Raw genomic sequence first — 57,671 nt, 5'->3', positions numbered from 1 at the left:
TGTGCGCCTTCAGGAAGCGCATCATTTCAACACAGTAAATGGCCACCAGGATAGCGGTGAAAATCCCCGTACCGCCCAGGCTATCAACCGGCATCGTGCCTTTGGTTTTCGGTGCAGCAATCAGTAAAAAAGCCATGATCGATAGCATCGCGCACATGAATGGATCTAACTGATGTGACTTCACATAGTGCTTGCCCAGGTTATACGCAATAGCCGCACAGATGTAGACCGACATAATCCCCATCGTCATATCAAACGGTGTAAGGATTTGGCCTTCAAACTGTTTCGCCATATCCAGCCACGCGCGGGCAAACCCCCAGGTCGTATCAGGAGAAAAAGGCGGGTAGGCAAAAACCAGCAAAAACGAGCCTACGATCATAAAGGGCATCGCCGAAATAAACCCATCGCGGATGGCCATCACATGACGTTGTGAAGAAATGCGTCCGGCAACAGGACTGACATAGTTTTCAACAAAGCGGAAAATTACATTAAACACAGCATGATTAGTAGACATAGCCGTTCTCCCGTTGTGCAAAACCCTGCAACCGTGCTGGCATTAACACCACCACGTAAAGCCCATTACTACTTTTCGCAACCGTGCCGGGAGGAACACCAGCGCTACTGCATTTTGAGTTAAGTTTCATAGTTGGCTCTTATTATGTGATACAGAGGAAGTGACAACTTCAGTATTAATCGTCATTTCAGCATTCTGCAACCGGTTACTGTAACCGGTTTCTTTGATTGTGAAGAGGATCGAAAAACTGCCAATGTTGCCATGTTGTTACATTAAAATATTTACAGCGAGCTTGCCCCTATGACAAATTACGCCATGCGTTTTTCTGCTGTACGCAGCTGCCTGTAGGCGATTTGGAGAGAAGAATGAGTTTGCAATCAGTGCGCCAATTTTTAGCGCAACATGCACCAGATATTGAGATCATCGAATTAGATCAGAGTACCGCTACCGTCGATCTGGCAGCAAAAGCCCATAACGTCGAACCCGGTCAGATCGCGAAAACGCTTTCGTTGAAGGTCAAGAACGACATTATTCTGGTCGTCGCCAAAGGTGATGCCCGACTGGATAACAAAAAGCTAAAGAGTACGTTCGGCGCCAAGGCCCGTATGTTGAGTAGCGATGAGGTGGTGAACGCGACGGGTCATCCCGTTGGCGGCGTTTGCCCTTTCGGACTGGAAACGCCGATTGCGGTGTACTGCGACGTCTCGTTAAAGCATTACGCTGAAGTGCTTCCCGCCGCAGGCGCCATCCACAGCGCTGTTCGAATCACACCGGAAAGGATGGCTGAGCTGACTTCCGCCACCTGGGTGGATGTGTGTCAGTGAGGCTTCATGCCCCGTGCCAGTAGCAAAACCCGGCACGGGGCGATCTGACATGACCCCTTAAGAAGCAGCCTGCAGGAAAGGCGCCGGTTCACCTGCACGCAGATACAACAGAATATCTGCCGCATCCAGCAGTCCGGCATCTGAGCTCACGCCAAGTTTCGACATCACATTAAATTTATGTGCCCGAATAGTTTTAATATTCCTCTCAAGCTGCACAGCAATCTGCGGCATTGAATAGCCATTCGACATAAAGCGCAGTATTTCGCGTTCTGTCGGGCTGAGCATCCGGCTTTGATTGATATACCAATGGTTTTTCGAACCTTCGGTTCCTCGGCTGGAGCAATTAAGTGCCGTAAATAGCGCGTCCTGAAGTACCGTTAACGAGGAAGATTTACTCACAACACCATCTAGCGGCAAGGGTGACAGAGAGCCAATTAAGCGCGCCTCCGCATCATCATCGGCAATGACCACACGCTTGATGCGCGGAAAATTAATCGCCAGCTCCGTCAGATAGGCGAGTCCAGCTCTGCGATCGGTTCTGATTGCAGAGAGAGAGAAAATAACTGCCGAAAATGGCGTTTTTAACATCGCCTGACTAAAGGCAGGCTGATTAGAAAAAAGATGAAGTTTATATCGGTCATCCGGCATGGTATTAAATAAACTCTTAATACCCACACTACTCATCGCGCACTTTTCTACCAGTGCGACGTTTCTTTTGATGCTTCTGCTTTCCATTCCGTGGTCTCTCCATAAACTGAAGGTAAATTCAGTTCTCGCGATCCTTGAGAACTGTTTATCCATGCGTACATTTCTGCATTGCTGTGTATTGATAAGCGACGCATAGCGCTGTTCTTTTGGGCACTGATTGTTTTATTGCTTTTCTTCAGCAATGTCGCAATCTGATTAATTCCCCAACCTTTTCCCAGCAGTCTCAGCACTTTTCTCTCCGAGAGCGTAAGTACAATTGAGCGGGCGCTATGGTCTGCTAACTCTGGCATCACGGGCGGAGAGAGCAGCGACTTGCTAATTCTCTCAGCACGAGTATTTCCTGCGTGAATAACATTCACTAAACTTTCAATCGGCTCGGCATCAGATAACAGCGAACTGACAGGACACATCAGCAGCTCAATGGCCAGAGGATAAAAAATACGGGAAACGAGAAAAACCCAGTGAATATCACGGTATTGAGATAATAAAGAGTAATATTGTTCGCAGACTGAACGTGGGTGATTACAGTCTCCGGATAAATCAGCAACCACCAAATCAGCGCACCGCAGCTGCAACAATGTCAGTTCTTCAACGGAACGACAGTAGGTAAGTTCGTAATCAGCGAACTGCCCCTGCATTACACCTTTAAGTCCGGTTTGTACGATTGGTAATTTACTAATAATAATTGCGTTTTTGCGGCGTCCTGGCAACATATCTCCTCCACACTCACCAGTCCGTATTCGCACTTATTAAAAATTTCCTGATAAATTAAAAATATTAATTAACAGAAAACCTCTAAACAATAGACGAGGTGAATTGTTTATCCTTGGCTTTTATTCAAATATAAAGTAATGGCGCTACAATCCCAATAGCGTCAAACTATTGAACCATTATTACAAAATTACGCATAAATACATTCTATGTACAATTAAAAGAACTACAATAGAACATTAGCGTTGCTTACGTATTTGCCATCCTGATAAATAACACTACATTTTCATAAGCGTTGTCTTTATTGATAAGCAGGTAAGGCGTCCAGGCGCGTAAGACCTGCGTCTTTTTTCGACGCAAAGATTGATCTTAGCCAGAGCCAACAGGATCATGCTTCATGATAAAAAGAAGGCATCCTTCATGCAAAGAGATCCTTATCAGTCAGAGCGAGCCATGCAAACAGAGCAGTCGTCACAGCGAACGGTTACACGGTTATGTATTCAATGCGGTCTTTTTTTACTTCAGCATGGGGCAGAAAGCGCGCTGGTTGACGAGCTATCCACCCGCCTCGGGCTGGCGCTTGGCATGGACAGCGTAGAAAGCGCTATCTCTTCTAACGCTATCGTCCTGACCACCATTAAAGATGGGCAGTGCCTGACCTCAACGCGAAAAAATCAGGATCGCGGGATTAACATGCACGTCGTGACGGAGGTGCAGCACATCGTTATTCTCGCGGAACACAAACTGCTGGATATTAAAGGCGTTGAGAAACGCTTTAGCCAGATTAAACCGCTGCGCTATCCAAGATGGCTGGTCGCCTTGATGGTCGGCTTGTCCTGCGCCTGCTTTTGTAAACTCAATAACGGCGGATGGGATGGCGCGGTGATCACCTTTTTCGCCAGCATGGTGGCGATGTATATCCGCCAGATTCTGGCGTCCCGGCATTTGCACCCGCAAATCAACTTTTGCATCACCGCGTTTGTGGCGACCACGATTTCAGGCCTGCTCCTGACGTTGCCGACGTTTAACCACACTCCAACCATCGCCATGGCCGCCAGCGTACTGCTGCTGGTTCCGGGCTTTCCGCTGATCAACTCCGTCGCGGATATGTTTAAGGGACACATTAATACCGGACTCGCCCGCTGGGCGATTGCCAGCCTGCTGACGCTGGCGACCTGCATTGGCGTCGTCATGTCGATGACCTTATGGGGGCTGCGCGGATGGGCGTGATCGATTTCATTTTGGTGCTGATGCAGGACATGATCCTGTCTGCGATCCCGGCGCTCGGCTTTGCCATGGTATTTAACGTACCGCATCGGGCGCTCCCCTGGTGCGCGTTACTCGGCGCGCTTGGGCACGGTTCGCGAACGGTGATGATGAGCACAGGGTTTAATATCGAATGGTCGACCTTTATGGCGTCATTGCTGGTCGGCTGCATTGGGATCCAGTGGTCACGCTGGTATCTGGCGCATCCGAAAGTCTTCACGGTTGCGGCAGTGATCCCTATGTTCCCTGGGATCTCCGCCTACACAGCCATGATCTCGGCGGTAAAGATCGGCCATTTTGGCTACAGCGAAGCGCTGATGATCACCCTGTTGACCAATTTCCTCAAAGCCTCATCAATTGTCGGCGCGCTCTCCATCGGGCTGTCCGTTCCGGGATTATGGCTGTATCGCAAACGCCCGCGCGTGTAGCGGCACGCTTTTTTCGCACCTCGCAGAGAGGGGAATCGCCCCCTCATCTGCTGCTCTCCTTCTTCTCTGTGTTACTATAAAAGCAGTCCCCTTCTCGGTTGTTGTTCAGTATTGAGAAACATTATGCCCAGCAAAATTTTGACGCCGGACGTCACTAGCATTGACGCCTTACTACACGATCACCACGCGGTGCTGGCCAGGTCTGCAGGCGGTGCCGTAGCCGTTTTCGCCAATAACGCGCCAGCGTTTTACGCGGTGACGCCTGCGCGACTGGCCGAGTTGTTGGCGCTTGAAGAGAAGCTGTCACGCCCGGGAAGCGATGTGACGCTGGATGCACAATTTTATGAAGAGCCGCAAGCCGCCCCCGTTGCCGTACCAATGGGGAAATTTGCGATGTACGCTGACTGGCAGCCCGATGCTGACTTTCAGCGCCAGGCCGCCCTGTGGGGCGTGGCGTTAAGAGAACCGGTCACCGCTGAAGAACTGGCCTCATTTGTTGCCTACTGGCAGGCCGAAGGCAAAGTTTTTCACCATATTCAGTGGCAGCAAAAACTGGCGCGCAGTATCCAGATTGGCCGAGCCAGCAATGGCGGAATGCCGAAGCGCGATGTGAACAGCGTCAGCGAGCCTGACAACCATATACCACCGGGTTTTAGAGGATAACGATGAAAAACGTTGGCGACCTGATGAAACGTCTGCAAAAAATGATGCCGGCTAATGTCGAGCCAGCCTTTAAAACGGGCGAGGAGCTGCTGGCATGGCAAAAAGAGCAAGGTGAAATTCGTGCCGCAGCCCTGGCCCGCGAAAACCGGGCCATGAAAATGCAGCGCACTTTCAACCGTTCCGGGATCCGTCCGCTGCATCAGAACTGTTCGTTCGATAACTATCGGGTGGAGTGCGAGGGCCAGATGAACGCCCTGAGCAAAGCCCGTCAGTACGTTGAAGAGTTTGACGGCAATATCGCCAGCTTTATCTTCTCCGGCAAGCCCGGCACCGGTAAAAACCATCTGGCCGCCGCCATCTGCAACGAACTGCTGCTGCGCGGCAAGTCGGTGCTGATCATTACCGTGGCTGATATTATGTCGGCGATGAAAGAAACCTTCAGTAATCGTGAAACCAGCGAAGAACAGTTACTCAACGATCTGAGTAACGTGGATCTGCTGGTGATCGACGAGATCGGCATGCAAACCGAATCGCGCTACGAAAAAGTGATCATCAATCAGATCGTCGATCGCCGCTCGTCTTCAAAACGACCAACAGGCATGTTAACCAACAGTAATATGGATGAAATGAACAAACTGCTGGGCGAGCGGGTAATGGACCGCATGCGGCTTGGCAACAGCCTGTGGGTAATCTTTAACTGGGAAAGCTACCGTAGTCGGGTAACCGGTAAAGAGTATTAACGTATTAGGACCACTCCTAAGACTGCCAGCGCTATACTGCGCTGAAAAGGCATAACACGAGTTGCATATAATGATGAAAACACCCCAACGTCTGCTGTGCTGTGCGCTTGCCGCCAGCACGCTCATCTCCACCAGCGTTTTTGCTGCCTCCTGGCAGGATTCACTCTCCAGCGCGGCCAGCGAACTGAGCAAACAAAGCTCCGGCTCGCAGGGCAGCTCGTCGCTCTCTTCCCTGACCAGCCTGCTGAATGGCAGCAATCAGTCGCTGACTTCCAGCAGTATGAATAACGCCGCTGGGATCCTGGAATATTGCGCGAAACAGAAGCTGGCCTCGGTCACCGACACGCAAAACGTCAAAAACCAGGTGCTGGATAAACTGGGGCTCAGTGCTCCTGAGCAGAAGCAAGATACCAACTATATGGACGGTATTCAGGGCCTGCTCAACGCCAAAGATGGTCAACAACTGGACCTGAACACGATTGGCAATAGCTCGCTGGCGAAGCAGGTAAAAACCAAGGCCTGCGATCTGGTGTTAAAACAGGGTATGAACTTCATTTCCTGATGCACGACATGCCGCGTATTACCTGCGCGGCATCAGTTTTTTACTCCATTACATTCACACGTCAAATAACCAGTAAATCCCCTGCAAAAAACACGCATATCTAAACCAATTCTGAATAACAACGTAATTTAATGTCACTACAATTGCAGCAATATAACATCGCTATTACATTGTGCTTTCCCCTAATGATTAGCCTGCCAGGCATGTGCCCGGTTTATTGAGGATCGACCGTTGTCAGAATTAATCTCCATCACTCTGTTTCTCGCTTCAGTGCTGATTTACGCCTGGAAAGCGGGTCGCAACACCTGGTGGTTTGCCGCCACGTTAACGGTGCTGGGGATTTTTATTGTCTTGAATATCACGCTGTACGCCAGTGACTATTTCACCGGCGATGGGATCAATGACGCGGTACTCTACACGCTGACCAACAGCCTGACCGGCGCGGGGATTGGAAAATATATTTTGCCGGGGGTCGGCATCGCGCTGGCGCTGACGACGGTTTTTGTCGCTCTCGGCTGGATCCTACGCCGCCGTCGCCATCATCCGCATCATGTGGGTTACAGTCTGCTGGCCCTGCTGCTGGCGCTGGCCTCCGTTGACGCCAGCCCGGCGTTTCACCAGATAACCGAACTGGTGAAGTCGCAGTCGCGCGATGGCGATCCGGATTTCCCAACGTATTATAAAGAGCCATCGAAAACCATTCCCAACCCCAAGCTGAACCTGGTTTATATCTACGGCGAAAGCCTCGAACGCACCTATTTTAACAATGACGCGTTCCCGGATCTGACCCCAGAACTCGGCGCGTTGAAAAATGAAGGTCTGGATTTCAGCAACACCATGCAGCTTCCGGGCACCGATTACACCATCGCTGGCATGGTCGCCTCCCAGTGCGGTATTCCGCTGTTTGCGCCATTTGAAGGCAACGCCTCGGCGTCGGTCTCAAGCTTTTTCCCCAACAATATCTGTCTGGGCGATATCCTGAAAAACTCCGGCTATCAGAACTACTTTGTGCAGGGGGCCAATCTGCGCTTTGCCGGCAAAGACGTGTTCCTGAAATCTCACGGCTTTGACCATCTGTACGGCGCAGAAGAGTTAAAAAGCGTGGTGGCAGACCCGGCCTATCGCAACGACTGGGGCTTCTACGACGATACCGTACTGGACGAAGCGTGGAAAAAATTCGAAGAGCTTTCGCGCTCGGGCCAGCGTTTTTCACTGTTTACGCTGACTGTGGATACCCATCATCCGGATGGATTTATCTCACGTAGCTGCAACCGTAAACGTTATGACATCGACGGGAAGGCCAACCAGTCGTTCAGCGCGGTCAGCTGCAGTCAGGAAAATATTGCCGAATTTATCAATAAAATCAAAGCATCGCCATGGTTTAAAGATACCGTAATCGTGGTTTCTTCCGATCATCTGGCGATGAACAACACCGCATGGAAGTATCTGAACAAGCAGGATCGCAACAACCTGTTCTTCGTGCTGCGCGGCGACCAGCCGCAGCAGGACACGCTGGCGGTGAAGCGTAACACGATGGATAACGGCGCAACGGTACTGGATATTCTCGGCGGCGATAACTTTATCGGACTTGGTCGCAGCAGCTTGTCGAGCGAATCCGTGTCGGAAGTGTTCCTGAACATCAAAGAAAAAATGCTGGCGTGGAAGCCCGATATTATCCGTCTGTGGAATTTCCCGAAAGAGATGAAAGAGTTCACCGTCGACCAGGACAAAAACATGATCTCTTTCTCCGGTAGCCACTTCCGCCTGCCGCTGCTGCTGCGCGTGTCGGACAAACGCGTCGAGCCGCTGCCGGAAAGCGAATACTCGGCCCCGCTGCGCTTCCAGTTGGCGGATTTCGCCCCACGCGATAACTTCGTCTGGGTCGATCGCTGCTATAAAATGGCGCAACTATGGGCGCCGGAGCTGGCGCTCTCTACCGACTGGTGCGTATCGCAGGGTCAGTTAGGCGGGCAACAAATCGTGCAGCATGTTGACAAAGCCAAATGGAAAAGCAAAACCGTCTTTAAAGACACGGTGATCGACATGGAACGCTACAAAGGTAACGTCGATACGCTGAAAATTGTCGATAACGACATTCGCTACAAAGCCGATAGCTTCGTCTTCAACGTGGCGGGCGCACCTGAAGAGGTCAAACAGTTTAGCGGCATATCACGCCCCGAATCCTGGGGACGCTGGTCCAATGCGCAGCTCAGTGAAGAAGTGACCATCGAATACAAGGCCCCACTGCCGAAGAAATTCGATCTGGTCATCACCGCGAAAGCCTTCGGTGACAACGCCAATCGTCCGATCCCCGTGCGCGTTGGCAACGAGGAACAGACGCTGGTGTTAGGCCATGACGTCAGCACCACCACCTTGCATTTTGATAACCCGGCGGATGCCAATACGCTGGTAATTGTCCCACCCGATCCGGTCGCCACCAACGAGGGCAATATTCTCGGCCACTCGCCGCGTAAGCTGGGGATCGGGATGGTTGAAATCAAAGTAGTAGCTCAGGGCTCTTAACATGATAGGCCTGATAGCGCTTCGCTTATCAGGCCTATCGTTAACCCCATTTATTGCCTGAAAAAAAACAGCGCCCAACACCACACCGGGCGCTGCATGGCAACCTTATTCCAGACCGTTCACCGCCTGGCGCATACCCTGCACCAGAATCATCTCGAGGTTAGCCGTCACCTGTCCGGCAAGCCCTGGCAGCAACGTTAAATCTTCACCCCAGTGCGCCGTATCGCCGAGCACGGCATCCACCAGTTCACGCAGCGTTAAATCATTGCCTACTCGCGGCCACAGGCTGGCATACAGGCTTACCCACTGTTCATCATCCTGTATCGGATAGCGTTCCCCGTCGCGCTCTGCACGATAAAACGCCAGCAGCGCAGCGAGGGCAAACGTTAACCGCACGGGCCAGCGCCCATTTCGCTGACCCGCCAGCAGCTGCGGCAAAATTCGGGTACGGAATTTAGTCATGCCGTTTAGCGCAATGGAAAGCAACTGGTGACGAATGTAAGGGTTCTGAAAACGCCCGCTTACCGCGTCGGCAAATTCTCGCAGTTCATCCGCCGGAAGATCCAATACCGGTATAATTTCCTCGCCAATCGCCCGCTCGACAAAGCGGTGCACATCGGCATCCTGCATCGCCTCACCGACGGTCTCCAGTCCGCACAGCCACGCCACCGGCACCAGCGCCGTATGCGCGCCATTGAGAATGGCGACCTTGCGCTCTTTGTACGGTTTGATATCGCTCACCACCCGGATGTTCAGCGGACACTGCACCAGCTTCAGCTCCTCTGCCAGCCACTGCGGCCCCTGGATCACAAACAGGTAAAAATGCTCCGCGGTATCGAGAAACGCATCGTGATAGCCAAGCGTCGCTTCCAGCGCGGCAGCTTCTTCACGCGGGTAGCCAGTAACAATGCGGTCGACCAGCGTCGAACAGAAGGTGTTCGCCGTTTCCACCCAATCAGCAAACGACGGAGGAAGCTGCCACTCCTGCGCATATCGCAGCACCAGCGTTTTGAGCGCCTCACCGTTATAGTCGATCAGTTCGCAGGGGATAATCACCCAGCCCTTATCCACCGCCCCCGCAAAATGGTTAAAGCGCTCCAGCAGCAGTCGCGTCAGTTTGGCCGGAAAACTCACCGGCGGGGCATCATCCACGCAGTCTGCCGCGTGATAGCTAATTCCGGCTTCAGTGGTATTCGAAAACACAAATCGGATGTCCGCATTGTGCGCCAGCGCCAGATACGCCGCGAAATCCTGGTACGGATTGATTTCGTTATTCACCGAACGGATAAGCCGCGCTTCGCTCACCGCTTCGCCCTGCTCGTTAAGCCCGCGTATCAGCGTGGTATACAGCCCGTCCTGGGTATTCAGCGACGGCGGAAAATCAGTATTGATCGGGCGAACGATGGTCACGCCAGCATTCAGAGTGGTGTGCTCGTTGAGGATATCCAGTTGCCAGTCGATAAACGCCCGCAGGAAGTTTCCTTCACCAAACTGGATCACGCGCGTTGGGTAGCTGGCCCCCGGAAAATCACGTCGATTCAACGTGTTCATCGCAATTACCCTCTCAGAACGTGATCACGCCTTTAATCAGCTCACGGTTGTTAATAACATCCCGCTCGTAGATTTCTGCCAGTGTGGCAAACGCGTAACGGTGCGTGAGCATCATGTCGGCGGTCAGTTTGCCTTCCGACATCAGACGGCCCACTTTGGCGAAATCTTCCGGCGTGGCGTTGCGACTGCCCATCATGGTGGTCTCTTTCTTGTGGAACTCAGGGTCAGAGAACTGCAAATCACCTTTGAACAGCCCAACAAAAACGATGCTGCCGCCATGGCGAATCAAATTCACCGTGTTGTTCATCGCATGCTGGTTTCCCGTGGCATCAATGACCTTTTGCGCCAGCGAACCGCCAAACTGAGCGCGCAGCTGCGCATCAAAATCTTCAGCGGATGGGTCGATAACCGGGAGTCCCAACCGGGAAGACACGTGCTCCCGACGCGCGGGACTGGTATCGGCGACCACCACCTGTGCGCCATCGGCTTTGGCAATCGCCGCTGCGCCCAGACCAATCGGACCAGCACCGACCACCAGCACCTGCTCACCTGGCGCCACCGCCGCCCGACGTACCGCATGCGCGCTGATGGCGTAAGGCTCAATCAGCGCCGCCGCCTGCGGGTCAATCCCCTGCGCGTCCAGTAAGTTGGTCACCGGAACGGACAGATATTCACTGAAACCACCATCCTGATGTACGCCAATCACCGAAATCTTCTCGCAGCAGTTGGTACGTCCGCTCAGGCATGCCGGACACTGCTGGCAGGCCACGTAAGGAATAACCGCCACCTGCTGACCATTTTTCAGATTCTGTATATTTTTTCCCAGCCCGACAATTTCCCCACATATTTCATGACCTAATACACGTGGGTAGCTGAAAAAAGGCTGATTGCCGCCCCAGGCATGAATATCGGTACCACAAATCCCTACCGATTTAATTTTTATTAATGCTTCGCCCTCACCCGGAATAGGTATTTCGCGTTCTTTCCAGACTAATTTTTTAGGTTCCTGGCAAATCAACGTATTCATCGTAGACATGATTCTGCTCTCCTGTTTTTTTGTTGCCTCAGATATCAACGAAAATAAAAAAGCCGGAGAAAGCAGAAACACAATCTGTGAATTCCAACGCATAAAAATGTTTTAAATCGGGTTTTAATAGGCAAAAAGGAGAAACCATGAGCCGTTCGCAGAACTTACGTCACAATGTGATTAACCAGATTATCGATGATATGGCGCGTGGTCATATCCCTTCCCCTCTCCCATCGCAAAGCGCATTGGCGGAGATGTACAACATCAGCCGCACCACAGTGCGCCATATGCTGAGCCACTTAGGCGAGTGCGGCGTGCTGACCCAGGTCGGCAGCCACTATGTCATCGTGCGTAAACCCGACCATGACGACGGTTTTGCCTGCACCACCGCCTCCATGACCGAGCAAAACCGGATTTTTGAGCAGGCGTTTTTCACCATGATCAACCAGCGCCAGCTGCGTGCAGGCGAGAGCTTCTCCGAACTGCAGCTTGCCAGAGCCGCGGGCGTCAGTCCGGTAGTCGTACGGGAATATCTTTTAAAATTCGAACGTTACAACCTGATCAAAAACGAAAAACGCGGTCAGTGGAGCATGAAGCAGTTCGATCAGGCCTATGCGGAGCAGCTGTTTGAACTCAGAGAAATGTTGGAAACCCATTCCCTGCAGCATTTTCTCAATCTGCCGGATGATGACCCGCGCTGGCTGCAGGCTAAAACGCTGCTGGAACGCCACCGGATCCTGCGCGACAGCATCGGCAGCAGCTTTCGTATGTTCTCGCAGTTAGACCGTGAGTTTCATGCCTTGCTGCTCTCTGCTGCCGATAATATATTTTTCAATCAATCACTTGAAATCATCTCCGTGATTTTTCACTTCCACTATCAGTGGGATGAGAGCGACCTCAAACAACGCAACATCATTGCCATCGATGAACATATGACCATCCTCAGCGCGCTGATCTGTCGCAGCGACCTGGATGCCACCCTGGCGCTCTGTAACCATTTGAATTCAGCCAAACAATCGATGATTCGCTCCATCAACCAGAGTCATAGCGCCGCCCATTAAGTACCGATAAAAAACAGCAAACCATTACCGGGAGCACGATTTTATAAAAATAAAAACGCCTGAAAAATACCTCTTGCCTATGCTCACGCTAAGTCGACTGCATTAAAAACTTTTGTGAGCGGTGATGAGTAAATTGATTCATCACTGGTATTTTTTTCAATACTGCACAGCCCCGGCTGTGTGAAAATAAATTATTGAGGTTCAGGAGTCCGGCGTGGAAAAAAATAATATTACCCTCGACCCGAGTTCTTCGTTTGGCACGTCGTCATCTGCGGATATTAATGTTCCGCCTGAGAGCATGGTGCAACGCAGTAGCCGAATAAAACGTATTCAGACCACAGCAATGATTTTATTATTTTTTGCTGCGGTGATTAATTACCTAGACCGCAGTTCATTATCGGTCGCCAACTTAACAATTCGGGAAGAACTGGGGCTGAGCGCCACGCAAATCGGCGTCCTGCTGTCGGTCTTCTCTCTCGCTTACGGTATTGCGCAACTGCCCTGCGGCCCGCTGCTGGATCGCAAGGGGCCGCGCATTATGCTGGGACTGGGGATGTTCTTCTGGTCGCTGTTTCAGGCGATGTCCGGCATGGTGCACAGCTTCACACAGTTTGTGCTGGTGCGTATCGGGATGGGGATTGGCGAAGCGCCGATGAACCCGTGCGGCGTAAAGGTGATCAATGACTGGTTTAACATCAAAGAGCGCGGTCGCCCGATGGGGTTGTTTAACGCCGCCTCGACCATCGGGGTTGCCATTAGCCCGCCGATTCTGGCCGCCATGATGCTGGTAATGGGCTGGCGCTGGATGTTTATTACCATAGGCGTGCTGGGTATTTTTCTCGCCATCGGCTGGTACATGCTGTATCGCAACCGCGAGCAAATTGAGTTGAGCGCCACGGAACAAGCGTACCTGAACGCCGGCAGCGTCAATGCCCGCCGCGATCCGCTGAGCTTTGCCGAATGGCGCAGCCTGTTTCGCAACCGTACTATGTGGGGCATGATGCTGGGCTTTAGCGGCATCAACTATACCGCATGGCTATACCTGGCCTGGCTGCCGGGCTACCTGCAGACCTCCTATAACCTGGATTTAAAAAGCACCGGCTTAATGGCGGCGATCCCGTTCTTGTTTGGCGCAGCCGGCATGCTGATTAACGGTTTTGTCACCGACTGGCTGGTAAAAGGCGGTATGGCGCCGATTAAGAGCCGTAAGATTTGTATCATCGCCGGGATGTTCTGCTCAGCAGCCTTCACCTTCGTCGTGCCGCAGGCCACAACGTCGATGGCCGCCGTGTTACTGATCGGTATGGCGCTGTTCTGTATCCACTTCGCCGGCACCTCGTGCTGGGGCCTGATCCACGTCGCCGTCGCCTCACGCATGACCGCTTCCGTGGGCAGTATCCAGAACTTTGCCAGTTTTATCTGCGCGTCGTTTGCGCCGATCGTCACCGGATTTATTGTTGATACCACCAACTCTTTCCGTCTGGCGCTGATCATCTGCGGCTGCGTCACCATGGTGGGCGCCCTTGCCTACATCTTCCTGGTTCGCCAACCCATCAGCGATCCGCGTAAAGATTAATCCTTCAGATGCCCGATAACACCGCGCTTATCGGGCATGTTATGCTCCTCGTATGAACATCACCTTGCGCGCGACTACTCTGGCAGACACTGCCGCTCTTCCCGCCATCGAACGATCTGCGGGGCAACGTTTTTTACTTATCCCCGAACTGGCGTGGATTGCTGACGACCAGATTATATCGGCTGCTCAACATCGGGCATTTGCCGCTGCAGGCATGAGCTGGCTGGCGCTGGTCGATGCGCGTCCGGTCGGTTTTTTGGTTGCCGAAGCGCTGGGGTCATCGCTGTTTATTGCTGAACTTTCACTGCATCTGGAGTGGCAGGGAAAAGGAATTGGCCGCAGATTGCTTGACTATGTTGCCGAACAGGCGCGTGAGAAAGGATATACGTCGCTCATGCTGACCACCTTCCGCGGTGTGCCGTGGAATGCGCCATTGTACGCGCGACTGGGATTTGAAATGCTGGCTGACGAGACGCTTTCGCCGGAATTGCGCGAAAAAAGAGCTGAAGAAGCGGCGCACGGGCAGACGTACGAACTACGCTGCGCCATGCGCCTGATGTTGCGTTGATTGCCCGGTGGCGGCTACGCCTTATCCGGCATCACAGGTTTAGAACGTTTCCCAGTTATCCCCGGCATCCGTTACCGCAGCTTTACGCGGCTGGGCCGTTGAAACCGGTTTAGCGGCGGCAACGTCACGCGCGCGCTGTTGGTCATGCTGAATACGGAACACGGCAACGGCCTGGGTCAGACGGCTGGCCTGCTCTTCCAGCGCCGCAGCGGCGGCGGCGGATTCCTCCACCAACGAGGCGTTCTGCTGCGTCACGCGATCCATCTCAGCGACAGCCAGACCGACCTGGTCGATACCGCGGCTCTGTTCATCAGAAGCAGAGGCGATTTCACCCATGATATCGGTCACGCGGGTTACCGCATTGACGATCTCATCCATGGTTTCACCGGCGCTTTCAACCAGCGTTGAACCCACATCCACACGGCTGACCGAGTCTTCAATCAGGCTCTTAATCTCGCGCGCGGCCTGCGCACTACGCTGGGCCAGGTTACGAACTTCACCCGCAACCACCGCAAATCCACGGCCCTGCTCGCCCGCCCGTGCGGCTTCTACCGCGGCGTTGAGTGCCAGAATATTAGTCTGGAAGGCAATGCCGTCGATAACGCTGATAATGTCGGCGATTTTCTGCGAACTGGAAGCGATGTCGCGCATGGTTTGCACAACATTATCCACCACTTTGCCGCCTTTCTGCGCGGTTTCAGAAGCGCTCAGCGCCAGATGGCTGGCCTGACGCGCGTTTTCGGCGTTCTGCTTCACGGTCGCCGTCAGTTGTTCCATGCTGGCCGCAGTTTCTTCCAGAGATGCGGCCTGCTGTTCGGTACGCGAAGAGAGATCGTTATTCCCCATCGCAATCTCGCTGGCCCCGCTGTAAATCGCGTTGGCGCCGTTACGTACGTCACCCACGGTATTCATCAGCTCACCCTGCATGTGACGCAGGCTTTCCGCCAACTGTCCAATCTCGTTGGAACCTTCCACCTCAATACGTTTCACCAAATCGCCGCTGGCGATATGACGAATGCTGTCGATCAGACGGTTCATTGGGGAGATAAGGGTCAGTTTGATACCAAACCACACCGCAATAATCGCCGCCAGTACGGTAATCAGCACGCAGATCAGCACCCACATCGCCTGGCTGTAAGAACTGTTGTTATCTTCCACCGCGATGTCATACAGGCGATCGTTCTGCTGCATGTAACTCATATACTGCTTCTCAAAGCCATCCTGATAGCTCTGCGTCGGTTGATCAAAGAACGCGTTGATCTTCCCGTCACCCAATAACTGGATCAGCTCCGCCAGCGCGCCGTGGTAGATGTCATAGGTGCGATTGATCTCCTGGAACGCGGCTTCGCTTTGGCGCGGATCGCGCGGGAGCGACTCGTAAATCGCCCAGTTTTTTTCCGTCAGCTTCAGCGCCGTGCTGGCTACCTGCATCAGTTCGGCAACGGTCGCGCCGCTGCCGATATTGCTCTGATCCATCATGTAGCGAATGCCCGCCCGGTTCAGGGTATTACGCGTTTGCAGCAGCTCAACCCAGGTGGCGTTCAGCGCAGACTGTTGCTGGCGAATGGTTTGCAGAACGGTAAAGTTCTCTTTGTCATTCTTAAGTGAGTTAAAAAACAAGCCGCCCGAGGCGAGCTGTAAAAGGCCAAACAGCGCCAATACCAGCAGTAAGCTGGTAACAATCTTCATTCGTTTTAACATGTTTTCTCTTTCCGCTAGACAGATGTCAGAATTTTCGGCCTGGAAAGGGAAAACTTTATGAATATCGTTCGAAAAGCCGGTGTTCTGGCAATATCTCTCGCTGAAAAAAGCAGCAAACACACTCGGCACATACCACGCAAAAGGTGCCGTAGCGGCTTCCCCACCTTTTCAGAGGGCTTTTCATTTATACGCACTTCGATTACCAATGGAAGTCCTGTCACCCGCCTCTAAAACAAGGAAGTCCCTCTGTGAAAAAGAAATTTTTCGATTTATTTTCTAATGCTGCTCCCTTCTTACTGCTGGGAGGCATTTTAGGATTAATGACCCCCATAGTGCCAAAGCTCCTTATCCCGGAGATTTCAGGCATCTTAATGGAGAGCATCGCACCTAAAAGCATCATGTTTCTGCTCATTATAGATGCGTTATTTACTGTAATTTTACTCAGGCTATGTGGTGTATTCGATTCAAAAAAAGAAAAAGCTGCTTTTATCTATGAAAGATTTTTATTTAAATTCAATGAATTGGGAAAATCCATTACCGCAGCCACGTTTGGTACACTTTTCGGGCTTACGCTGGCAATGCTTCCCTATAGCGAATTTCGCATGGCGGGAGTCGGCCTATATTTTTCTGCGATGCTGATCGTGATATGGGCCCTATTTGACTTCCTGAGCCACATGAGTAAAAACGCGGTTGGCAAAACTGAACGATGTACCTTTTATGCCGTGGTTATCGCCATTTTCGCCTACTACCTCTACCTTATAGCCACTCAAATACAGGCGTCCACTCCCGTCGCGTGAACCTCATACCGGTAATTATGTGATTTTAATCACATAATTACCGATCAACACCCCATATTAAAACCGCTCACTGACATTTGGGACCGCTTAAGCTGACATACAACCGTTCACTTATTTACCTTACTTTACGCGCGTAATTCTCTGGCAAGATCCCCTCAACATAGCAGTCAAATAACCTCCTCAAACACAAGATCAAACCCACGCGGCTTCGGCCAATTATTAATTAGATACCAGGTTTTACTATGGATACGAAAAAGATATTCAAGCACATACCCTGGGTGATTCTCGGAATCATCGGTGCATTCTGCCTCTCGGTAGTGGCATTACGTCGGGGTGAACACATCAGCGCCCTGTGGATCGTGGTCGCCTCAGTTTCTGTTTATCTGGTGGCCTATCGTTACTACAGCCTTTATATCGCCCAAAAGGTGATGAAACTTGACCCGACGCGTGCCACGCCGGCGGTCATCAACAATGACGGTCTGAACTACGTTCCAACCAACCGTAACGTATTGTTTGGTCACCACTTTGCCGCTATCGCAGGTGCGGGTCCGCTGGTTGGGCCGGTACTGGCTGCGCAGATGGGCTACCTGCCCGGTACGCTGTGGCTGCTGGCAGGCGTCGTGCTGGCCGGTGCGGTGCAGGACTTCATGGTACTGTTTATCTCTTCCCGCCGTAACGGTGCATCTCTGGGTGAGATGATCAAAGAAGAGATGGGCCCGATCCCAGGAACCATTGCGCTGTTCGGCTGCTTCTTAATCATGATCATCATCCTCGCGGTACTGGCGCTGATCGTGGTAAAAGCGCTGGCGGAAAGCCCGTGGGGTGTGTTCACCGTCTGCTCAACCGTACCTATCGCACTGTTCATGGGGATCTACATGCGATTCCTGCGTCCGGGGCGTGTGGGTGAAGTGTCGGTGATTGGTATTGTGCTGTTGGTAGCCTCAATCTACTTCGGCGGCGTGATTGCGCACGACCCGTACTGGGGCCCGGCGCTGACCTTTAAAGACACCACCATCACCTTTACCCTGATCGGTTACGCGTTTATCTCTGCGCTGCTGCCGGTATGGCTGATCCTCGCGCCGCGCGACTATCTGGCTACTTTCCTGAAAATCGGCGTTATCGTCGGTCTGGCGGTGGGGATTGTTATCCTCAACCCGGAACTGAAAATGCCGGCAATGACGCAGTACGTTGATGGTACTGGTCCGCTGTGGAAAGGCGCTCTGTTCCCGTTCCTGTTTATTACCATCGCCTGTGGTGCGGTATCTGGCTTCCACGCGCTGATTGCTTCCGGTACCACGCCGAAGCTGCTGGCTTGTGAAACCGATGCGCGCTTTATCGGTTACGGCGCGATGCTGATGGAATCCTTCGTGGCGATTATGGCGCTGGTTGCTGCGTCTATCATCGAACCGGGTCTGTACTTCGCGATGAACACCCCGCCTGCGGGCCTTGGCATCACCATGCCGAACCTGCATGAAATGAGCGGCGAAAACGCACCGCTGATTATGGCGCAGCTGAAAGATGTTACCGCACATGCGGCAGCGACCGTCAGCTCCTGGGGCTTCGTGATTTCGCCTGAGCAGATCCTGCAGACCGCGAAAGACATCGGTGAACCGTCCGTTCTGAACCGCGCAGGTGGCGCACCGACGCTGGCCGTGGGTATCGCTCACGTGTTCCACAAAGTGCTGCCGATGGCTGATATGGGCTTCTGGTATCACTTCGGTATTCTGTTTGAAGCGCTGTTCATCCTGACCGCACTGGATGCCGGTACGCGTTCTGGCCGCTTTATGCTGCAGGATTTACTGGGTAACTTCGTGCCGTTCCTGAAGAAAACCGACTCTCTGGTTGCGGGCATCATCGGTACTGCGGGCTGCGTCGGCCTGTGGGGTTATCTGCTGTATCAAGGCGTTGTTGACCCGCTGGGCGGCGTTAAGAGCCTGTGGCCGCTGTTTGGTATCTCTAACCAGATGCTGGCTGCCGTGGCGCTGGTTCTCGGCACCGTGGTGCTGGTTAAAATGCAGCGCACCAAATACATCTGGGTTACCGTGGTTCCGGCAGTATGGCTGCTTATCTGCACCACCTGGGCGCTGGGTCTGAAACTGTTCAGCACCAACCCGCAGATGGAAGGCTTCTTCTTCATGGCGAGTCAGTACAAAGAGAAGATTGCTAACGGCGGCGAACTGACCGCGCAGCAGATTGCCAACATGAACCACATCGTCATCAACAACTACACCAACGCAGGTCTGAGTATTCTGTTCCTGGTGGTGGTGTACAGCATCATTTTCTACGGGTTCCGTACCTGGCAGAAAGCCCGCTCCATCAACGGTCGCTCTGATAAAGAGACACCGTATGTACCGGTGCCGGAAGGCGGCGTGAAGACCTCTTCACACCACTAACCTGAAGCCGGGTGGCGCACGCTTACCTGGCCAGGATCACTTAGTGCCGCAGTTAACGTAGGCCGGATCAGGCGCAAGCCGCCATCCGGCTTTATTCATTAACAGGACGATAGAATGTTTGGTACTTTAGGTCAGGCAAAAAAGTATCTCGGTCAGGCGGCGAAGATGCTGATTGGTATTCCGGACTACGACAACTACGTCGAGCACATGAAGACCAACCATCCCGATAAGCCGTACATGACCTACGAAGAATTCTTCCGCGAGCGCCAGGAAGCCCGCTACGGTAGCGGCGGAAGCAGTTGCTGTTAGAAGGAGAAGTGAATGACCCCGATTGCAGTTACCCTACTCACCGGTTTTCTTGGCGCGGGTAAAACCACCCTGCTGCGCCATATTCTCAACGAGCAGCACGGTTACAAGATTGCCGTTATCGAAAACGAATTCGGCGAAGTCTCGGTGGACGATCAACTGATTGGCGATCGCGCCACGCAGATCAAAACCCTGACCAACGGCTGCATTTGCTGTACCCGCTCCAGTGAGTTGGAAGACGCACTGTTAGACCTGCTCGACAACCTCGACAAAGGCACCATCAATTTCGACCGTCTGGTGATCGAGTGCACCGGCATGGCCGACCCCGGCCCGATTATCCAGACCTTTTTCTCCCATGAAGTGATTTGCGAACGCTACCTGCTGGACGGCGTGATTGCGCTGGTTGACGCGGTACATGCCGACGATCAGATGAACCAGTTCACCATCGCCCAGTCGCAGGTAGGCTATGCTGACCGCATCCTGTTGACCAAAACCGACGTCGCTGGTGTTAGCGAAAAGCTGCGTGAACGCCTGGCGCGCATCAACGCCCGTGCGCCGATTTACACCGTGACGCATGGTGACATCGACCTCTCCCTGCTGTTCGACACCAACGGTTTTATGCTGGAAGAGAACGTGGTCAGCGCCAAACCGCGCTTCCACTTTATTGCCGACAAACAAAACGATATCTCCTCGATCGTCGTCGAGCTGGATTACCCGGTCAACATCAGCGACGTATCGCGAGTAATGGAAAACCTGCTGCTGGAATCCGCCGAGAAGCTACTGCGCTACAAAGGCATGCTGTGGATTGAAGGCGAGCCCAACCGCCTGCTGTTCCAGGGCGTCCAGCGCCTGTACAGCGCCGACTGGGACCGCCCGTGGGGCGACGAACAACCACACAGCCTGCTGGTGTTTATCGGTATTAACCTGCCGGAAGATGAGATTAGAGCAGCGTTTGCGGGATTGAAGAAGTAATCTCCTGCTGAATTGCCCGGTGGCGCTACGCTTACCGGGCCTGGAAATTCCACCTTCCCATAGGCCGGATAAGGCGCAGCCGCCATCCGGCATATCTCCCCAACCGTTTATCGCATTCTTGCAGAGCAAGAATGCTGTTTTTCCTCTCTCCTAAAAACATTCATTAAAATGATCTTTGGTGACAAACGATCACCAGAAGTTATAAAAACTCGTTATAAATGATCAACTTACAAATTTCTGGTAAAAAGGAGACTATCTACCCGAAGAAAAAATAAGCCTCATCACAGAGGCCAGGACAGTATTTATGACATCAGGAAATTTCTCTCAGACGGCCGCTTTTCTTTGGTCGGTCGCCGACCTGCTGCGCGGCGATTTTAAACAATCACAGTATGGTCGCATTATTCTCCCCTTCACTCTCCTGCGCCGACTGGAGTGCGTACTCGAAGACAGCAAAGAGGCCGTACTTGCTCAGTCAGAAAAAATTAAAGCTCTCAATTTGCCGGAAGAGGCGCAAGAGAAGATGCTCCTGCGTGCCGCTGATGGTCTGACGTTCTTTAACACCTCGCCGATGGACCTCAGCAAGATGGGGCAAAACGGCATCAAGGCCAATCTGGAGAAATATGTTCAGTCCTTCTCCACCGATGCCCGTGAGATTTTCGATCACTTCAAGTTCAGCGAGTTTGTCAGTCAACTGGAAGAAGCCAATCTGCTGTATAAGGTGGTGCAGAAGTTTGCGACGGTGGATTTAAGCCCGAACGCCATTTCCAACCATGAAATGGGTCTGGTATTTGAAGAGTTAATCCGCCGCTTTGCCGAAGGGTCTAACGAAACCGCCGGCGAGCACTTCACTCCGCGCGATATCGTACGCCTGACCACTTCGCTGGTATTCATCGGCGACGACGACGCGCTCACCAAAGACGGTATCATCCGCACCATTTACGACCCAACGGCGGGCACTGGCGGCTTTCTCTCCTCCGGGATGGAATATCTGCACGAGCTGAACCCCAATGCGGTGATGCGCGCTTTTGGTCAGGAGCTAAATCCGGAATCCTACGCAATCTGTAAAGCAGACATGCTGATCAAAGGCCAGGACGTTAGCCGCATCAAGCTCGGCAACACCCTGTCAAACGATCAGCTTCCCGTCGAGAAATTTGACTACATGCTCTCCAACCCGCCGTTTGGCGTGGACTGGAAGAAAATTGAAGGCGAGATCGGCGACGAACACGCGCAGAAAGGTTTTGATGGACGCTTTGGCCCCGGCCTGCCGCGCGTCTCCGATGGCTCGTTACTGTTCCTGCTGCATTTGATCAGCAAAATGCGTGATAGCCACAGCGGCGGCGGACGCATCGGCATTATCCTTAACGGCTCCCCGTTGTTTACCGGCGGCGCGGGCAGCGGTGAAAGCGAGATCCGCCGATACATTCTGGAAGCCAACCTGCTGGAAGGCATCATCGCCCTGCCAACGGATATGTTCTACAACACCGGCATAGCCACCTACGTGTGGATCCTCTCCAACAAGAAAGCGCCGGAGCGCAAAGGCAAAGTCCAGCTTATTGATGGCAGCAACCTGTGCGGCAAAATGCGCAAGTCGCTGGGTTCAAAGCGTAATCTGATGGGCGAAGACGATATCCGGCTCATCACCCGAACCTTCGGCGATTTTGAGGCGATAGAGACCACCACGCTGGAAGCACTGGGCCTGGAGAAAGCCCCGGAGCAAAAATCCAGCCGTGGCCGTCAGCCTGCAACCGCGAAAAGCGAAGCGCCGAAAACCTTCGCCAGCAAACTCTTCAACAGCACCGATTTTGGCTACCGCCGCTTAACCATTGAGCGCCCGCTGCGCCTGTCGGCACAAATTACCGATGACGCCATTGCCACTTTACGTTTCGCGCCCAAGCCGTTTAACGCGCCGATGGAATGCCTGTTTGACGCGTTTGCCGTCCACTGGCATGCGGATAACTACGGCGATTTTTCTGCGCTGGAAACCGAAGCCCGAACGATTATCAAAGCCGAATTTGCCGAGCTGAAAGAAAAACAAATCAAAGATCTGCTCGACAGCAAATTGTGGCTGGCGCAGCGCGGATTAATGGAAAAAGCCCGGCATATTCAGGCCGCGTTTGGCGATAAGCCTGGCGGTATTTTCGGCGTCAGCGATGACTTTAATCAGTTCCAGACAGACTTAAAAAGCGCGCTAAAAACCGCCAACGTGAAGCTGGATGCCAAAGAGAATAAGCAGTTTATCGACGCCGTGACCCGCAAAAACCCGGACGCCGCGCCGGTGCTGAAGAAGGTTTTAAAAGAAGACGCCCAGCCGCTGTACGGCGCGTTTGCCTGGCGCGGGCAGGTGGTGGAGTTTGAGCAGGACGGCGAGCTGCGTGATAACGAGAACGTGCCGCTCAATCCCGCCGTTTCTACCAGCGATTTGATCGAGAGCTACGTCAAAGCGGAAGTGCTGCCTCACGTTCCCGACGCGTGGATCAATGCCGATAAGCGCGATGCGATTGACGGTGAGATCGGTATTGTCGGCTATGAGATCCCGTTTAACCGTCATTTCTATGTGTATACGCCGCCACGATCGCTGGAGGAGATTGATGCTGATTTAAATGCAGTAAGCATCGAGATTATGCAACTGCTGCGGGAGGTACACTCCTGATGGCTAAATATAAAGCGTATCCAGAGTATAAGGATTCTGGGGTGGAGTGGTTGGGGGATATACCTGCTCACTGGAACATCAAACGGTTAGGTCAGCTTTTTGAAGAAAGAAGAGAAAAAGTTAGTGATAAAGAATATCCTGCTTTATCGGTTACTATGCAAGGCATAGTCCCTCAACTCGGTACAGCTGCGAAGACTGAAGCAGGAGATAACCGTAAATTAGTTTTAAAAGATGATTTTGTAATAAATAGTCGTTCTGACAGAAAAGGGTCAGCAGGTGTATCACTATTAAATGGTTCAGTCTCGCTAATAAGCATCGTCATGCGCCCTAAAAATATTAATCCAAAATTTGCTCATCACTTGCTCAGGAGTTGTCCATTCCAGGAAGAGTTTTACCGCTACGGAAAAGGGATCGTGGCAGATTTATGGAGCACAAACTCCTCTGAAATGAAAAATATATTACTGCCAGAAATTCAATTTTCTGAAAGCGAAAAAATTTCAAATTTTCTAGATCACGAAACTGCAAAAATAGACAGCCTAATCGAGAAACAACAACAACTTATTGAACTGCTAAAAGAAAAACGTCAGGCAGTGATTAGCCATGCGGTGACCAAAGGGATAAATCCTGATGCGCCGATGAATGATTCTGGTGTTGAGTGGCTGGGCGCTATCCCGCGAAATTGGAATTGCGTAGCTATAAAAAACATATGCAAGATAGTTAACGGCTCAACCCCTAAATCTAGTATTGAGGAATATTGGGATGGTGATATAGATTGGTTTACACCAACGGATCTGAGTCACAAAGAGACTATACAAATTAATGATAGTCTGAGAAAGATAACTAATTCTGGTTTTTTATCATGTGGTACCACTATGGTCCCAGCAAATACTGTCATTTTATCATCAAGAGCCCCCATTGGTTCCCTTGCGATCACAAAAAAATCTGCATGTACAAATCAAGGGTGTAAGTCATTAGTTACTTTCAGTGCTCAATTAAGTAAATACATCTACTATTCTCTTTTAACCTTTAACTCCCCTCTAAATAATCTTGGTAGAGGAAGTACATTTTTAGAGTTATCCACCGATGACTTAGGTGGGTTTAAAATATCACTTCCAAATGATGATATGGGAGAAATAATAAAATATATCGATATAACAATTTTAAAGATTGATAACTTAATCGAAAAACAACTCCAACAAATCGAACTCCTCAAAGAACGCCGCACAGCCCTTATCTCCGCCGCCGTCACCGGCAAAATCGACGTCCGCCACTGGCATGCCCCTGACGAGCAAATCACAGGCGAAGCGGAGGCCGTTGTATGACCCCCGACATCACCCGCGAAATCAACCTGCAAAACGACATCATCCACCAGATGGCCGCCAACGGCTGGATTGTCGGTAAAGGCGACGGCTACGATCGCGAACGTGCGCTCTACGTACAGGACACGCTGCAATTCGTGCAAACCACCCAGCCGCAGGAGTGGGAAAAGTTTGCGAAGGTTTACCCCAACGACACCGATCGCCATTTTCTCGATAACCTGGTCACTCAACTGCAAAAAGCCGACATCAACGCCACCGATATGCTGTCACGTAGCTGGGGCACGCTTGGCGTGCTGCGTCATGGTCTGAAGATCCGTAACGCCCGCTTTTTTCTCTGCCAGTTTAAGCCAGAGCATACGCTCAACCCGGACACCCTCGCGCGCTATCGGCAGAATATCTGCCGGATCGTGCCGGAGCTGGTCTACAGTCCGTACGCCAGTGCGGCCCAAGAAAAAGAACTGAAGGCCAAACGCTGGCGTATCGATCTGGTGCTGTTTATCAACGGTCTGCCGGTTGCCACGCTGGAGCTGAAATCTGAGTTTAAGCAGGCGGTGCAGAACGCCATCACCCAGTATAAGAAAACCCGGCTGCCGAAAGATCCGGCCACCAATAAGCCTGAGCCGCTGCTGACCTTTAAGCGCGGGGCGCTGGTGCATTTCGCCGTCAGCCAGTTCGACGTCTATATGGCGACCAAACTCGCGGGCGACGATACCTTCTTCCTGCCGTTCAATAAAGGCACAAAAGTAGGCGGCGCGGGCAATGACATCCCGGAAGACGCGGGCCGCTATGCGACCGACTATCTGTGGAATGAGGTGCTGCTCCCGGATAATCTGCTGAAAATCCTCGCCAGCTTTGTGCATCTGCAAATCGAAGAGAAAGAGGACTGGAACGGGCAGAAGTACAAAAAAGAGAGTCTGATCTTCCCACGCTATCACCAGTGGGACGTGGTCAACAAACTGCTACAGGCCGCGGCGCTCGAGGGAACCGGCAACAAATATCTGATCCAGCACAGCGCCGGTTCCGGCAAGTCGAACTCCATCGCCTGGACTGCGCACCAGCTTTCTCGCCTGTATGATGACAGCGACGAGAAGCAGTTTCACTCGGTTATCGTGGTTACCGACCGCACGGTCCTTGACGATCAGCTGCAGGACACCATCTACCAGTTCGAACATGCTGACGGCGTGGTCGGGCGTATAAATAATAAAGAGGGCGATGGCTCCAAGTCGGAAAAGCTGGCCAGCGCGCTGGAACACTCACAGCCGATTATCATCGTCACCATCCAGACCTTCCCGTTCGTACTGAAAGCGATTGAAAACAGCGTCAGTCTGAAACAACGTAAATACGCGGTGATTGCCGATGAAGCGCACTCGTCGCAAAGCGGATCCACGGCGCGACAGCTAAAAGAAGTGCTGATGAGCGAAGAGCGGGACGACGACACGGTACTGTCGTCAGAGGACAGCCTCAACGCCACCATTGCCGCGCGTCGCAACAGCGGCAATCTGAACTATTATGCGTTCACCGCCACACCGAAGGCCAAAACGCTGGAGCTTTTTGGTCGCCTCCCGCACCCAGGCGAACCGGCATCGGCCACCAATAAACCGGCGGCGTTCCACGTTTACACCATGCGCCAGGCCATTGAGGAAGGCTTTATTCTCGATGTGCTGAAAAACTACACCAGCTATAAAGTGGCGTATCAGCTCCTGCAAAAACTGGAAGATAAAGACCGTGAAGTGGATAGCAACCGGGCCAAAGTCAGGCTGAACCAGTGGGTGACGCTGCACGATTACAACGTCTCGCAGAAGGTGAAAGTGATCGTCGAGCACTTTCGCAAGCATGTGATGAACCTGCTCGGCGGGCAGGCAAAAGCGATGGTGGTCACCAGCTCACGCAAGGCGGCGGTACGCTACAAGCTGGCATTTGATAAGTACATCGCCGAAAACCGTTATGCAAAAATCAGCGCCATGGTGGCGTTTTCCGGCGAGGTCGAGTTTCAGGAGAGCGACCCTAACAGCGAAGCATTACTGAACCAGAAGTTCACGGAAGCAAACATGAATCCGGGGCTGAAAGGCCGGGATATGCGTAAAGCATTCGACAGCGATGATTACCAGGTGATGCTGGTCGCCAATAAGTTCCAGACCGGTTTTGACCAGCCTAAGCTGTGCGCCATGTATGTCGATAAAGCCCTCGGCGGCGTCGAGTGCGTCCAGACGCTTTCGCGCCTGAATCGTACCTATCCGGGCAAAGCGGAATCAGGCACTTTTGTGCTCGATTTTTACAACGATCCGCAGGATATTCTGGATGCTTTCCAGCCCTATTATCAGACCGCCGAGCTGACCGACGTCAGCGATCCCCAACAGGTATTTGATCTGTTTGAGAAACTACGGGCCAGCCAGATTTTCCAGTGGAACGAGGTGGATCAGTTCTGTGACGCGTTTTTTACAAAAAACAAATCCAACGCCGCCATCAGTAATATCTGCCGCCCGGCCGTCGAGCGCTGGCAGAAGCGCTATGCCCTCGCTATCGACGCTTACCTGACCGCCAAAGAGATGTTCGAAAGAACCCAAAAAACCGGCGATGTAGTGCTGATCACCAACGCTGAAAACAGCTTCAAAGCCTGCAAGCAGGAAAAAGATCGGCTGGAGATTTTCAAGAAGGATCTCGGCAGCTTTGTGCGCTTCTACGAGTTTATGTCGCAGATTGTCGAATACGATGATAAAGATCTGGAAAAGCTCAGCCTGTTCGCCCGCCATCTACGACCTTTGCTGCACGAACAGCGGCTGGAGGAAGACGAGATCGATCTCAGCAACGTGGAGATGAGCCACTATCGCTTATCGAAGATCCACGAACAGCATCTGAAACTACAGGAAGATGCTGCGGAATATACGCTCGATCCCAGTAACGACGTGGGTACGGCAAAACCAAAGGACAAGAAAGAGGAATTTCTGTCGCATATTTTGTCGCGAATGAATGAGCTGTTTATCACCGACCATCTGACGGATAAAGATATGCTCAGCAGCGCAATGACCGTGTTTAATAAAATCACTGAGAATGAAACCGTGATGAAACAAATCAGGAATAACAGCCCCGAGCAGGCAATATTAGGCGGTTTTTTTAAAGCGGTGGACGACGCGGTGATGGACAGCGACGAAGCGCGACAAGAATTTATGCTGCAGTATTTATCGAACCCGCAGTGCGCTAAGGGCTTTGCCCGCCTGATGTTTGATATGGCGACGGGTCATTACGCGTTGCCTGCATAAGGTTTTGATTATTGCCGGATGGATTATCCGGCATGATTTATATTTCTCATCAATAATTCCAGTTACGTCTTTATTATTACCGATTTTCAGCTGGCTTTATTTTTATTTACTGGGTAGATTTACAGGTGTTATTTATCGCAAGACGCCCGTGCTGCAACACGAGCGCCTCGCTAATCACAATCACTATTCAACGGAAATAGCCATCATGACTACCCCGCATTCTATTGCAGAATTCACCGATCCAGAAGTCTCCCCGGCAAATAATCGTCTGGGTACCGTCACTTATGCGAGTCGTTATCCGGATTACACGCATATTCCGGCGATTATTATGAAAGGCCAGTGGCTGGAAGCCGCCGGTTTCGCCACCGGCTGCAAATTCGATGTCAGAGTGATGCCCGACTGCATTGTGCTGACGACAAAGCTGCCGGAGCCGGAAGAACCGGCGTTATTGCAGTCGCTGCATCGGGTGTGCAAGCTGTCCGCGCGTAAGCAACAGCAGGTGCAGGAGTTTATCGACGTGATTTCGGCGAAGCCGCGCAGGCAGGAACGATAACGTTATCCCCAGCAGCCTCCATGCTCCCGGGTTGACATCGAGGCTACACCGCCGCGCTATCCATCTGTTTTTCAAACGCCTGGCGAATCAGCCCCATCACATACGGTAGCTGGGCAATTTCGCTGAAACCAACCTCTACATCGCCATTGCCCCAGCGACCAAGATCCGTTACGTCTTTCGCCATCCCCTTCGGATCGACAAGTTCATGGAACGGCATATTCAGCGACAGGCGCAACCGGCTTTTCTGCGGCACTACATCCACAAAGTTGGTTTCTGCCTTGAAGGCGACATACAGCTTCAGCACTTCCTGCGTGATACTCGCATCCAGCTTTAAAATTTCCGCTGCCAGTTGGTCAAACAGCACCCGGCTATGTGAGCCTACCTCCAGTTGATGGAAGTCCGTCAGACTGTAGCTCATGGTTTTTTCTGGCTGCTGGCGATACTGGCTCAGCACCTCTTCACTCAGCGCAGGCGCGCACCAGACCTGAACGGCACGCTTCGCCAGACGCTCGGCCCGCGCATCCATCGCTGCTTCATCCCATTTCTCGCACAGCCCTAATCCGGCGTTTAAATGCAGCGGGCTTTCTTTAAAGCCACCCTCAATATCGCGTTTTTCCACAAAGGCTTTATCGCTGTAACGCGAGTTATAGCCAGTTAACGTCAGGTTCCCCAGCGTATGTAGCCGCTCTTTATGTATTCGCTCCCAGTCGCTGCCCAATTCTTCACGCCATTTTGCCGACAGATTTTCATTCTGCGGCATAATGTGTTCAATCGTATATTCATCCACCGCTACGCGCTCTTTACGCTGGTAATTTTCCAGGCGACGTAGCCAGTAACTGCGGCTGCGAAAGTTATACAGATCACGCTCTTTTAATTTATGGCTGAATTCATCATCATCCGGAAAACGCCGATAGCTCGGCAGGTCCAGTAAATGCGCCTGAATACTTTCCAGATAGTTTTCTTTATCCAGTACTCGATAAAACGTGGCGAAGGTTTTGTTCAGCGAGTTGGTGGGAATAGCGCACACCGCGCGGCGGAAAACATACGCTTCAATCAGCCTTATTGCACTGAGGAAATCGTCGCGCGATAAATCGTCCTCACGGTAATCGTGATACAACACCAACAGGAACGGATAGGCGACATCAACCTTTAATTCCCGCAAATCCTGAAACGCAGTCGCGAGAGGCTTATCGCTCTCTTTGCCCAACGCCATCGCACAAAAATACTCCGCATAGCGCTGAATATCCGCCACCAGCGCATCGACACCCGCTTCAGCGATAGCCTGGCTACGCGCATGCAGCTTAAAAGCGTCATAAACTTCATCGGTACGGGGAATATCCCCCGTTTTGACCGTCAGATAATGGCGCATAAAGCTGTCGAAATATTCGCTGTAGCCTTTCTGTCCGAAAGCAATTTCCATCGGTCGCCAGTGATCGTCATACAGCCGCGTCTGATGTTCCGGCGCTAACCCCATCAGAATATAGTTTCTGACCAAATCAGCCTGACTCAGCGCTTTACCCGTGGAGTTCATGCTTTCAAAGATAAGCTGCGGGTTGTCCTGCCCGCGATTGAGCGCCACGTCGACAATCAATAGCTTTGATAACCCGCGACACAGCGAAATCAGGTCATCACCTAATTTGCTGATTTGTTCATCAAAGAAATTAAAATTGGCCGCGATACGCTGCGAACCGTTTTCAGGCAGCGGTTTTTGCTTAATCAGCGCCAGCAGACTGTCTTTGTCTGTCTCTGTCAAAAGCAGCTTATAGCCCCTCTCTCCAGACTCATACGGGTTGAGCAAATAGTAGTTACGTAATTTCATGGCGGAAAAGCCGTCAATCAGCTCTTCATCACCAAGATGGCGGGATAACGCCTCAAGGAGCAGCATCGCTGTGGTCAGTCGCTGCTGGCCATCAATAACCAGTAACGGCGAAATCCCCGAAACCTGATACAGTCCCTGTTCTATATAAACAACAGAGCCAATAAAGTGGGCCGAAATATCGTCACGTTGCCCGGCACGGAGAATATCGTCCCAAAGCTGGCGGCATTGTTGCTCAGACCATGAATAGGTGCGTTGATAGATCGGGATAACAAATTGCTGTGAACGTTTGAGAAAATCAAGTAATCGGGCTTCTGTAGCTTTCATCCTGGTAATGATCCTTCCATGAAGCAAAAGTGCTTCAATAATAACCCCTTAATTTGTCCAGGTATGAGCAATTTCTGCCTATCTTGCCCCCCACTCACTCAGTAATCACAAACCGCGTCGCGGCAAAGCAGTTCAACACCCGATGCACCAGAAATACCATGGTCAGCGTTGCCACCAGTGCGACGGTGACGGAGGTGATGCGGTACAGATCGCTGAACACCAGGTCCTGATCCGGGTGCAGGTTCTGGCCAAACATAATGCCGATGGTGGTGATACTGGCAAACCCCACGCCCGCGCCGACTTTTTCCATTACGTGCAGGCGGGCGCTGAATGCCAGCCCAAGGCCAATCAGCGGCATCATCAGCACCATATGATTGCTGAAATCATAGATAAGCAACTGCACCAGCAGAATATACAGACAGGCCAGCACCACGCCGACCACACGCCAGATCGAGCTGATCACCGCCCCGCGATAGTGCATCGGAAACAGGATCAAAATGCCTGCCATCAGCGCCGACAGCGAATCACTCAAATCGCAGATCTGGAAGACCACAAAAATCATCGTCGCCACCGTGCCGGAAAGCAGCGATTCATGGCGCACCCGGGCGGCATCTTTCTCAATGCGCGGCGGTGGCTGGCGGGGTTCCACGTCCGGAATCAGATAATGCAGCAGCGCGCTCAGCGCCACCGCCATGACGCAGGCTTCCATATTGGAGAACATCAGCGTATGCCAGTTGGTGGTGAGATAGCTCATAAAGTTGAGCATCGTGCTCTGGCATACCACGCCCATCGAACCGAGCAGAAACAGCGGGCCTTTGCTCATAAAACGAAAACGCATCACGTACAGGCCGAACACTACCAGCGTCATAATCAGCGGCCACTGTGAGAGATAACCAACGATTAGCACCATTTCAACGCAGTTCACCGCCGCGCTGAACACGAACTGTGTTGCCACATGGCGGTTGAATACCGGCACCAGCGACAGCAGCATCAGCGGGTAAACCACAAAAAATACGCCGTACTGCACGTTGTAGAAGGTCGAGATACTCAGCGCGATTGTCCCGGCAACGGAGATACGCAGGGTCTGGCGAAAATCATTGGCGGTATAGACAATATTCCCGTGCGGCGTAAAGACGTGGGCCAGCGTGTTAATAGACATAATGCAGCCAACTGACGAGGTGGATCTGCGCCCCGGCAAAGGTGCGGGCGAACATCCCCTCACTGTTATACAGCTGTACCGTGGCCCGCGCCCCGGTCGGTAACGGCGTGTCGAGCGGTTCATTCAGCGCGACGTGAATGCGCATACGCTGAGCATCGCGCACCCAGCGGGTAGACTGTTCCGGTTGTGACAACTGGCCATTAACCTGCTCCTGGCCCGCCAGAATACCGGCATCGCTGCTGGTAACGCGGGCAGAGAAAACCTTGCCCGGCATGGCATCGAACACCACGGCGGCATCGGTATTTACCCGAGTGTGCCGCAGGCTTTTCTCGCGAAAGTCAGCCACGATATCGGTCTGATGGCTGACCAGCGCCAGTAGCGGCGTGGCGGCGGTGGCGTAAAGTCCGGGGCTAAGCTGGAGATTGCTCACCGTACCGTCGGTCTGGGCATACACTTTGCTCCAGCCGAGGTTCAACTGCGCCTCTTCCAGCGCGTTACGGTATTTTTGCAGCGTCACGTTACGCTTGTCATCGCGCTCGCCGCGCTGGATCAGCAGGTTCTGAATACTGGCATTGAGCGCCGCCACCGACTGCTCGCTGGTCTGCCAGGCGGTACGCACCTTGTCGAGATCGGATTGCGACACGTTCTGCATGGCAACCAGGCGCTGATAGCGATCAAGGGTGGTCTTATCGTTACGGGCGTTGAATTGCGCGGTGCGCAGGTTGGCGCGCGCGGAAGCTATCTGCGCATCCAGCTGTTGGTTGCTTAGCTTCGCCTGCTCAAGGGCGATTTGCGCAGCCTCGACCTTATTGATAAACGGCGTCGGATCCAGTTCGTACAGCAAATCGCCCTTCTTCACCTGGCTATTATTGTGTACATGCACCTGCGAGACGTAGCCGGAAACGCGTGAGGAAACAGGCGTTACCACGCGCATCACCGTGGAGTCCGGCGTCAGCGGGATCCAGATATCGGCAACGATAAACCAGGCGAATATTACCAGGAAAGCGGCAATACTCACCCTTACCCAACGGGCAAATTTTTGTTCTGGGGTCATCATAGTTTTTTAGTGTTGATTGTCTTCTTCGCGGATTGTCCGCAAATTGCAGGCGAGTTGATTTAAGGTCGCGCTGAAGGAGGCAAGCTCCGCTTCAGGAATGGTGCGGGTGACGCGATGTTGGTATGTCTCAATCACCCGGTTAAGTTCTTCAAGCCTTAAACGGCCTTGCGCGGTTAGCGTTAGCAGGCGGATGCGTTTGTCATAAGGCGATGTGGAACGCAGCAGATACCCCTGCTTTTCCAGCTGTGAGAGGGTGCGCATCAGCGGAGGCAATTCAATGCCCTGCATTTGTGCCAGTTCGCTGACCGAGACGTTGTCTCCCAGTTGATACAGCTGCATCAGTACCGTCCAGCTGGACTGCGTCAGGCCAGTATCGGTGATGGCAGCATCAATAATGGCCCGCCACTGGCGCACCACCATTGCCATGCGCATTCCCATTGGTCGGCGGGCAAACAGTTCATCTTCAGTCATCTTACTTTCCCCTCATCGCTGAAAAGAAAATAATACTTATCAGGATAAGTATCAAGGAACAGGCTATCCAGAAGCATGAATTGATAAATACGGTGAATATAAAAAGGCCAGGAGATAACCCCCAGCCTCTGTCGATAAAAGAAAATCACTCCACCTGATCGCGTCGTAGCCCGACATCCCGCAGCCGCTCATCACTCATCTGTTGCAATACGCGCCGCGTTTGCGCCCGCAGCCGCCACGCCTTGTATGCCCGCCAGATCAATACCAACCCAATAAACGGCTGTTTTGCTTTATTCTCGTGAAATTCCATACTTTGCCTCCCCACCTTGCCAGAGGCTTTATCTTCACGGATTTAGCCCAAAACAATACAGACTCACAAAGTACTTTTATTTAACATACAGATTGGTTAAAAAGAGTTCTGCATCGCTTTTTACACGCTAATCTGTACTGGTTTTTTAATCTGTATGGTACCCATGAGGGATACAGCATGACGCGTTACCAACATCTGGCCAATTTGCTGGCCGAACGCATTGAGCAGGGGCTGTATCGCCATGGCGAAAAACTGCCCTCGGTTCGCAGCCTGAGCCAGGAGCACGGGGTGAGCATCAGCACCGTCCAGCAGGCGTATCAGACGCTGGAACAGCGCCAGCTGATCACACCGCAGCCGCGTTCCGGTTATTTTGTCGCGCCACAAAAAGCGCAGCCGCCCGTGCCGCCGATGTCGCGCCCGGTGCAGCGTCCGGTCGAAATAACGCAATGGGATCAGGTGCTGGATATGCTAAAGGGCAACGCGGACAAATCGATAATCCCGTTTAGCAGCGGCGTGCCCGACATTGATCAACCCAGCCTGAAGCCGCTGTGGCGTGAACTCAGCCGCGTGGCGCAGCACAACCTGCGCGCGATACTTGGCTACGATGAAATCTCCGGATGCCGTGAACTACGTCAGCAGATTGCGCGACTGATGCTGGATGGCGGTTCGGTGGTCAATGCAGATGATATTGTGATCACCAGCGGCAGTCAGAGCGGAATGTCGCTGGCGCTGCTGACGGTCTGCCAGCCCGGAGACATTGTCGCCGTTGAATCGCCTGCCTATTACGGCACGATGCAGCTGCTGCGTGGCCTTGGGATCAAGGTGATTGAGATCCCAACCGATCCGGATACCGGGATCAGCATTGAAGCGCTGGAGCTGGCGCTGGATCAGTGGCCGATCAAAGGTGTGCTGCTGGTTCCCAACTGCAACAACCCTCTCGGATTCATTATGCCGGATGCGCGTAAGCGGGCAGTGCTCGCCCTCGCCCAGCGTCACGACATCGTGATTTTTGAAGACGATGTGTATGGCGAGCTGGCAACGGAGTACCCACGCCCGCGCACGATCCACTCCTGGGACAGCGACGGTCGGGTAATACTCTGCAGTTCGTTTACCAAATCCGTCGCCCCCGGACTGCGCGTGGGTTGGGTGGTGCCCGGTCGCTATTACAACAAGCTGCTGCACATGAAGTACGCCGTCATTGGCACTAACGTTCCCGCTACGCAACTGGCAGCGGCTTCCTTTGTGCGCGAAGGTCATTATCATCGGCATATCCGGCGTATGCGCCAGATTTATCAGCGCAATATGGAAATCTACACCTGCTGGGTACGGGAATACTTCCCCTGCGGGATCTGCGTCACCCGCCCGAAAGGCGGCTTTATGCTGTGGGTCGAACTGCCGCTCCAGGTCGATATGGTCTGCGTCGCAAAGCAGCTTTGTCGCCTGAAAATCCAGGTCGCGCCGGGTTCGCTGTTCTCCGCATCCGGAAAGTATCGCAACTGCGTGCGCATCAATTGTGCATTGCCGCCAAACGAGAAGCATCGGGAAGTGATGCAAAAGCTCGGCGAGGCGGTAAAAACGGCGATAGAGTAAACCGAAGCGCCCGGTGCTTCCGGGCAGGCGATTAGGCGGTTTAAGTCATCTCTAATGGCTTAAGCCCTGAATATCTTCAGCGGATAGCCGGGTAATTTTTTGTACCGTGCTGATATCAATGCCATCTGCCAGCATGGTGCGGGCAATACGCAGCGCCTCATCATGTCGCCCCTTTATAATTCCTTCTTGTCGTCCTTCCTGTAGCCCTTCCAGCCTGCCTTTTTGTAGCCCTGCCTCATGCAATCTGTCCGCGATCGTCATCAAATGCTCCTTATGTTGCGGTGAACGTTCGGCAACCCCACGAATAAACTCACTGAATCGAGGTGCATCGCCAGTTCGTAAAATATAATTAAACAGCGTCTTTATCTGGCTGTCATTAGTCAGTCCGGTAAGTAGCAGGGAAACAATTTGCTCCACCAGCCCCATAAGATCGCGCTGACGGATGTGTTTTTGGATTAACTCCAGCAGCGCCATACGTCGATGCTGCACAATTTCGTCATCCGGTATGACCGTAATATCCACCAGCGGAAACGCCGCAGCATACAGCTTACGAGCCAGCTTCGGGTTGGCAAACTCATCCAGCCAGCACAGTGAATAAGGGTACGGGCTTTTAGCGCCGTGATAGAACAGCATCGGCACCACCAGCGGCAATTGCTGGTACCCGGCATCTAAATGTTTCTGCATAGCCGCTATCGCATAGCGCATCAGTCTGAATGCCATATGCGCATCCGGTGTGCTTTGGTGTTCAATCACTACATAAATATATCCATCCCCATCCGTGGTTTTCACCGACCACAGCACATCGGAATAGTACGCACGTAAATTCTCTTCAATGAAACTGTCTGACTCGAGTGTAAGCGTCTGAAGATCGCAAAGCTCGCGTAGCGAAGCGGGAAGATGTATTTGTAGGAAATCCCGGGCAGTCTCAGGGTGGCGTAAAAACGTTTTAAAAACCGCATCGTGCGGTGTTGAAGTGGGAGCTTTGTTCATGGCGATCCATCACCTGGAAATAAGATGCCGTAACTGTAGCGCCGTAAAACTGTCCCCTCATCTGCAACTTTCTCTCTTTGCGAGGTGATTTCCGGGATAAATACGTCCTTATGTAACGTCTGCATTTGTCTGGAACACATCACGCAGAATCGCTATCTCAATGCACATTCCCACTTTTTCACCACTCTGCCTGTGCTATAACAAATCATCACTTTCATGGAGGACTCGATGTGACGCATACCCGGGATATTCCACAATCGTTCTGGCGTGATGAGCAGTTGCCGTGGCTGGAGCTGCGCAGCACCTGGCAAAGCCAGCAGGCCTATAAGCGTCATCACCACTCTCAGCTCTCGATTGGGGCAATTCTCGAGGGGGAAACGTGCTGTCTGTGCGATGGCGAAGAATACCATCTGCAGGTGGGCGATCTGATTGTGATCCCGCCGCTGGTGCCTCACAGCTGTAATCCCGTCAACGGGCAGTTTCGCAGCTACCACATGCTTTACCTTGATGCCCGGTGGTGTCTGGCTAATCTGGCTGTGCAGAACAACAATCAACTGCTTTGCACGCGTGCTCCCGTTATCCGCGATGCGCAAATATTCCAGCGTTATATGCACCTTGTGGCACTCGTGCCGCAACGGCAAACGACGCTAATAACAGATGCTGCACGAAAATTGCTGCACTCGCTGCCATTGCAGTCGGTAACACCAGAAAACCTAAGCGCCACCAGCCAGTATCTGCGCGAGCGCTTGCAGTCCAGCCTGCTCGCTCCGCCCTCACTCGATGAGCTGGCACATGAGTGTCACATACGTAAAGAGACGCTGATCCGTACTTTTAAGCAGGACACCGGGCTGACGCCGGGAAGTTATCTGAACATTCTGCGGATTGACTATGCCCGCCAGCGTCTGCGGGCTGGAGACGAGATTGCCGATGTCGGCTACCAGAGCGGGTTTGCCGACCAGAGCCATTTCCATCGCACTTTTGTTCGCTACACCGCCGCCACACCGCGCCAGTACGCGTTGGGACGATCAATATCAGACAATAATTAGCGCTGCGCCAGACGTACGGTGATCTCAGATTCATTCTCTGAGGTCGCTATGTCGTTGCTTACTGAACTTTTTCCTTCTGCTTTCCCCGCGCTGGCGCTGGGGCATTTTGTCGCATTGCTCAGCCCCGGACCGGACTTCTTTTTACTGGTCGGTTATGCCGTACGTTACCGGATGCGCGGCAGCGCCGGGCTGTGCGTGGGGATCGCTTTCGGCAACGGGCTGTATATCCTGCTGGCGATTATCGGTTGGGGGATCCTGCGCCAGCTTCCCCTGTTGTTTACGGTTATTGAACTGCTGGGCGCGCTCTATTTGTTGTGGATTGGCAGCCTGCTGATACGCAGCCGCCCGCAAACGCTGACCGGAGCGGACGCCCGGTCTACCTGTCCGGGATTTGGCAAACAACTGCTGCTGGGATTGGGTTCATCACTGCTCAATCCAAAAAATGCACTGTTTTATCTGGCGCTGATGACCGCCCTGCTCGGCCCGTCGGTGACGCTGCTGCAACAAACCATGAGCGGGATCTGGATGACCAGCGTGGTCCTGTTTTGGGATCTGCTGATCGTGATGTTCATCGGTTTGCCGCAGATCCAGCGACGGTTAACCAGAGGGATATTGTGGGTAGAGCGTATCGCTGGGGGGGTATTGATTATCTTCGGTTGTGCCATCGCGCTGCGGTTTTTGCAGAGCATCGTAGTCTGATTTGCGCGGCGATTTTCTGCAAATAAACCGGATAAACTCGTTTAATTAATATCCAATCCGCATTACACTGCGGATGGTTATTACCCGTTCAACTTACTCTTCCTGAGGTGCGATGTGCTGATTGTTACCTGTAATCGTTACGTTTTCTGACCCCGCGTCAGTGAACGTATCTTCTGTTTGCGCTTCGCGCAGGCAGCGTTTTTGATTACATGAAATTCAGTACATTTGCAGTCTGCTTTATTCTGTCATCGGTCTGATGTCTCAAAGACGGTATTGAATTTCGCTATTCCCGTTGAGGGTTTTCTCCCGACAAGGAGCTGTTTTATGCAACGGATTCTCGCGTTTTTCTCCCAACGCGCCACAACGCTATTTTTTCCTGTCGCGTTGATTTTATATGACTTCGCCGCCTATCTGTCCACGGACCTGATCCAGCCCGGCATCATCAATGTGGTGCGTGATTTCAACGCCGACGTCAGCCTGGCGCCCGCTGCAGTGAGCCTTTATCTGGCGGGCGGCATGGCGCTGCAATGGCTGCTGGGGCCGCTTTCCGACCGGATTGGCCGTCGACCGGTGCTGATTGCGGGGGCGTTAATCTTTACGCTCGCCTGCGCTGCCACACTGTTCACCACCTCAATGACGCAATTTCTGGTCGCCCGATTTGTGCAGGGCACCAGCATCTGCTTTATCGCGACCGTTGGCTACGTCACGGTACAGGAGGCGTTTGGGCAAACGAAGGCCATTAAGTTGATGGCGATAATCACTTCCATAGTGCTGGTGGCGCCGGTCATTGGCCCGCTCTCCGGGGCTGCGCTGATGCACTTTGTACACTGGAAGATCCTGTTTGCCATCATTGCCGCCATGGGGCTTATCGCCTTGATTGGATTAGCGTTAGCCATGCCGGAAACCGTCCAGCGCGGCGCAGTGCCGTTCAGTGCGCGCGGCGTACTGCGTGATTTCCGTGACGTTTTCCGTAATCGGGTGTTCCTGTCTGGCGCAGCCACGCTGTCGTTAAGCTATATCCCGATGATGAGCTGGGTGGCGGTCTCGCCGGTTATTCTGATCGACGCAGGCGGTATGAGCACAACGGAGTTTGCCTGGGCCCAGGCGCCGGTATTTGGCGCGGTGATCGTCGCCAATATGGTGGTTGTTCGTTTTGTGAAGGATCCGACCCGGCCACACTTTATCTGGCGAGCGGTCCCCATTCAACTGAGCGGGCTGGCGGTGCTGATTGCCGGCAATTTATTGTGGCCGCACGTCTGGCTGTGGTCGGTGCTGGGAACCAGCCTGTATGCCTTTGGCATTGGAATGATTTTCCCCACGCTGTTCCGCTTTACGCTGTTTTCCAACAACTTACCGAAGGGTACGGTTTCGGCGTCGTTGAATATGGTGATCCTGACGGTAATGGCGGTTTCTGTCGAAATCGGACGCTGGCTGTGGTTTAACGGCGGCAGGATTTCATTTCATCTGCTGGCGGTTGTGGCGGGGATTGCTGTCGTGTTCACGCTGGCAGGTTTGCTCAAACGGGTTCGCCAGCATGAGGTAACCACGTTAGCCACTGAAAACTAACCTGCCCGCTTATCCGGCCTGCAGAGTTGTAGTAGGCCGGATAAGGCGCTTGCGCCGCATCCGGCTACGATCACGTCACCTTACGCAATGCGGGCAAATCCCGCGTCCAGATCGGCAATCAGGTCGTCGATATCCTCGAGGCCAATATGCACCCTGACCAGCGTACCGCTGAAATCCACCTCTCCTGCCGGGCGAATGCTGTTTAGCTCTTCCGGCTGATTAGCCAGAATGAGCGACTCAAATCCGCCCCACGAATAGGCCATATGGAACAGCGAGAAGTTATCGAGGAAATTCGCCATCTGTTCGTCGGTCAGTCTCTTTTTCAGCACAAACGAGAACAGGCCTGAGCTTCCGGTAAAGTCACGCTGAAAATACTCATGGCCCGGACATTCCGGTAATGCCGGATGATTCACCCGCGCCACTTCCGGCCTTGCCGACAGCCAGCGGGCAATATGGATGCTGCTCTCCTGATGCTGCTTAAGACGTACCGCCAGGGTGCGCAATCCGCGGCTGCCGTTGTAGGCCGTATCGGCGTCCAGCGTTTGCCCCATCAAATAGGAGTTTTCGCGCAGGCGATCCCAACACCGGGCGTTCGACACCGCCGTGCCCAGCATGCCGTCCGAATGACCGATGGTGTACTTCGTTCCCGCCTGAATGGAAATATCCACGCCATAATCCAGTGCTTTAAACAGCACGCCTGCCGCCCAGGTGTTATCGATCATAATGACAATCTCTGGATTCACCGCGCGGATAGCCTTCACCATCCCCGGCACATCCTGAACTTCCATAGTGACCGAACTCGGCGACTCGAGGAATACAACCTTCGTTTCCGGACGCAGAAGATCGACGATCCCAGCGCCAATCAGCGGATCGTAATACGTGGTTTCCACGTTGAATTTACTCAAGATCTTATTGCAAAAATCCTGAGTTGGCTCGTAGGCCGCGCCCGTCATCAGAATATGATCGCCACCCTGAACAAACGCCAGAATCGCGTTGGTCACCGCCGCAGCGCCGCACGGGTACAGCGCGCAGCCAACGCCGCCTTCCAGCTCGCTCATTGCCTTCTGAAAGGCAAAGTGGGTGTAGGTTCCGCGACGACCGTAAAACAGCTCGCCGTTCGCGCGATTGGCGGTGGCAAATTTCTTGTCCTTCACGGTATCAAATACCAGTGAAGAGGCGCGTTGGATAACCGGATTCACCGCTCCCTGGGTGTAGCGTTTGTCACGACCAGCAACAACCAGGTGCGTTTCAAGCTTCATTGCGTCTTTCATAACATCTCCTGTTCTTAATCCGTGTGAAACCTATACCACCGCAGCAGTAGAGTTTATTTCAGTGTTGGTCTGCTTTTTTCCAGCGAACCGTTCGACAATCTGCGCCGCATTCAAATCATGGATAACGTTGATCAGTGTGGCCGGCGCATCGGTAATCGTGCCCAGCACCACCAGCATCGGGATCGCTTCCATCGGCAGGCCGAGCGTGGTGACGATAAAGATTTCACCGAGGAATGCCCCGCCCGGTACGCCGCCGACAATAATGGCGGAGAGCACCGCGATCAGCATCGTCAGGAAGAAGGTCTCGGTGGTGAACTCCATGCCCAGCACGGAATAGATAAAGACAATTTTTAGCGCGGCAATCATCGCCACGCCGCCTTTATTCAGGTTCACCAGCAGCGGAATGGAGACATCAACGATTTCCGGGTTAATCCCCATCGCCTTACCGGCACGCAGCGTTACCGGCAGCGTCCCCAGCGAAGAGCAGGTCCCCAGCGCAGTGGCAGACGGCTCAATCGCATTACGCCAGAAGGCTCTGACCGCCGGAATACCGCCGCCAATATACGAATAAAGAATTGAGCCAAAAACAAAATAGACCAGCGTGGCGACCATAAACAGGCCGATAGCACGGGCAAAGGTTAACAGCAGCGCCGAGTCCTGACTGGCCATGGTGGCGGCGAAGTAGCAGCCCAGACCAATTGGCGCAACCTTCATGATGATCGACACGATCTTCATGATCACGGTATTGGCATCTTCCAGCAGCGACGCAATGCGTTTACCGGCCTGATCCGACTGGCCAATCGCCACACCGGCGATGATTGCCATCACGATCAGCGCCAGAATATTGGACTTAGAAAACAGTCCGATAAAGTCGCTGGTGGTGATCATACTGACAAAATCCATCTTGCCGCTGCCCGCCTGCACAGACTGCGAGAGATCGATAGTGACGCCCTGCGCCGGGTTATACCATAGCGCCAGCGCGACGATCCCGGCGGCCGGAATAAAGGCCATGGCGATCGAAACAATAAAGATTATCGCCATAATGCGCCCTAACCTTTTCAGGTCGGTCATACTGGCGATCGAAGACATGACGCTGATCCCCACCAGCGGCACAATAATCATAAATAACAGGTTTAAGAATATCTGACCTATTGGCTGGAGTTTACTTGCAAACGATGGGGCATAAATACCTAATAAGCCGCCAATCACCAGAGCAACTAATAAAATAATCGACGATCTGTAGGGTTCGAGTCGTGACCACATAATCGGTACCTTTAGAATAATAATTAATGAGATTAAATTCACAATGTGATGAGTTTCCGTTTCGCCTCCTTTTATTTTGTGACGTAACTCACCTAAGTTGTTATTTTTTCATTTTGCCAGCAAGTTGTTTCCTGTGATTCAATAGTTGCATGTTTAAAAGGCGAATGTAACGGCCTATTCGTACCGTTTTTGCAAATCACTTGTGAATTAAAGGAAACTATGAGTACGCCGATTTCACTCAAGCATCTGGAATTTTTTACTAAAATCGTCGACTGCGGAGGATTGTCAGAAGCCGCGGCGCAGCTCAATGTATCGCCGTCTGCGGTCAGCAAAAGCCTGGCCGCGATGGAAGACACGCTGGGCACGACATTAATTAAACGCACGACCCGCAGTATTACCCTGACCGACGCCGGGCAATATCTCTTCAACCGCGCTAATAAGCTTTTGAAAGAATTCGATGAAACGCTGAATACCACTTCCGGTTATTACCACAGCCCGCAGGGTGAATTACGCATAACCTGCTCAATTGCGTTTGGTTATTCCCGACTGGTGAACCTGGTGGATAAATATCGCTCCCAGTTTCCGGATGTGAATCTGTATATCGATCTCAACGATAACTTCGTGAATCTGAACGAAACGGATTTCGACATCGCCCTGCGCATCTCCACCGCACCGCCGCAGAACTATGCGATGCGCAAGCTGGTGCCAGTCCGTTGGGCGTACTGCGCTTCACCCGGCTACCTTGCCAAAAAAGGCATGCCCCAGCGCCGAAGCGACCTGGTCAACCATGATTGTCTGGTTTACCCAGGCCTCACGCCGGTGCTGAAGGTGGCGGATGAACAGGATCGCCTGCACCAGTTAAAACTGCATATGCCAATCCAGGCCAACAGCAGCCTGGTATTACTGAAGTCGGTGTTAGAAGATCAGGGAGTGGCGTATTTGCCCACCTATCTGATTGGCGATCATATTCAAAAAGAAGAGATAACGCCGCTGATGCTCGACGGCACCATCACCTGTGAAACTCACGCCCTGTATGCGCTGTACTTTCCCAGCAAGTACAGCAATCCGAAGGTGCGATCGTTTATCGATTTTCTGGTGGCGGAACTCGGCCCCTTGCCCGCCTGGGACAACTGGATCCCGGAGTAAGCTTTACCCATCTGAAAATGGGAGGCGCTCCACATTTTTTGCGCGATCCCCCCGTCTGGCTCTATCCTTAAGCCTATGAATAAAATTGCTGAACTCAAACGCGCCAAGCGGCTGGCGCTTTCATTGCTGCTGATTGCCGCCGCGACCTTCGTCATCACGCTGTTTCTGCCGCCTAACTTCTGGGTGCTGGGGATCAAAGCGATCGCCGAAGCGGCGATGGTCGGCGCGCTGGCGGACTGGTTTGCCGTGGTGGCGCTTTTTCGTCGGGTGCCGATCCCATTTATCTCGCAACATACGGCTATTATCCCGCGTAATAAGGACAGGATCGGCGAAAATCTCGGGCAATTTGTGCAGGAAAAATTTCTCGACACCCAGTCGCTGGTCGCGTTGATCCGCCGCCATGAACCGGCGCTGTTGATCGGCAACTGGTTCAGCCAGCCGGAAAACGCCCAGCGCATCGGCCAGCATCTGCTGCAAATTATGAGCGGTTTTCTCGAACTGACCGACGACTCGCGCATTCAGAGGCTGATCAAGCGGGCGGTACACAAGGCCATCGACAAGGTCGATCTCTCCGGTACCAGCGCGCTGATGCTGGAAAGCATGACTAAAAACAATCGCCATCAGGTGCTGCTCGACACGCTGATCGCCCAACTGATCGCCCTGCTCCAGCGCGACAGCTCGCGGGCGTTTATCGCCAGACAGGTCGTGCACTGGCTGGAAACCGAACATCCGCTGAAAGCGAAGATCCTGCCGACCGAATGGCTGGGCGAGCACAGCGCCGAACTGGTGTCTGATGCCGTTAACTCCTTGCTGGATGACATCAGCCACGATCGTGCGCATCAGATCCGCCACGCCTTCGATCGCGCTACGTTTAAGCTCATCGATAAGCTCAAACACGATCCGGAGATGGCCGTGCGGGCCGAAAGCATGAAAAGCTATCTGAAGGAAGACGAAGCCTTCAACCGTTATCTTGGCGAACTGTGGGCAGACCTGCGCCAGTGGGTGAAAACCGACATAAACGCCGATGATTCCCGCGTGAAGCAGCGCATTGCCAGCGCCGGGCAGTGGTTCGGCGAAACGCTGGTTGCCGACAGCGCTCTGCGCGCCTCACTGAATGGGCATCTGGAGCAGGCCGCGCATAAAGTGGCGCCGGAGTTCGCCACTTTCCTGACGCGCCATATCAGCGACACGGTGAAAAGTTGGGATGCGCGCGATATGTCGCAGCAAATTGAGCTGAACATCGGTAAAGATTTGCAGTTTATCCGCGTCAACGGCACGCTGGTCGGCGGTTCTATTGGGCTGGTTTTATATCTGTTGTCGCAAATACCTTCCCTGCTGACGCTGGTGAATTTTTAAGGAGAAAAATTCAATGACAATCAACATCCGCATTTTTTCCCTGCGCGAGACGCCGGAAAAGCTGCACGAGGTCACCGCTTACTTTCAACAACAATGGGCCTCAGAAGACTCCATGAAGGTTTACGAGGATGCGCTGCACCGTTGTATTGGCGCAAAGAACCCGCTACCGCAGTGGTACTGGCTGCAGGACGGCGACAGCATTATTGGCTGCGCCGGATTGATCACCAATGATTTTATCAGTCGCGGCGAACTGTGGCCGTGGCTATGTGCGCTCTATATCGATCCTCACTACCGTGGACGCGGTCTGGCATTTCGCCTGATTGAACATATTGCCAGTCAGGCCAGACAACTGGGCTTTATGCAGCTCCATTTATGTACCGACCTGGAAGGGTTATACGAGAAAGCGGGATTTTACTTTGACGGGCCAGGCTATCACCCGTGGGGGGAAGTCTCGCGGGTCTACAGTCGTAACCTGTAAGCGTACAATTGTTGTACATCAATAAAGCCAGATAAATTACAGGGTTATAATGCGACGTCTTTTACTCTCTCCCGTGTTACGGGGAAGGAAAATCATGTCGCTAATCACCGATTTACCCGCCATTTTCAACCAGTTCTCCGACGCCCGTCAGAAAGGTTTTCTCACCGTAATGGATCTTAAAGAGCAGGGTATCCCGCTCGTTGGAACCTATTGCACCTTTATGCCGCAGGAGATAGCGATGGCGGCGGGCGCGGTAGTCGTTTCACTATGCTCAACCTCTGATGAAACCATAGAAGAAGCCGAAAAAGATCTACCACGTAATCTGTGTCCGCTGATCAAAAGCAGCTACGGGTTTGGTAAAACTGATAAATGCCCGTACTTCTACTTCTCTGACCTCGTGGTGGGCGAAACGACCTGCGATGGTAAAAAGAAGATGTACGAGTACATGGCTGAATTTAAAGCGGTACATGTGATGCAACTGCCCAACAGCGCCAACGATGCGGCTTCGCGTGCGCTATGGAAAGCCGAGATCCTACGTCTGCAGCAGGCTGTCGAAGCCCGTTTTGGCACCCCGATTACCGAAGCTGCGCTACGTGAAGCCATCATTCTAAAAAATCAGGAGCGTCGCGCACTGGCGAATTTTTACCGCGTTGGCCAACTCAATCCACCCGCACTCAGCGGCAGTGACATTCTGAAAGTTGTTTACGGCGCAACCTTCCGCTTTGATAAAGAAGCGTTGATCGACGAGCTTAATAGCATGGCCGAACGGGTACATCAGGAATGGCAGGCCGGGAAACGCCTGGCATCACGTCCACGCATACTGATAACCGGTTGCCCCATTGGCGGCGCGGCAGAAAAAGTGGTGCGTGCCATTGAAGAAAACGGCGGTTGGGTAGTGGGTTATGAAAACTGCACCGGCGCGAAAGCCACTGAGCAGTGCGTGGCGGAAACTGGCGACGTCTACGACGCACTGACCGATAAATACCTCGCCATCGGTTGCTCCTGTATTTCCCCTAACGATCAACGCCTGAAAATGCTTAGCCAAATGGTTGAAGAGTACCAGGCTGACGGCGTCGTCGATGTCATTTTACAGGCTTGCCACACTTACGCCGTTGAATCACTGGCCATTAAACGCCACGTCCGCCAGCAGCACAACATTCCCTACATCGCTATTGAAACCGATTACTCCAGCGCGGATATCGGCCAGCTTAGCACCCGTGTCGCCGCGTTCATTGAAATGTTGTGAGGAACAGGAATGAGATTCTCAATAGGGATCGATTCCGGCTCCACGGCGACGAAAGGTATTTTGCTGGAAAGGAACGTCATCAAACGTCGCTTCCTCTGCCCAACGCCTTTTCGCCCTGCCGAAGCGATCGCGCAGGCATGGGAAACGCTGCAGGCCGGGCTGGACGATAAACCATTTTTAACCCTCACAGGCTACGGACGGCAGCTCGTGGATTATGCCGACAAACAGGTCACTGAAATTTCCTGCCACGGGCTGGGGGCACGCTTGCTGGCTCCCGGTACCCGCACAGTGATTGATATCGGCGGTCAGGACAGTAAAGTCATCCAGTTAGATGATGATGGCAACCTCAGCGATTTTTTGATGAACGACAAATGTGCGGCAGGGACCGGGCGATTTCTGGAAGTCATCTCACGTACGCTCGGCGCCAGCGTAGATCAGTTGGATGCGATCACCGCTGGCGTCGAACCGCATGCCATCACCAGCATGTGTACGGTTTTTGCCGAATCTGAGGTCATCAGCCTGCGCTCTGCGGGTGTCGCGCCGGAGGCAATTTTAGCTGGCGTAATCAACGCGATGGCCAGACGCAGCGCAAACTTCATCGGGCGGCTTTCTGCACAGGCTCCACTGTTATTTACCGGCGGGGTAAGCCACAGCCGCGCCTTTGCTCGTATGCTCGAAGGCCACGTGGGTATTCCCGTGCACACGCATCCCGACGCGCAGTTTGCCGGGGCAATTGGGGCCGCGTTAATTGGTCAACGTCAGGGGAAACGTGAGTGAAGGAAGCCCTGTTCTTGTTTCACACTACTCTCGGCGTCATCAAAACGCGTAAAGCGCTACAGGCTGCAGGTATTTGCTTTCGGGTGGCCGATATTCCCCGCGAGCTACGCGGTGGCTGCGGGCTGTGTATTTACATCGACTGCATTGCTGGCGAGGAGAATGAGTGGGTAATTGCGGGTCATACCGAATCTATCTACCGCCTTGAAAACGGAGACTGGCGCTGCATTGCCACTTTCCCTCCTTCCTGAACGCGCGAGGGCACTGCGTTTTATTTTACTTTTCATTATCATTTACGCATGTAATATAACAATTATCAGATAGCAGCGTGAAATGAGAGCCCGTATGTCCCAGGAAAGCCCAGATTCAAATCGTCATGCTATCAGCGTCGCGCTGTTTGGCATGCTGGTCTTAACGCTGGGTATGGGAATTGGGCGCTTTCTGTATACGCCAATGCTCCCGGTGCTGCTGTCGGAAGGTCAGTTCACATTTGACCAGCTTTCCTGGATTGCCAGCGCCAACTACGCTGGGTATCTGGCAGGAAGCCTGCTCTTCTCCTTCGGGCTCTTTCATCTTCCCTCACGCTTACGCCCGATGTTGCTAACGTCCGCGCTCGCTACCGCGGGGTTGATTCTGGCGATGGCAAGCTTTACGCAGCCCGCGCTGGTGATGTTGATCCGTTTTCTGGCGGGCGTCGCCAGTGCAGGTATGATGATCTTTGGCTCAATGATCGTTCTGCATCATACCCGGCATCCCTTCGTGATCGCGGCGTTGTTCTCCGGCGTTGGCGCAGGCATTTTGCTGGGCAATGAATATGTCATTAGCGGTCTGCATTTTGCGCTGTCATCGCACACCCTCTGGCTGGGCGCAGCGGCAGCGTCAGCTCTGTTCTTTGTCCTACTGGTTATACTCCTGCCATCTCGCGATCATGCCCTCCCCGCCGCGGCGCCGGTAAAAACGGAACATCAGCCGATGTCCTGGTGGCTGCTGGCGCTGCTGTACGGGTTGGCCGGATTTGGCTACATCATTGTCGCCACCTATCTACCGCTAATGGCGAAAAGCGCCGGTTCGCCGCTGCTGACTGCCCATCTCTGGTCGCTGGTCGGCATATCGATAATTCCAGGTTGTTTCGCCTGGCTGTGGGCCGCCCGACGCTGGGGAGTTTTGCAATGCCTGACGGCGAATTTGCTGATTCAAAGCGCCTGCGTGGTGATGACGCTCGCCAGCGACTCCTTGCTGCTGCTGGTGATAAGCAGCGTGGGGTTTGGCGCAACGTTTATGGGGACCACTTCACTGGTGATGCCGCTCGCCCGTCAACTTAGCGTCCCGCGTAATATTAATCTGCTGGGCCTGGTCACTCTGACTTACGGCATTGGACAAATACTCGGGCCGCTATTAACCAGCCTGCTGGGAAGCGGTGCACAGGCGATCGTTAACGCCACGCTGTGCGGCGCCGTCGCGTTGTTCATTGCGGCGCTTATCAGCCTGACGCAATTATATAAACAGCGTTTCGCTTCCCCCAAAAGGGTATAATCAATAGCCTATAAACAAATATATTCGGATTAATCCGCAATTAAATGTCAACATTTAATAAACCGCAAATAATCGGTAATTACCCGCCAGACAATTTATAATTCCCGGCTGTTCATTTATAAACTCAATTTAAAATGCGTAAAAATGGACATATTAATTCAACATCAACACCATCGTCGGGAAAAGTACATGTCGTGGTTTAAAAAAATACTGCTGGGGTTAATTATTTTGGCTGGTTTAATTGGCACGCTAAAGGATTATAAAGACTTTGGCCTGTTTGGCGCACTAGGATTGTTTATTATCTTCCTGTTAACAACGACTTTCTTATGGCAATGGGCTTCTGGCAGGCTACCGGAGATAACCAGATTACAGGCCGTATTTATTTTACTGGCCAGCGCGGTAGCCTCTATTTTTGTTATCAATATGGCCATTGCCGGAAATTTGCATGTGGATTTAATGGAAGTCATGCGCGTAACTATTACGCATAATCCGCTTTTTTATCTGATCCTCTGCGTGGTCGCATGGGTAAAAGTGGGCATCTGGCAATGGCTGTTTAGCGGTGTACAGCAGGAAGAGAGTCAGCCGGTTTAAACGCCGACAGAGGTAAAAAAGGCGTCTTAACTAAGACGCCTTTTTGCAGATCAGAACAAAAACTTAGAACTGATAGGTCAGACCCGCAACAACCTGGTTGTCGCCATCAGCGCCATCGAGCAGGTTAATTTTGTAACCCACATCAGCCACGATGTTTTTGTTGAAGTAGTAGTCTGTACCCAGCGCTACGTATTCGGTCAGGTCATTATTGTTGTTATCACGCGCGTGGACGTAAGCCACGTTCGGACGCAGACCAAAATCAAACACATACGCAGCCATCGCTTCAAAGTGCTCAGCTTTGTCCGCATCCTGAATCAGGTTGTGGGACTCGCCGTACATGGTCGCGACGTAGATAGCGTTAGCATCATATTTCAGACCCGCGCCCCAGAACTCTGCGTTTTCACCTTCCCAGCCGCTTCGTTTCTGCTGAGCCGTCACCGCGTTGGTGGTGTAAGCCGCAATGGCAGATACGCCGGAATCCGCGATGTTGTCATAGCCCAGCGAGAAGCCGTAGCCATTACCGTGCTGTTTTGCTGGGTTAGCGTTAGAGTCATCCTGACCCTGATATTGCGCGCCGACGCTCAGACCATCAACGGCACCAAACAGATTTTTGGTGCGGAGTGTTGCAACGCCAGAAGTGCGTGTAGTAAGGAAGCGGTCAGTATCTTCATAGGAGTCACCGCCGAACTCTGAAAGAGTGTCAGTGTAAGCTCCCACGTCGTAAGCGATACCGTAGTTACGACCGTAGTCAAAGCTAACGTCATGGCCATAATCCAGGCCAGCAAACGCCAGACGTGTATTGACGCCATTCTGAGAACCTTCTGCTTTAGAGGCATCAAACTGACTTTCAAATTGGCCATAACCGGTCAGTTGATCGTTGATTTGTGTCTCACCGCGAAAACCCAGACGCGCGTAGGTACCATCGGCATCGGTGCCGTCAGTCCAGGAATGGACCGCTTTTACTTTGCCGTACAGATCCAGTTTGTTGCCATCTTTATTATAAATTTCCGCTGCATGAACGGAGGTTACCCCTAATGCCATTACAGCTAATGCCACTACTGACTTTTTCATGTTATTACTCACTTTTAATTGTGAATTTTGCTATCAACTTTGTTATGAAGGCAGAATACCCGCATAAAAAAGTCCCCTATGGAAAAGGGGAAAGCCTCTAACACACCAATGAAGGCAATAATAAAGTGGCAAGACACATATCATTTAGGGTTTTAAATAAAACCCGAACAGAGAGTAATTACTTGGATTCTTCGTTTACGCTCTCATTAACAGAGCGATACAACATTAATGCTTCGGCAATAATATCTTGTTTACTTTTACGGGTTTCAAATGCCAGCGTTCGAACATATTCCCACAGAGAGGTATCGACACGGGCACTTAAAAGAACCATATCTTTTGATCGGGTTCCCCTGGCTTTTCTAATATCAGGGTAATCTCGAGAGGGCATTGTCATCTCCTGAACGCAAACACGCTTATGGCGATGAAATATGCAGTCAGTGTAAAAACAAGTCAACGGCAAAATACAGTCACAATAGTAATGAAACTGTTAATAAAACGCAGGTAAATGGAACGCTATTTCAAATGAAAGATAACTTGTTTATAGAATAATGTGTAATTATTACTTTACAAATATTCGTTTTTATTCATTTGATTAAAAAAGCTTGAGCCATTGACAAAAACCATGATTACAAATCAAAACATCATTGCAGCCAATAAGTTACGCACCGTTATTAATGTCTACATTTGCGTGAAGCGTTTGTTTTTACGCACTGTAATGCCCGACTGTCTCGTCCTGAAAGCTGCGGAAATTAGTTTGATTCTCACTTAACACTGGCGCATTTTGTCTAAAAATAAGCACGTAAAGGTAAAAATAAGGTAAATAACGCATTTTTTCGCATGCAAAAATAAGTTATTTTTAATTGATGTAAATCAATTTGTATCGTACAGAGGCGCAGGAAAAATCATCATCTGAGGCAATGGAAACAATTTTTTACGTGACGTTCATGACGTGAAAAGAATGTTTGTTACGCGCTACATTCTTGTGCGGAAAAGCGTCGCGCGGGCCGCTACAGCCCGCGTGGAAGAGGAAGGAAAATCAGGCGTTAACTTTATCCAGCGGCCAGGACTCGAACAGATAGCCATCAAAATCAATGTCATCAACATTGGAAAACTCCAGCAGGCGTTGTTTGACGTTTTCCAGATGCTGCCACATTGCCAGCTTGGCCGCCCGTGCATCTTTTTTGATTAATGCCGCCAGGATCTGCTTGTGGTCGCCCATCCACTCTTTACGATAGTGAGTATCGTCGAGGTGACTATGAAGCTGGATCCACATCGGGTTGTTCTCGCGCCACTGCCATGACTGGCGAAACAGCTCCACCAGCATGCTGTTATGCGTAGCTTCAGCGATGGCGAGATGGAACTGCATGTCACCGCTTTCAGAGCCGTTAGGCTCGCTGGACGCCAGCTCACGCTCTTCCAGCTGTAACGCCTGGCGCATTTTGACGATATCTTCACGGGTAGCCTGCAGCGCGGCAAATTCGGCGATATTGCTTTCCAGCAACTGTCGCGCCTGCAGAAGCTCAAACGGGCCCGCATCATTGCAATGATTGACATCCGTACTGTCGATAGCCTGCGCATCCGCATTGTCGAGTACGTAAATCCCGGCGCCGCGGCGTACATCCACCAGCCCCTTAATTTCCAGCATGATTAACGCTTCGCGAACCACCGTGCGAGTGACGTTGAGCATCTCGGCAATCTCACGTTCCGGTGGCAAACGCTCACCGGGCTGGTACGGTGTCTGGACAATCAGATCGCGGATCATGGCACCCACTTCCTGGTAGGGTCTTTGTTGAGAAGTGTTCGATTTCATCGTGTTATGTCCGTCAGAAGCGTGTAATCAGATACGGTGAATAGGTATCGAACTATAGCATTTGCGGCAAGTCAAAAACAGAAAACGGGTCAACCAAATCAGTATTTTGATTGACCCGTCATAGTTCGGGGAATTAAGCGTCAGCGCTTAACGCGACAACACACTCACGCGCGCCCAGCTCGCACAGTTGTTGATACATGGCGATAATCGTCTCAACAAAGTCGGCGTTTTCCGCCAGATCGTGACCAAAGATGCCGCTCAGCCCCAGTAGCGCCGTCACGCGTTCGGCCCCCTGATACTGTTGGTTTATACGCTGGAATTCAGCCAGCATGGGGTCAACAACATCAATAACCTGTCCCTGTTCATCCACGCCATGGGTGTAGCGCATCCAACCCGCCACGCCCAGCGCCAGGTGACGCCAGCCGCTGGCGTTTTGCAGGTGCAGACGCACAGGATCCAGCAGACGCTGCGGCAATTTCTGGCTGCCGTCCATCGCAATCTGCCATGTGCGGTGGCGTAGAGAGGGGTTGCTGAAACGTTCGATCAGCAGCGTCGCATAGGCATTGAGATCGGTGCCTTCCGGCATCGACAGCGTCGGCGCTTGCTCCTGCATCATCAGCGCGAACGCCGCTTTGCGGTACGCCGGGTTGGTCATGGTATCAGCGATAGTTTCATAGCCGCCGAGATAGCCCAGATACGCGAGGAATGAGTGGCTGCCGTTTAGCATGCGCAGTTTCATCATTTCAAACGGCACCACGTCGGCAACGAACTGTGCGCCAACTTTGTCCCAGTCAGGACGACCGTTAACAAAGTTGTCTTCAATCACCCACTGGCGGAACGGCTCGCAGGCGATAGCGCACGGGTCGTAAACGCCCAACTGGTCGGCAATCTCTTGCAACGTTTCTGGCGTCGCCGCCGGAACAATGCGGTCGACCATAGTGCACGGGAAAGTGGCATTTGCTTCAATCCACTGCGCCAGCTGCGGGTCGCGCGCCTGCGCCAGGCCCAGCACCGCGACTTTCGCCACATGACCATTTTCACGTACGTTATCGCAGGACATCACGGTAAAGGCCGCCAGCCCTTGCTCACGGCGCAGATGCAGCGCCTGTACGATGTAACCAATCGCCGACTTCGGCGCGGTCGGATTTGCCAGATCGTGTTTAATCAGTGGGTTATTGAGATCTAACTGACCGCTGGCGGCATCGGTGCAGTAGCCTTTTTCCGTGACCGTCAGCGAGACAATTGCCGTCTGCGGGCGTGCCATAGCCTGTAAAATACCGTCACAGCCGTCAAGATCCGGGTGCAGCGCTTCTTTCATCGAGCCGATCACTTTCAGCACGGTGTTGTCCGCGCCTTTTTCCGCCACGGTATACAGCAGTTGTTGCTTGCGCAGGTTTTCAATCAGTACGCAGTCATTACCCGGCATCAGGTTAACTTCACAGATACCCCAGTCGCTGTCGGTGGTTTCCAGCAGATGGTGGGTGTACAGCGCCTGATGCGCGCGGTGAAAAGCGCCGCATCCGAGGTGAACAATGCGGGATTGCAGGCGCGAGCTGTCCCATGCTGGGCGCGCAACCGGCAGGTTGCTATTGGCAATTGTCGTTGTCATCGTGAACTCCAGAACCCGTTGAAAGACCAACGGAAGAGAAAAGAAAAACGCCGGTCAGACAGGTGACCGGCAACTCGCTTTAGCGGCTAAAGAAAGCGCGCTGGATAGCCATCTCAACGCCGCGCACTTCCGCCAGCCCTTTCAGGCGACCAATCGCGGAGTAGCCTGGGTTGGTTTTCTTTTTCAGATCGTCAAGCATCTGGTGACCGTGGTCCGGACGCATAGGGATCAGGTCCTCTTTGCCCTCGGCTTTACGGCGCTGCTCTTCCTCAACGATCGCTTTCACCACTTCGTACATGTCGACGTCGCCGTTAAGATGCGCCGCTTCATGGAAAGTTTTCGGGTTATCTTCACGCAGCGTGGAGCGCAGATGGGTGAAGTAAATGCGTGGGCCAAACTGTTTGATCATGTCGACCAGGTCGTTGTCCGCCCGCACGCCATAGGAACCGGTACACATGGTGAAACCGTTCGCCATGCTGTTGACCGTATCGACCATCCACTGCATATCTTCCACGGTGGAAACAATGCGCGGCAGGCCGAGGATCGGGCGCGGCGGATCGTCCGGGTGTACCGCCATACGTACGCCTGCTTCTTCCGCCACCGGAATAATCGCCTTCAGGAAGACGGCAAAATTCTCGCGCAGCGCGGCTTTATCGATATCTTTATAACGAGCCAGATGCTGGCGGAACTTGTCAAGCGTGTAGCCCTCTTCCGCGCCAGGCAGCCCGGCGATGATATTACGGGTCAGACGCGTTTTGTCTTCATCGCTCATGGTGGCGAAACGTTCATTCGCCTGCGCGATCTCTTCGGCGGTGTAGTCCGCTTCCGCACCCGGGCGTTTGAGGATATGCAGCTCAAAGGCGGCAAATTCAATTTGATCGAAACGCAGCGCTTTGGAGCCGTCCGGCAGGACGTATTCCAGGTCGGTGCGGGTCCAGTCGAGAACCGGCATAAAGTTGTAGCACACGGTACGAATGCCGCACTGGGCCAGGTTACGCAGGCTTTGCTGGTAGTTGGCGATCCACTGCTGATAGTTGCCGGAACGGGTTTTAATGTCTTCGTGGATCGGCACGCTTTCAACGACCGACCAGACCAGGCCCGCCTGCTCAATAATCGCTTTGCGTTTGAGGATCTCATCAACCGTCCACACTTCCCCGTTCGGGATATGGTGTAAGGCGGTGACAACGCCAGTTGCACCCGCCTGACGTACATCCGCTAAGGTGACCGGATCGTTAGGACCATACCAGCGCCATGTCTGTTCCATGTTTTATTCCTCGTTTACGTTATGGACTCGACGATATGGCACATAAATTCCTCCTTTTGGTATTACATGTCAACCTGAAGCGAGAAATTGGTTAACCAAATCACGATATCTGCTGATTAGATCGCCAGATTACGGTCAGCCAGACCCGTTTCAATGTAAACATGTAACGCAATGTGACATTCATCGCATCAATGGTTAACCAATATATGTAACATCTCAACCAAAATCATAATAGTTCAACCAAATTAAGGTAGACGTTATATGCACGTTCTCAATATTCTGTGGGTCGTATTCGGCATCGGTCTGATGCTGGTGCTCAATCTAAGATTCAAAATAAACTCAATGGTCGCCCTGCTGCTGGCGGCGCTCTCGGTCGGCATGCTGGCGGGGATGGATTTAATGGAACTGCTGCACACCATGAAATCCGGCTTTGGCAGCACGCTGGGTGAACTGGCGATTATCGTAGTATTCGGGGCGGTCATCGGTAAGCTGATGGTTGATTCCGGCGCGGCGCATCAGATTGCCCATACGCTACTGGCGCGACTCGGCCTGCGCTATGTGCAGCTATCGGTGATCATTATTGGTCTGATCTTCGGCCTGGCGATGTTCTATGAAGTGGCCTTTATTATGCTGGCGCCGCTGGTGATCGTCATTGCCGCGGAAGCGAAGATCCCGTTCCTCAAGCTGGCCATTCCGGCCGTTGCCGCCGCGACCACCGCCCACTCGCTGTTCCCGCCACAGCCGGGTCCGGTCGCGCTGGTTAACGCCTACGGCGCTGACATGGGCATGGTCTACATCTATGGTATTCTGGTGACCATTCCGAGCGTGATCTGCGCCGGGCTTATCCTGCCGAAATTCCTCGGCAACCTCGATCGTCCAACGCCGTCATTCATGAAGGCCGACGTACCGGTTGACCAGAACAATCTGCCGTCATTCGGTGTGTCTATTCTGGTGCCGCTGATCCCAGCGATCATCATGATCTCCACCACCATCGCCAACATCTGGCTGGTGAAAGGGACGCAGGCGTGGGAAGTGGTCAACTTCTTAGGCTCTTCCCCAATCGCAATGTTCATTGCCATGGTTGTCGCCTTCGTGCTGTTTGGTACCGCGCGTGGTCACGACATGCAGTGGGTGATGAACGCCTTTGAAAACGCGGTGAAAAGCATCGCCATGGTGATCCTGATCATCGGCGCGGGCGGCGTTCTGAAGCAGACCATTATCGATACCGGTATTGGCGATACCATCGGCATGCTGATGTCGCACGGCAATATCTCTCCGTACATCATGGCGTGGTTGATAACCGTGCTTATTCGTCTGGCAACCGGTCAGGGCGTGGTATCCGCCATGACGGCGGCGGGGATTATCAGCGCCGCCATACTCGACCCGGCTACCGGTCAACTGGTCGGCGTCGACCCGGCGTTACTGGTGCTGGCGACAGCGGCAGGCTCCAACACCCTGACCCATATCAACGATGCCTCGTTCTGGCTGTTCAAAGGCTACTTTGACCTGTCGGTGAAGGATACGTTGAAAACCTGGGGTCTGCTGGAGCTGGTGAACTCCGTGGTTGGGTTGATAATCGTGTTGATCATCAGCATGATTGCATAACATCGATACCGCTCTGGCTTATAGCGCCAGAGCGGTTTTCCATCCTGCCTCAACAATCCTCAATAATCAGATACACCGCCTTCACCGGGCCATGCACCCCAACCACCTTGATAAGCTCAATATCTGCCGTCGAGCTGGGTCCACTGATGATGTTAATACACGATGGCATACGCTCACCGGCCTGCGCCTTCTGATGCAGTTTTTCTGCCAGCTGCGCCACGCGCGGCAGGATGGTGCTTTTACGCAGCACGAAAATCGAGGACTCCGGCAACAGGCTCAGGGAGCGCCCGCGCTCCGGTGCGGAAAACAGCACCACGCCGCCGGACTCGGTCAGGCCATATTCGGCAAACACTACGCCGACTTTCGCCTGCTCAGCCTGGGTAATATTTTCGCTACCACGCGCCGGATCCCAGACCACGGCGTTGCATTCCTGCTGCAAGCGTTGGGTGATGCCCAGCTCCACCAGCCGGCTGTCGCCGCTCAGCACCACCGGCTGCTGACCCAATTCTTCGCACAGGCGCAGCGCCGCGTCTGCGGCCTGGTCCTCGCGGGTCAGTTCGCAGCGGGCCAGCATCACTTCGCTGGCAAACTGGATAAACGCAGAGCAGCGCTGCTCGGGGCTAAGCTCGGTCAGGCGCTCGTTGGCAAAATTGTTAACCGGTGCGGCATCCGCTTGCGGCTCGAAACGCAGCGGGCGACCCAGCGCCTGGGCGATGGTGTTTAAAAACGCGGTACGGTTATCCATTCTTTTTCTCCTGCGCCTGATGTTTCTTAAACCAGCTGCGGAAGCTCTCGCCGTCAGCATCAGGCAGATCGCGCGCCTCCATCCAGTCACCAATCGCGCCAACCTTGAGCGGCGTTTTGCCACCATTGATAAACCAGCTCGCCGCATGCGCGCCCGCCATCATCCCGACTTTCCACAGCCCCGGATGGCTATTGGCATAGGCGAACAT

53 protein-coding genes (1 of these 53 running past the window's edge) are annotated in these 57,671 nt (G+C 52.8%); 31 read left to right on the top strand and 22 right to left on the bottom strand.

Translation table 11 applies throughout. The annotated features are described in order from the left end of the window. Nucleotides 1–514 carry the beginning of a PTS sugar transporter subunit IIC gene (locus OGW16_RS06860; RefSeq protein ID WP_043018325.1) on the bottom strand. 830 nt of this gene lie to the left of the window's left edge, so only the first 514 of its 1,344 coding nucleotides appear in the window; the start codon lies at nucleotides 512–514; its stop codon lies beyond the left edge, outside the window. Further along, nucleotides 504–644 carry a hypothetical protein gene (locus OGW16_RS06855; protein ID WP_181230801.1) on the bottom strand — a complete coding sequence of 47 codons (141 nt, stop codon included), beginning with the start codon at nucleotides 642–644 and terminating at the stop codon, nucleotides 504–506. Before OGW16_RS06855 ends, OGW16_RS06860 begins: the two co-directional genes overlap by 11 nt. Before the next feature lie 235 nt (nucleotides 645–879). On the opposite strand from OGW16_RS06855, the gene OGW16_RS06850 reads away from it, so the two are divergent. Beyond that, the gene (locus OGW16_RS06850) at nucleotides 880–1,338 is read left to right on the top strand and encodes a YbaK/EbsC family protein (protein ID WP_043018324.1); all 459 of its coding nucleotides are present in this window, start codon (nucleotides 880–882) and stop codon (nucleotides 1,336–1,338) included. A 57-nt stretch (nucleotides 1,339–1,395) separates the two neighbouring features. On the opposite strand, the gene bglJ is transcribed toward OGW16_RS06850, so the two are convergent. Together bglJ and OGW16_RS06840 are read right to left on the bottom strand one after the other, a co-directional pair. After that, nucleotides 1,396–2,073 carry a DNA-binding transcriptional activator BglJ gene (gene bglJ / locus OGW16_RS06845; RefSeq protein ID WP_051642787.1) on the bottom strand — a complete coding sequence of 226 codons (678 nt, stop codon included), beginning with the start codon at nucleotides 2,071–2,073 and terminating at the stop codon, nucleotides 1,396–1,398. Continuing rightward, nucleotides 2,034–2,759, bottom strand: a complete 726-nt coding sequence (locus OGW16_RS06840; RefSeq protein WP_043018322.1) for a helix-turn-helix transcriptional regulator — start codon at nucleotides 2,757–2,759, stop codon at nucleotides 2,034–2,036. The genes bglJ and OGW16_RS06840 overlap by 40 nt, the downstream gene beginning before the upstream one ends. 451 nt (nucleotides 2,760–3,210) lie before the next feature. On the opposite strand from OGW16_RS06840, the gene OGW16_RS06835 reads away from it, so the two are divergent. From OGW16_RS06835 to opgB, 6 genes are all read left to right on the top strand, one after another. After that, nucleotides 3,211–3,987 (top strand): threonine/serine exporter family protein, encoded by a 777-nt coding sequence (locus tag OGW16_RS06835; RefSeq protein ID WP_043018522.1) that lies wholly within the window; start codon nucleotides 3,211–3,213, stop codon nucleotides 3,985–3,987. Continuing rightward, on the top strand, nucleotides 3,978–4,451 hold the full coding sequence (locus OGW16_RS06830) for a threonine/serine exporter (protein ID WP_047406380.1): 474 nt from the start codon (nucleotides 3,978–3,980) through the stop codon (nucleotides 4,449–4,451). The genes OGW16_RS06835 and OGW16_RS06830 overlap by 10 nt, the downstream gene beginning before the upstream one ends. Before the next feature lie 123 nt (nucleotides 4,452–4,574). Continuing rightward, nucleotides 4,575–5,114, top strand: coding sequence for a primosomal protein DnaT (dnaT, locus tag OGW16_RS06825; protein ID WP_080625759.1), 540 nt, complete (start codon nucleotides 4,575–4,577; stop codon nucleotides 5,112–5,114). 2 nt (nucleotides 5,115–5,116) lie between these two features. Then, nucleotides 5,117–5,854, top strand: a complete 738-nt coding sequence (gene dnaC, locus OGW16_RS06820) for a replicative helicase loader DnaC (protein ID WP_043018319.1) — start codon at nucleotides 5,117–5,119, stop codon at nucleotides 5,852–5,854. Nucleotides 5,855–5,924: 70 nt separating this feature from the next. Continuing rightward, a complete protein-coding gene (locus OGW16_RS06815; RefSeq protein WP_043018318.1) occupies nucleotides 5,925–6,416 on the top strand; it encodes a YjjA family protein in 492 nt (163 codons plus the stop codon). A gap of 231 nt (nucleotides 6,417–6,647) precedes the next feature. Then, entirely contained in the window at nucleotides 6,648–8,939 is a 2,292-nt protein-coding gene (gene opgB / locus OGW16_RS06810; RefSeq protein WP_172862668.1) for a phosphatidylglycerol--membrane-oligosaccharide glycerophosphotransferase, read from the top strand. A 105-nt stretch (nucleotides 8,940–9,044) separates the two neighbouring features. Here opgB and OGW16_RS06805 read toward each other — a convergent pair whose 3' ends face one another. Both OGW16_RS06805 and OGW16_RS06800 read right to left on the bottom strand, forming a co-directional pair. Then, nucleotides 9,045–10,490, bottom strand: a complete 1,446-nt coding sequence (locus OGW16_RS06805) for a tagaturonate reductase (RefSeq protein ID WP_172862667.1) — start codon at nucleotides 10,488–10,490, stop codon at nucleotides 9,045–9,047. A gap of 13 nt (nucleotides 10,491–10,503) precedes the next feature. After that, nucleotides 10,504–11,526 (bottom strand): zinc-binding alcohol dehydrogenase family protein, encoded by a 1,023-nt coding sequence (locus OGW16_RS06800; RefSeq protein ID WP_032942306.1) that lies wholly within the window; start codon nucleotides 11,524–11,526, stop codon nucleotides 10,504–10,506. Between the two features lie 137 nt (nucleotides 11,527–11,663). Here OGW16_RS06800 and OGW16_RS06795 point away from each other — a divergent pair, with 137 nt between their 5' ends. From OGW16_RS06795 to OGW16_RS06785, 3 genes are all read left to right on the top strand, one after another. Next, nucleotides 11,664–12,578, top strand: a complete 915-nt coding sequence (locus OGW16_RS06795; protein WP_003019148.1) for a GntR family transcriptional regulator — start codon at nucleotides 11,664–11,666, stop codon at nucleotides 12,576–12,578. A 214-nt stretch (nucleotides 12,579–12,792) separates the two neighbouring features. Then, nucleotides 12,793–14,154 carry an MFS transporter gene (locus tag OGW16_RS06790; RefSeq protein WP_200054858.1) on the top strand — a complete coding sequence of 454 codons (1,362 nt, stop codon included), beginning with the start codon at nucleotides 12,793–12,795 and terminating at the stop codon, nucleotides 14,152–14,154. Nucleotides 14,155–14,206: 52 nt separating this feature from the next. Continuing rightward, nucleotides 14,207–14,722, top strand: coding sequence for a GNAT family N-acetyltransferase (locus tag OGW16_RS06785; protein ID WP_286518159.1), 516 nt, complete (start codon nucleotides 14,207–14,209; stop codon nucleotides 14,720–14,722). Nucleotides 14,723–14,761: 39 nt separating this feature from the next. On the opposite strand, the gene tsr is transcribed toward OGW16_RS06785, so the two are convergent. Continuing rightward, complete coding sequence (tsr, locus tag OGW16_RS06780) at nucleotides 14,762–16,423, bottom strand: methyl-accepting chemotaxis protein (RefSeq protein ID WP_043018314.1); 1,662 nt, start codon at nucleotides 16,421–16,423, stop codon at nucleotides 14,762–14,764. A gap of 248 nt (nucleotides 16,424–16,671) precedes the next feature. On the opposite strand from tsr, the gene OGW16_RS06775 reads away from it, so the two are divergent. The 8 genes from OGW16_RS06775 to symE all read left to right on the top strand — a co-directional run bounded on the left by OGW16_RS06775 (nucleotide 16,672) and on the right by symE (nucleotide 28,670). After that, entirely contained in the window at nucleotides 16,672–17,220 is a 549-nt protein-coding gene (locus tag OGW16_RS06775) for a hypothetical protein (protein WP_080625763.1), read from the top strand. A 242-nt stretch (nucleotides 17,221–17,462) separates the two neighbouring features. Then, the gene (gene btsT / locus OGW16_RS06770; protein WP_213731767.1) at nucleotides 17,463–19,613 is read left to right on the top strand and encodes a carbon starvation CstA family protein; all 2,151 of its coding nucleotides are present in this window, start codon (nucleotides 17,463–17,465) and stop codon (nucleotides 19,611–19,613) included. 114 nt (nucleotides 19,614–19,727) lie between these two features. Beyond that, a complete protein-coding gene (locus OGW16_RS06765) occupies nucleotides 19,728–19,922 on the top strand; it encodes a YbdD/YjiX family protein (RefSeq protein WP_003830038.1) in 195 nt (64 codons plus the stop codon). Between the two features lie 12 nt (nucleotides 19,923–19,934). Then, nucleotides 19,935–20,891, top strand: coding sequence for a GTPase (gene yjiA / locus OGW16_RS06760; protein ID WP_286518154.1), 957 nt, complete (start codon nucleotides 19,935–19,937; stop codon nucleotides 20,889–20,891). A gap of 304 nt (nucleotides 20,892–21,195) precedes the next feature. After that, a complete protein-coding gene (locus OGW16_RS06755; RefSeq protein WP_286518152.1) occupies nucleotides 21,196–23,541 on the top strand; it encodes a type I restriction-modification system subunit M in 2,346 nt (781 codons plus the stop codon). Next, nucleotides 23,541–24,863 (top strand): restriction endonuclease subunit S, encoded by a 1,323-nt coding sequence (locus OGW16_RS06750; protein WP_286518150.1) that lies wholly within the window; start codon nucleotides 23,541–23,543, stop codon nucleotides 24,861–24,863. Before OGW16_RS06755 ends, OGW16_RS06750 begins: the two co-directional genes overlap by 1 nt. After that, entirely contained in the window at nucleotides 24,860–28,117 is a 3,258-nt protein-coding gene (locus OGW16_RS06745; RefSeq protein ID WP_286518148.1) for a type I restriction endonuclease subunit R, read from the top strand. The genes OGW16_RS06750 and OGW16_RS06745 overlap by 4 nt, the downstream gene beginning before the upstream one ends. A gap of 205 nt (nucleotides 28,118–28,322) precedes the next feature. Continuing rightward, nucleotides 28,323–28,670 (top strand): endoribonuclease SymE, encoded by a 348-nt coding sequence (symE, locus tag OGW16_RS06740; protein WP_286518146.1) that lies wholly within the window; start codon nucleotides 28,323–28,325, stop codon nucleotides 28,668–28,670. A gap of 43 nt (nucleotides 28,671–28,713) precedes the next feature. Here the strand turns inward: symE and OGW16_RS06735 are convergent, their stop codons facing one another. From OGW16_RS06735 to OGW16_RS06715, 5 genes are all read right to left on the bottom strand, one after another. After that, nucleotides 28,714–30,813, bottom strand: coding sequence for a GmrSD restriction endonuclease domain-containing protein (locus tag OGW16_RS06735; RefSeq protein WP_286518144.1), 2,100 nt, complete (start codon nucleotides 30,811–30,813; stop codon nucleotides 28,714–28,716). Between the two features lie 94 nt (nucleotides 30,814–30,907). Then, a complete protein-coding gene (locus OGW16_RS06730) occupies nucleotides 30,908–31,972 on the bottom strand; it encodes a DUF2955 domain-containing protein (protein ID WP_286518141.1) in 1,065 nt (354 codons plus the stop codon). After that, the gene (locus OGW16_RS06725; protein WP_181230810.1) at nucleotides 31,962–33,029 is read right to left on the bottom strand and encodes an HlyD family secretion protein; all 1,068 of its coding nucleotides are present in this window, start codon (nucleotides 33,027–33,029) and stop codon (nucleotides 31,962–31,964) included. Before OGW16_RS06725 ends, OGW16_RS06730 begins: the two co-directional genes overlap by 11 nt. Nucleotides 33,030–33,035: 6 nt before the next feature. Continuing rightward, nucleotides 33,036–33,500: a MarR family winged helix-turn-helix transcriptional regulator gene (locus tag OGW16_RS06720; protein WP_286518138.1), complete on the bottom strand. Its 465-nt coding sequence runs from the start codon at nucleotides 33,498–33,500 to the stop codon at nucleotides 33,036–33,038. A 145-nt stretch (nucleotides 33,501–33,645) separates the two neighbouring features. After that, nucleotides 33,646–33,810: a DUF1127 domain-containing protein gene (locus OGW16_RS06715; protein ID WP_080625765.1), complete on the bottom strand. Its 165-nt coding sequence runs from the start codon at nucleotides 33,808–33,810 to the stop codon at nucleotides 33,646–33,648. Nucleotides 33,811–33,987: 177 nt separating this feature from the next. Between OGW16_RS06715 and OGW16_RS06710 the strand changes: the two genes are divergently transcribed. After that, nucleotides 33,988–35,400 carry an aminotransferase-like domain-containing protein gene (locus OGW16_RS06710; RefSeq protein WP_080625766.1) on the top strand — a complete coding sequence of 471 codons (1,413 nt, stop codon included), beginning with the start codon at nucleotides 33,988–33,990 and terminating at the stop codon, nucleotides 35,398–35,400. A 51-nt stretch (nucleotides 35,401–35,451) separates the two neighbouring features. Here OGW16_RS06710 and OGW16_RS06705 read toward each other — a convergent pair whose 3' ends face one another. Further along, nucleotides 35,452–36,390 carry an Rpn family recombination-promoting nuclease/putative transposase gene (locus OGW16_RS06705; protein WP_286518135.1) on the bottom strand — a complete coding sequence of 313 codons (939 nt, stop codon included), beginning with the start codon at nucleotides 36,388–36,390 and terminating at the stop codon, nucleotides 35,452–35,454. 230 nt (nucleotides 36,391–36,620) lie between these two features. On the opposite strand from OGW16_RS06705, the gene OGW16_RS06700 reads away from it, so the two are divergent. The 3 genes from OGW16_RS06700 (at nucleotide 36,621) to mdtM (ending at nucleotide 39,701) form a co-directional block, all read left to right on the top strand. Beyond that, a complete protein-coding gene (locus tag OGW16_RS06700; RefSeq protein WP_043018304.1) occupies nucleotides 36,621–37,436 on the top strand; it encodes an AraC family transcriptional regulator in 816 nt (271 codons plus the stop codon). A 48-nt stretch (nucleotides 37,437–37,484) separates the two neighbouring features. After that, the gene (locus OGW16_RS06695; protein ID WP_286518133.1) at nucleotides 37,485–38,135 is read left to right on the top strand and encodes a LysE family translocator; all 651 of its coding nucleotides are present in this window, start codon (nucleotides 37,485–37,487) and stop codon (nucleotides 38,133–38,135) included. 324 nt (nucleotides 38,136–38,459) lie between these two features. Further along, nucleotides 38,460–39,701, top strand: a complete 1,242-nt coding sequence (gene mdtM, locus OGW16_RS06690; protein WP_123915673.1) for a multidrug efflux MFS transporter MdtM — start codon at nucleotides 38,460–38,462, stop codon at nucleotides 39,699–39,701. 80 nt (nucleotides 39,702–39,781) lie between these two features. On the opposite strand, the gene metC is transcribed toward mdtM, so the two are convergent. Together metC and OGW16_RS06680 are read right to left on the bottom strand one after the other, a co-directional pair. Beyond that, a complete protein-coding gene (gene metC, locus OGW16_RS06685; protein WP_043018301.1) occupies nucleotides 39,782–40,972 on the bottom strand; it encodes a cystathionine beta-lyase in 1,191 nt (396 codons plus the stop codon). Between the two features lie 30 nt (nucleotides 40,973–41,002). Continuing rightward, on the bottom strand, nucleotides 41,003–42,235 hold the full coding sequence (locus OGW16_RS06680; protein WP_043018300.1) for a dicarboxylate/amino acid:cation symporter: 1,233 nt from the start codon (nucleotides 42,233–42,235) through the stop codon (nucleotides 41,003–41,005). A gap of 219 nt (nucleotides 42,236–42,454) precedes the next feature. Here OGW16_RS06680 and OGW16_RS06675 point away from each other — a divergent pair, with 219 nt between their 5' ends. The 8 genes from OGW16_RS06675 to OGW16_RS06640 all read left to right on the top strand — a co-directional run bounded on the left by OGW16_RS06675 (nucleotide 42,455) and on the right by OGW16_RS06640 (nucleotide 49,359). Further along, nucleotides 42,455–43,381: a LysR family transcriptional regulator gene (locus tag OGW16_RS06675; protein ID WP_003830068.1), complete on the top strand. Its 927-nt coding sequence runs from the start codon at nucleotides 42,455–42,457 to the stop codon at nucleotides 43,379–43,381. Between the two features lie 75 nt (nucleotides 43,382–43,456). After that, nucleotides 43,457–44,737 carry a DUF445 domain-containing protein gene (locus OGW16_RS06670; RefSeq protein WP_043018299.1) on the top strand — a complete coding sequence of 427 codons (1,281 nt, stop codon included), beginning with the start codon at nucleotides 43,457–43,459 and terminating at the stop codon, nucleotides 44,735–44,737. Nucleotides 44,738–44,750: 13 nt separating this feature from the next. Then, a complete protein-coding gene (locus tag OGW16_RS06665) occupies nucleotides 44,751–45,215 on the top strand; it encodes a GNAT family N-acetyltransferase (protein WP_043018298.1) in 465 nt (154 codons plus the stop codon). Nucleotides 45,216–45,309: 94 nt separating this feature from the next. After that, nucleotides 45,310–46,461, top strand: coding sequence for a double-cubane-cluster-containing anaerobic reductase (locus OGW16_RS06660; protein ID WP_047406427.1), 1,152 nt, complete (start codon nucleotides 45,310–45,312; stop codon nucleotides 46,459–46,461). A gap of 9 nt (nucleotides 46,462–46,470) precedes the next feature. Beyond that, nucleotides 46,471–47,238, top strand: a complete 768-nt coding sequence (yjiL, locus tag OGW16_RS06655; RefSeq protein ID WP_043018296.1) for a putative 2-hydroxyacyl-CoA dehydratase activator YjiL — start codon at nucleotides 46,471–46,473, stop codon at nucleotides 47,236–47,238. Continuing rightward, nucleotides 47,235–47,486 (top strand): putative Se/S carrier protein, encoded by a 252-nt coding sequence (locus OGW16_RS06650; RefSeq protein WP_087050967.1) that lies wholly within the window; start codon nucleotides 47,235–47,237, stop codon nucleotides 47,484–47,486. Before yjiL ends, OGW16_RS06650 begins: the two co-directional genes overlap by 4 nt. A gap of 94 nt (nucleotides 47,487–47,580) precedes the next feature. Continuing rightward, complete coding sequence (locus tag OGW16_RS06645) at nucleotides 47,581–48,768, top strand: MFS transporter (protein ID WP_087052226.1); 1,188 nt, start codon at nucleotides 47,581–47,583, stop codon at nucleotides 48,766–48,768. A 189-nt stretch (nucleotides 48,769–48,957) separates the two neighbouring features. After that, complete coding sequence (locus tag OGW16_RS06640) at nucleotides 48,958–49,359, top strand: hypothetical protein (RefSeq protein WP_043018293.1); 402 nt, start codon at nucleotides 48,958–48,960, stop codon at nucleotides 49,357–49,359. A 63-nt stretch (nucleotides 49,360–49,422) separates the two neighbouring features. Here the strand turns inward: OGW16_RS06640 and OGW16_RS06635 are convergent, their stop codons facing one another. From OGW16_RS06635 to uxuA, 5 genes are all read right to left on the bottom strand, one after another. Beyond that, the gene (locus OGW16_RS06635; RefSeq protein ID WP_043018292.1) at nucleotides 49,423–50,430 is read right to left on the bottom strand and encodes a porin; all 1,008 of its coding nucleotides are present in this window, start codon (nucleotides 50,428–50,430) and stop codon (nucleotides 49,423–49,425) included. A 178-nt stretch (nucleotides 50,431–50,608) separates the two neighbouring features. Then, nucleotides 50,609–50,818, bottom strand: coding sequence for a hypothetical protein (locus tag OGW16_RS06630; RefSeq protein WP_043018291.1), 210 nt, complete (start codon nucleotides 50,816–50,818; stop codon nucleotides 50,609–50,611). 648 nt (nucleotides 50,819–51,466) lie between these two features. Further along, nucleotides 51,467–52,240 (bottom strand): Uxu operon transcriptional regulator, encoded by a 774-nt coding sequence (gene uxuR, locus OGW16_RS06625; RefSeq protein ID WP_043018290.1) that lies wholly within the window; start codon nucleotides 52,238–52,240, stop codon nucleotides 51,467–51,469. 133 nt (nucleotides 52,241–52,373) lie between these two features. Continuing rightward, a complete protein-coding gene (locus OGW16_RS06620; protein ID WP_286518128.1) occupies nucleotides 52,374–53,849 on the bottom strand; it encodes a fructuronate reductase in 1,476 nt (491 codons plus the stop codon). A gap of 79 nt (nucleotides 53,850–53,928) precedes the next feature. After that, entirely contained in the window at nucleotides 53,929–55,113 is a 1,185-nt protein-coding gene (uxuA, locus tag OGW16_RS06615) for a mannonate dehydratase (RefSeq protein ID WP_286518126.1), read from the bottom strand. Nucleotides 55,114–55,374: 261 nt separating this feature from the next. Here uxuA and gntP point away from each other — a divergent pair, with 261 nt between their 5' ends. After that, nucleotides 55,375–56,718 (top strand): gluconate permease GntP, encoded by a 1,344-nt coding sequence (gene gntP, locus OGW16_RS06610; RefSeq protein ID WP_003033260.1) that lies wholly within the window; start codon nucleotides 55,375–55,377, stop codon nucleotides 56,716–56,718. A gap of 49 nt (nucleotides 56,719–56,767) precedes the next feature. On the opposite strand, the gene OGW16_RS06605 is transcribed toward gntP, so the two are convergent. Further along, nucleotides 56,768–57,463 (bottom strand): LutC/YkgG family protein, encoded by a 696-nt coding sequence (locus OGW16_RS06605; RefSeq protein WP_087050964.1) that lies wholly within the window; start codon nucleotides 57,461–57,463, stop codon nucleotides 56,768–56,770. After that, nucleotides 57,456–57,671, bottom strand: a 216-nt coding sequence (locus tag OGW16_RS06600) for a lactate utilization protein LutB domain-containing protein (RefSeq protein ID WP_286518124.1), incomplete at its 5' end; no start/stop codon positions are given. The genes OGW16_RS06605 and OGW16_RS06600, both read right to left, overlap by 8 nt.

This window comes from Citrobacter sp. Ce104 (genome assembly GCF_030334595.1).
GTDB lineage: Bacteria > Pseudomonadota > Gammaproteobacteria > Enterobacterales > Enterobacteriaceae > Citrobacter > Citrobacter europaeus.
The sequence above is the reverse complement of the archived record's forward strand: the minus strand, read 5'-3'. Positions and strand labels throughout refer to the sequence as shown.

Excerpts from the sequence above, each read along its gene's own strand:
- OGW16_RS06750 (WP_286518150.1), top strand. The coding sequence starts at position 23,541 with ATGGCTAAATATAAAGCGTATCCAGAGTATAAGGATTCTGGGGTGGAG.
- metC (WP_043018301.1), bottom strand. The coding sequence starts at position 40,972 with ATGAAAGACGCAATGAAGCTTGAAACGCACCTGGTTGTTGCTGGTCGT.
- OGW16_RS06720 (WP_286518138.1), bottom strand. The coding sequence starts at position 33,500 with ATGACTGAAGATGAACTGTTTGCCCGCCGACCAATGGGAATGCGCATG.
- OGW16_RS06725 (WP_181230810.1), bottom strand. The coding sequence starts at position 33,029 with ATGATGACCCCAGAACAAAAATTTGCCCGTTGGGTAAGGGTGAGTATT.
- OGW16_RS06765 (WP_003830038.1), top strand. The coding sequence starts at position 19,728 with ATGTTTGGTACTTTAGGTCAGGCAAAAAAGTATCTCGGTCAGGCGGCG.
- yjiA (WP_286518154.1), top strand. The coding sequence starts at position 19,935 with ATGACCCCGATTGCAGTTACCCTACTCACCGGTTTTCTTGGCGCGGGT.
- OGW16_RS06755 (WP_286518152.1), top strand. The coding sequence starts at position 21,196 with ATGACATCAGGAAATTTCTCTCAGACGGCCGCTTTTCTTTGGTCGGTC.
- OGW16_RS06710 (WP_080625766.1), top strand. The coding sequence starts at position 33,988 with ATGACGCGTTACCAACATCTGGCCAATTTGCTGGCCGAACGCATTGAG.
- dnaT (WP_080625759.1), top strand. The coding sequence starts at position 4,575 with ATGCCCAGCAAAATTTTGACGCCGGACGTCACTAGCATTGACGCCTTA.
- OGW16_RS06665 (WP_043018298.1), top strand. The coding sequence starts at position 44,751 with ATGACAATCAACATCCGCATTTTTTCCCTGCGCGAGACGCCGGAAAAG.
- OGW16_RS06715 (WP_080625765.1), bottom strand. The coding sequence starts at position 33,810 with ATGGAATTTCACGAGAATAAAGCAAAACAGCCGTTTATTGGGTTGGTA.
- OGW16_RS06835 (WP_043018522.1), top strand. The coding sequence starts at position 3,211 with ATGCAAACAGAGCAGTCGTCACAGCGAACGGTTACACGGTTATGTATT.
- tsr (WP_043018314.1), bottom strand. The coding sequence starts at position 16,423 with ATGTTAAAACGAATGAAGATTGTTACCAGCTTACTGCTGGTATTGGCG.
- OGW16_RS06805 (WP_172862667.1), bottom strand. The coding sequence starts at position 10,490 with ATGAACACGTTGAATCGACGTGATTTTCCGGGGGCCAGCTACCCAACG.
- OGW16_RS06795 (WP_003019148.1), top strand. The coding sequence starts at position 11,664 with ATGAGCCGTTCGCAGAACTTACGTCACAATGTGATTAACCAGATTATC.
- OGW16_RS06830 (WP_047406380.1), top strand. The coding sequence starts at position 3,978 with ATGGGCGTGATCGATTTCATTTTGGTGCTGATGCAGGACATGATCCTG.
- OGW16_RS06730 (WP_286518141.1), bottom strand. The coding sequence starts at position 31,972 with ATGTCTATTAACACGCTGGCCCACGTCTTTACGCCGCACGGGAATATT.
- OGW16_RS06745 (WP_286518148.1), top strand. The coding sequence starts at position 24,860 with ATGACCCCCGACATCACCCGCGAAATCAACCTGCAAAACGACATCATC.
- bglJ (WP_051642787.1), bottom strand. The coding sequence starts at position 2,073 with ATGGAAAGCAGAAGCATCAAAAGAAACGTCGCACTGGTAGAAAAGTGC.
- OGW16_RS06705 (WP_286518135.1), bottom strand. The coding sequence starts at position 36,390 with ATGAACAAAGCTCCCACTTCAACACCGCACGATGCGGTTTTTAAAACG.
- OGW16_RS06670 (WP_043018299.1), top strand. The coding sequence starts at position 43,457 with ATGAATAAAATTGCTGAACTCAAACGCGCCAAGCGGCTGGCGCTTTCA.
- OGW16_RS06850 (WP_043018324.1), top strand. The coding sequence starts at position 880 with ATGAGTTTGCAATCAGTGCGCCAATTTTTAGCGCAACATGCACCAGAT.
- OGW16_RS06630 (WP_043018291.1), bottom strand. The coding sequence starts at position 50,818 with ATGCCCTCTCGAGATTACCCTGATATTAGAAAAGCCAGGGGAACCCGA.
- OGW16_RS06645 (WP_087052226.1), top strand. The coding sequence starts at position 47,581 with ATGTCCCAGGAAAGCCCAGATTCAAATCGTCATGCTATCAGCGTCGCG.
- uxuR (WP_043018290.1), bottom strand. The coding sequence starts at position 52,240 with ATGAAATCGAACACTTCTCAACAAAGACCCTACCAGGAAGTGGGTGCC.
- OGW16_RS06675 (WP_003830068.1), top strand. The coding sequence starts at position 42,455 with ATGAGTACGCCGATTTCACTCAAGCATCTGGAATTTTTTACTAAAATC.
- OGW16_RS06840 (WP_043018322.1), bottom strand. The coding sequence starts at position 2,759 with ATGTTGCCAGGACGCCGCAAAAACGCAATTATTATTAGTAAATTACCA.
- OGW16_RS06785 (WP_286518159.1), top strand. The coding sequence starts at position 14,207 with ATGAACATCACCTTGCGCGCGACTACTCTGGCAGACACTGCCGCTCTT.
- OGW16_RS06695 (WP_286518133.1), top strand. The coding sequence starts at position 37,485 with ATGTCGTTGCTTACTGAACTTTTTCCTTCTGCTTTCCCCGCGCTGGCG.
- OGW16_RS06735 (WP_286518144.1), bottom strand. The coding sequence starts at position 30,813 with ATGAAAGCTACAGAAGCCCGATTACTTGATTTTCTCAAACGTTCACAG.
- OGW16_RS06605 (WP_087050964.1), bottom strand. The coding sequence starts at position 57,463 with ATGGATAACCGTACCGCGTTTTTAAACACCATCGCCCAGGCGCTGGGT.
- OGW16_RS06620 (WP_286518128.1), bottom strand. The coding sequence starts at position 53,849 with ATGACAACGACAATTGCCAATAGCAACCTGCCGGTTGCGCGCCCAGCA.
- OGW16_RS06660 (WP_047406427.1), top strand. The coding sequence starts at position 45,310 with ATGTCGCTAATCACCGATTTACCCGCCATTTTCAACCAGTTCTCCGAC.
- uxuA (WP_286518126.1), bottom strand. The coding sequence starts at position 55,113 with ATGGAACAGACATGGCGCTGGTATGGTCCTAACGATCCGGTCACCTTA.
- mdtM (WP_123915673.1), top strand. The coding sequence starts at position 38,460 with ATGCAACGGATTCTCGCGTTTTTCTCCCAACGCGCCACAACGCTATTT.
- OGW16_RS06640 (WP_043018293.1), top strand. The coding sequence starts at position 48,958 with ATGTCGTGGTTTAAAAAAATACTGCTGGGGTTAATTATTTTGGCTGGT.
- gntP (WP_003033260.1), top strand. The coding sequence starts at position 55,375 with ATGCACGTTCTCAATATTCTGTGGGTCGTATTCGGCATCGGTCTGATG.
- yjiL (WP_043018296.1), top strand. The coding sequence starts at position 46,471 with ATGAGATTCTCAATAGGGATCGATTCCGGCTCCACGGCGACGAAAGGT.
- OGW16_RS06635 (WP_043018292.1), bottom strand. The coding sequence starts at position 50,430 with ATGAAAAAGTCAGTAGTGGCATTAGCTGTAATGGCATTAGGGGTAACC.
- OGW16_RS06680 (WP_043018300.1), bottom strand. The coding sequence starts at position 42,235 with ATGTGGTCACGACTCGAACCCTACAGATCGTCGATTATTTTATTAGTT.
- OGW16_RS06855 (WP_181230801.1), bottom strand. The coding sequence starts at position 644 with ATGAAACTTAACTCAAAATGCAGTAGCGCTGGTGTTCCTCCCGGCACG.
- symE (WP_286518146.1), top strand. The coding sequence starts at position 28,323 with ATGACTACCCCGCATTCTATTGCAGAATTCACCGATCCAGAAGTCTCC.
- OGW16_RS06800 (WP_032942306.1), bottom strand. The coding sequence starts at position 11,526 with ATGTCTACGATGAATACGTTGATTTGCCAGGAACCTAAAAAATTAGTC.
- btsT (WP_213731767.1), top strand. The coding sequence starts at position 17,463 with ATGGATACGAAAAAGATATTCAAGCACATACCCTGGGTGATTCTCGGA.
- dnaC (WP_043018319.1), top strand. The coding sequence starts at position 5,117 with ATGAAAAACGTTGGCGACCTGATGAAACGTCTGCAAAAAATGATGCCG.
- OGW16_RS06815 (WP_043018318.1), top strand. The coding sequence starts at position 5,925 with ATGATGAAAACACCCCAACGTCTGCTGTGCTGTGCGCTTGCCGCCAGC.